At 38.9% G+C, this 45,948-nt stretch carries 42 protein-coding genes and 1 pseudogene; 20 read left to right on the top strand and 23 right to left on the bottom strand.

Annotated elements, in window-relative coordinates:
- Window positions 1-186: 186 nt before the first annotated feature.
- Both QL998_RS11995 and QL998_RS11990 read right to left on the bottom strand, forming a co-directional pair.
- Window positions 187-876, bottom strand: a complete 690-nt coding sequence (locus QL998_RS11995; protein WP_039488472.1) for a transporter substrate-binding domain-containing protein — start codon at window positions 874-876, stop codon at window positions 187-189.
- Window positions 877-1,005: 129 nt separating this feature from the next.
- Entirely contained in the window at window positions 1,006-2,115 is a 1,110-nt protein-coding gene (locus QL998_RS11990; protein WP_290192766.1) for an arginase family protein, read from the bottom strand.
- 464 nt (window positions 2,116-2,579) lie between these two features.
- On the opposite strand from QL998_RS11990, the gene udp reads away from it, so the two are divergent.
- Complete coding sequence (gene udp / locus QL998_RS11985) at window positions 2,580-3,335, top strand: uridine phosphorylase (RefSeq protein WP_007375563.1); 756 nt, start codon at window positions 2,580-2,582, stop codon at window positions 3,333-3,335.
- Window positions 3,336-3,429: 94 nt separating this feature from the next.
- Here udp and cdd read toward each other — a convergent pair whose 3' ends face one another.
- Both cdd and ppc read right to left on the bottom strand, forming a co-directional pair.
- A complete protein-coding gene (gene cdd / locus QL998_RS11980; protein WP_290192765.1) occupies window positions 3,430-4,356 on the bottom strand; it encodes a cytidine deaminase in 927 nt (308 codons plus the stop codon).
- 136 nt (window positions 4,357-4,492) lie between these two features.
- Window positions 4,493-7,138, bottom strand: a complete 2,646-nt coding sequence (ppc, locus tag QL998_RS11975) for a phosphoenolpyruvate carboxylase (protein WP_290192764.1) — start codon at window positions 7,136-7,138, stop codon at window positions 4,493-4,495.
- Between the two features lie 120 nt (window positions 7,139-7,258).
- On the opposite strand from ppc, the gene QL998_RS11970 reads away from it, so the two are divergent.
- The 5 genes from QL998_RS11970 (at window position 7,259) to QL998_RS11950 (ending at window position 11,090) form a co-directional block, all read left to right on the top strand.
- A complete protein-coding gene (locus tag QL998_RS11970) occupies window positions 7,259-7,657 on the top strand; it encodes a DUF393 domain-containing protein (RefSeq protein WP_024605706.1) in 399 nt (132 codons plus the stop codon).
- Window positions 7,654-8,376, top strand: a complete 723-nt coding sequence (locus tag QL998_RS11965; RefSeq protein WP_290192763.1) for an SDR family NAD(P)-dependent oxidoreductase — start codon at window positions 7,654-7,656, stop codon at window positions 8,374-8,376. The genes QL998_RS11970 and QL998_RS11965 overlap by 4 nt, the downstream gene beginning before the upstream one ends.
- Before the next feature lie 9 nt (window positions 8,377-8,385).
- Window positions 8,386-8,994: a flavin reductase gene (locus QL998_RS11960; RefSeq protein WP_290192762.1), complete on the top strand. Its 609-nt coding sequence runs from the start codon at window positions 8,386-8,388 to the stop codon at window positions 8,992-8,994.
- A gap of 101 nt (window positions 8,995-9,095) precedes the next feature.
- On the top strand, window positions 9,096-10,316 hold the full coding sequence (locus tag QL998_RS11955) for a Xaa-Pro peptidase family protein (protein WP_290192761.1): 1,221 nt from the start codon (window positions 9,096-9,098) through the stop codon (window positions 10,314-10,316).
- Between the two features lie 114 nt (window positions 10,317-10,430).
- Entirely contained in the window at window positions 10,431-11,090 is a 660-nt protein-coding gene (locus tag QL998_RS11950) for a DsbA family oxidoreductase (protein WP_290192760.1), read from the top strand.
- Between the two features lie 56 nt (window positions 11,091-11,146).
- Here QL998_RS11950 and QL998_RS11945 read toward each other — a convergent pair whose 3' ends face one another.
- The gene (locus tag QL998_RS11945) at window positions 11,147-12,004 is read right to left on the bottom strand and encodes an immunity 49 family protein (protein WP_290192759.1); all 858 of its coding nucleotides are present in this window, start codon (window positions 12,002-12,004) and stop codon (window positions 11,147-11,149) included.
- Window positions 12,005-12,314: 310 nt separating this feature from the next.
- Complete coding sequence (locus QL998_RS11940) at window positions 12,315-12,764, bottom strand: hypothetical protein (RefSeq protein ID WP_290192758.1); 450 nt, start codon at window positions 12,762-12,764, stop codon at window positions 12,315-12,317.
- A gap of 285 nt (window positions 12,765-13,049) precedes the next feature.
- On the opposite strand from QL998_RS11940, the gene QL998_RS11935 reads away from it, so the two are divergent.
- Window positions 13,050-13,781 carry a MauE/DoxX family redox-associated membrane protein gene (locus QL998_RS11935; RefSeq protein WP_290192757.1) on the top strand — a complete coding sequence of 244 codons (732 nt, stop codon included), beginning with the start codon at window positions 13,050-13,052 and terminating at the stop codon, window positions 13,779-13,781.
- A 106-nt stretch (window positions 13,782-13,887) separates the two neighbouring features.
- The gene (locus tag QL998_RS11930) at window positions 13,888-14,232 is read left to right on the top strand and encodes a TonB family protein (protein ID WP_029771693.1); all 345 of its coding nucleotides are present in this window, start codon (window positions 13,888-13,890) and stop codon (window positions 14,230-14,232) included.
- A gap of 67 nt (window positions 14,233-14,299) precedes the next feature.
- Here QL998_RS11930 and QL998_RS11925 read toward each other — a convergent pair whose 3' ends face one another.
- The 6 genes from QL998_RS11925 to QL998_RS11900 all read right to left on the bottom strand — a co-directional run bounded on the left by QL998_RS11925 (window position 14,300) and on the right by QL998_RS11900 (window position 18,679).
- Complete coding sequence (locus QL998_RS11925; RefSeq protein ID WP_002959014.1) at window positions 14,300-14,578, bottom strand: peptidylprolyl isomerase; 279 nt, start codon at window positions 14,576-14,578, stop codon at window positions 14,300-14,302.
- 103 nt (window positions 14,579-14,681) lie between these two features.
- On the bottom strand, window positions 14,682-15,104 hold the full coding sequence (locus tag QL998_RS11920) for a DCC1-like thiol-disulfide oxidoreductase family protein (protein ID WP_182692720.1): 423 nt from the start codon (window positions 15,102-15,104) through the stop codon (window positions 14,682-14,684).
- Window positions 15,105-15,131: 27 nt separating this feature from the next.
- On the bottom strand, window positions 15,132-15,659 hold the full coding sequence (locus QL998_RS11915; protein ID WP_154902919.1) for a response regulator: 528 nt from the start codon (window positions 15,657-15,659) through the stop codon (window positions 15,132-15,134).
- Complete coding sequence (locus QL998_RS11910; RefSeq protein WP_182692719.1) at window positions 15,656-16,897, bottom strand: sensor histidine kinase; 1,242 nt, start codon at window positions 16,895-16,897, stop codon at window positions 15,656-15,658. The genes QL998_RS11915 and QL998_RS11910 overlap by 4 nt, the downstream gene beginning before the upstream one ends.
- Window positions 16,898-16,958: 61 nt before the next feature.
- Complete coding sequence (locus QL998_RS11905) at window positions 16,959-17,363, bottom strand: DUF4440 domain-containing protein (protein ID WP_290192756.1); 405 nt, start codon at window positions 17,361-17,363, stop codon at window positions 16,959-16,961.
- An 8-nt stretch (window positions 17,364-17,371) separates the two neighbouring features.
- Complete coding sequence (locus QL998_RS11900; protein ID WP_290192755.1) at window positions 17,372-18,679, bottom strand: amidohydrolase family protein; 1,308 nt, start codon at window positions 18,677-18,679, stop codon at window positions 17,372-17,374.
- A gap of 153 nt (window positions 18,680-18,832) precedes the next feature.
- On the opposite strand from QL998_RS11900, the gene QL998_RS11895 reads away from it, so the two are divergent.
- Both QL998_RS11895 and QL998_RS11890 read left to right on the top strand, forming a co-directional pair.
- Window positions 18,833-19,912, top strand: a complete 1,080-nt coding sequence (locus QL998_RS11895; RefSeq protein ID WP_024600537.1) for a ketoacyl-ACP synthase III — start codon at window positions 18,833-18,835, stop codon at window positions 19,910-19,912.
- A 70-nt stretch (window positions 19,913-19,982) separates the two neighbouring features.
- On the top strand, window positions 19,983-20,369 hold the full coding sequence (locus tag QL998_RS11890; RefSeq protein WP_024605693.1) for a VOC family protein: 387 nt from the start codon (window positions 19,983-19,985) through the stop codon (window positions 20,367-20,369).
- A gap of 38 nt (window positions 20,370-20,407) precedes the next feature.
- Here QL998_RS11890 and QL998_RS11885 read toward each other — a convergent pair whose 3' ends face one another.
- Both QL998_RS11885 and QL998_RS11880 read right to left on the bottom strand, forming a co-directional pair.
- Window positions 20,408-21,772 (bottom strand): leucyl aminopeptidase family protein, encoded by a 1,365-nt coding sequence (locus QL998_RS11885; protein ID WP_290192754.1) that lies wholly within the window; start codon window positions 21,770-21,772, stop codon window positions 20,408-20,410.
- An 87-nt stretch (window positions 21,773-21,859) separates the two neighbouring features.
- Window positions 21,860-22,282, bottom strand: a complete 423-nt coding sequence (locus QL998_RS11880; protein ID WP_007582356.1) for a hypothetical protein — start codon at window positions 22,280-22,282, stop codon at window positions 21,860-21,862.
- Between the two features lie 105 nt (window positions 22,283-22,387).
- Here QL998_RS11880 and QL998_RS11875 point away from each other — a divergent pair, with 105 nt between their 5' ends.
- From QL998_RS11875 to QL998_RS11865, 3 genes are all read left to right on the top strand, one after another.
- Window positions 22,388-22,558, top strand: a complete 171-nt coding sequence (locus tag QL998_RS11875; RefSeq protein ID WP_076925739.1) for an oxidoreductase-like domain-containing protein — start codon at window positions 22,388-22,390, stop codon at window positions 22,556-22,558.
- A gap of 314 nt (window positions 22,559-22,872) precedes the next feature.
- Window positions 22,873-25,455, top strand: coding sequence for a TonB-dependent receptor (locus tag QL998_RS11870; RefSeq protein WP_290192753.1), 2,583 nt, complete (start codon window positions 22,873-22,875; stop codon window positions 25,453-25,455).
- 250 nt (window positions 25,456-25,705) lie between these two features.
- The gene (locus tag QL998_RS11865; RefSeq protein ID WP_290192752.1) at window positions 25,706-27,139 is read left to right on the top strand and encodes a tetratricopeptide repeat-containing sulfotransferase family protein; all 1,434 of its coding nucleotides are present in this window, start codon (window positions 25,706-25,708) and stop codon (window positions 27,137-27,139) included.
- Here the strand turns inward: QL998_RS11865 and QL998_RS11860 are convergent.
- Entirely contained in the window at window positions 27,136-28,044 is a 909-nt protein-coding gene (locus QL998_RS11860; protein WP_290192751.1) for an alpha/beta hydrolase, read from the bottom strand. The genes QL998_RS11865 and QL998_RS11860 overlap by 4 nt on opposite strands.
- 128 nt (window positions 28,045-28,172) lie before the next feature.
- Between QL998_RS11860 and rlmF the strand changes: the two genes are divergently transcribed.
- Both rlmF and ltaE read left to right on the top strand, forming a co-directional pair.
- Window positions 28,173-29,105, top strand: coding sequence for a 23S rRNA (adenine(1618)-N(6))-methyltransferase RlmF (rlmF, locus tag QL998_RS11855; RefSeq protein ID WP_290192750.1), 933 nt, complete (start codon window positions 28,173-28,175; stop codon window positions 29,103-29,105).
- A 40-nt stretch (window positions 29,106-29,145) separates the two neighbouring features.
- Window positions 29,146-30,150, top strand: coding sequence for a low-specificity L-threonine aldolase (gene ltaE, locus QL998_RS11850; RefSeq protein WP_290192749.1), 1,005 nt, complete (start codon window positions 29,146-29,148; stop codon window positions 30,148-30,150).
- On the opposite strand, the gene QL998_RS11845 is transcribed toward ltaE, so the two are convergent.
- The 8 genes and pseudogenes from QL998_RS11845 to QL998_RS11810 form a co-directional block, all read right to left on the bottom strand.
- Window positions 30,124-30,717, bottom strand: coding sequence for a thymidine kinase (locus tag QL998_RS11845; protein WP_007582344.1), 594 nt, complete (start codon window positions 30,715-30,717; stop codon window positions 30,124-30,126). The two genes, ltaE and QL998_RS11845, sit on opposite strands and share 27 nt — an antisense overlap.
- 93 nt (window positions 30,718-30,810) lie before the next feature.
- A complete protein-coding gene (locus tag QL998_RS11840; protein ID WP_290192748.1) occupies window positions 30,811-31,605 on the bottom strand; it encodes an amino acid ABC transporter substrate-binding protein in 795 nt (264 codons plus the stop codon).
- A gap of 72 nt (window positions 31,606-31,677) precedes the next feature.
- On the bottom strand, window positions 31,678-32,148 hold the full coding sequence (locus QL998_RS11835) for a methylated-DNA--[protein]-cysteine S-methyltransferase (RefSeq protein ID WP_290192747.1): 471 nt from the start codon (window positions 32,146-32,148) through the stop codon (window positions 31,678-31,680).
- A complete protein-coding gene (locus QL998_RS11830) occupies window positions 32,148-33,500 on the bottom strand; it encodes an AlkA N-terminal domain-containing protein (protein ID WP_290192746.1) in 1,353 nt (450 codons plus the stop codon). The genes QL998_RS11835 and QL998_RS11830 overlap by 1 nt, the downstream gene beginning before the upstream one ends.
- Before the next feature lie 74 nt (window positions 33,501-33,574).
- The gene (locus QL998_RS11825) at window positions 33,575-34,186 is read right to left on the bottom strand and encodes a superoxide dismutase (RefSeq protein ID WP_290192745.1); all 612 of its coding nucleotides are present in this window, start codon (window positions 34,184-34,186) and stop codon (window positions 33,575-33,577) included.
- A gap of 22 nt (window positions 34,187-34,208) precedes the next feature.
- Complete coding sequence (locus tag QL998_RS11820; protein WP_290192744.1) at window positions 34,209-34,715, bottom strand: hypothetical protein; 507 nt, start codon at window positions 34,713-34,715, stop codon at window positions 34,209-34,211.
- Window positions 34,716-34,795: 80 nt separating this feature from the next.
- Window positions 34,796-35,278, bottom strand: coding sequence for a GNAT family N-acetyltransferase (locus tag QL998_RS11815; protein WP_290192743.1), 483 nt, complete (start codon window positions 35,276-35,278; stop codon window positions 34,796-34,798).
- A gap of 12 nt (window positions 35,279-35,290) precedes the next feature.
- Window positions 35,291-40,053: pseudogene (locus tag QL998_RS11810) on the bottom strand (PAS domain-containing protein).
- Window positions 40,054-40,304: 251 nt separating this feature from the next.
- On the opposite strand from QL998_RS11810, the gene QL998_RS11805 reads away from it, so the two are divergent.
- The 5 genes from QL998_RS11805 to bfr (QL998_RS11785) all read left to right on the top strand — a co-directional run bounded on the left by QL998_RS11805 (window position 40,305) and on the right by bfr (QL998_RS11785) (window position 45,786).
- Window positions 40,305-41,183 carry a cation diffusion facilitator family transporter gene (locus QL998_RS11805; RefSeq protein ID WP_290192742.1) on the top strand — a complete coding sequence of 293 codons (879 nt, stop codon included), beginning with the start codon at window positions 40,305-40,307 and terminating at the stop codon, window positions 41,181-41,183.
- A gap of 102 nt (window positions 41,184-41,285) precedes the next feature.
- Entirely contained in the window at window positions 41,286-42,356 is a 1,071-nt protein-coding gene (locus tag QL998_RS11800) for a PepSY-associated TM helix domain-containing protein (protein WP_290192741.1), read from the top strand.
- Between the two features lie 72 nt (window positions 42,357-42,428).
- Complete coding sequence (locus QL998_RS11795; protein ID WP_182194746.1) at window positions 42,429-44,564, top strand: TonB-dependent receptor; 2,136 nt, start codon at window positions 42,429-42,431, stop codon at window positions 44,562-44,564.
- 274 nt (window positions 44,565-44,838) lie between these two features.
- Window positions 44,839-45,309 (top strand): bacterioferritin, encoded by a 471-nt coding sequence (bfr, locus tag QL998_RS11790; protein ID WP_002958985.1) that lies wholly within the window; start codon window positions 44,839-44,841, stop codon window positions 45,307-45,309.
- A 12-nt stretch (window positions 45,310-45,321) separates the two neighbouring features.
- Window positions 45,322-45,786: a bacterioferritin gene (bfr, locus tag QL998_RS11785; protein ID WP_002958984.1), complete on the top strand. Its 465-nt coding sequence runs from the start codon at window positions 45,322-45,324 to the stop codon at window positions 45,784-45,786.
- The last annotated feature ends 162 nt before the right edge of the window (window positions 45,787-45,948 follow it).

Genomic DNA, 45,948 nt, shown 5'->3' with positions numbered 1-45,948 from the left:
TTCTGCTTGCTGAGAAGCTATTTATCGACTTGCAGAAAACAATATGTATCTGCAAGCCTAGCCCTTGAGTTATTATTCAAAAATCAGCTGCCTGATGTATTCATTTCAGATGAGGCTGAATAGTTACATATATTTAAGCTATTAATTTTCAATTATTTAAGAGGTAAAACAGTGAGTTTAAAGTGCTTAAATTTTATTAAAGGCAACTTTTAATTGAGAAACTAAAGCCGGATCCATATTTATATTACAGGCAAAAAATAACGGAGACTGAGTTGTGTTTAAATCAAGTAATGGTTCTAGTAACTCAAGCTTAGGCTCTGTTTTAACTCGATAGTTAAATTGCTTTTTGTTGAGGATAACAAAATCAAGTATATGGTGACGAGTGCTTATGAGTTTATCTATTTTATCTAGGCTATCGATGAGTAATAAATGCTTGCTTTCACTAAAGCCCCTTTCAAGCAAATAATGATGACTAAAGTTATCACGCAGTACTGCTATTTTGTATTTTTTAGCATCATTGAGAGTGTTTAACTTTATACCTCTGGATTTTAGACCATAAATGGCAGAGTCAAAGCTTTCCAGTTCGCCTACCCAGTTAAACTTACTTTCTCTATTAGGTAATCGAACAATCGAAAATATACAGGTGTTTTTATCACGTAGCGCTGCATTGTAGGATATGGCCCAACTATGCGCCAACATAGTGTAGTTTATACCTGTACCTTCTAGCGCTTTATGAACTTTATCGACAGAGCGGCCAACGAGTTTGTTATCTTCATTAATATACTGAAAGTCCGGAAATACTTCCGTTACTATTGTAATTTCAGCTGCATCAACTTTAATACAGCTAATGAACAATAAAAAGATCAACAATTTCATCTAGCGAGGCCTCAACTAACTCATTATATGTATTTAATAAATATAGCTGAGGCTTTATGAACTGCTAGTTTTTAGTCATGTGATGCACACTTATACGCTGATAGTGCTAGTATTTATAGCTTCTACAGCTTACTTGTTCATTGCACTAATTAAAAAGGCTGAAATTTTAGCGCCTTCTCTAAGTGTAGTTTCTGAGCTTGATTGGCCAACTAAAGAGCTGTCGGTAAATGGCGCTATCTCCATCATATCTGCACCCGTAATAGGAAACTCATCCGCAATGGCTGATAAAATATCAAGCGCATGCTGAGGCGTTAAACCGTGATGCTCTGGTGTACCTGTGGCAGATGCAAATTCAGCATCAAGCGCATCAATATCAAAGCTTACGTATATTTCATCAACGTTATCGGCTTTTAACTGTGCAATAGCGTCGGCAGCAACCGCTGCTGCGCCGCGTTCAATGATTTCATGTGCCCAGTGCTGTTTAACACCAAAAGTATTTTCCCAATGCGCTTTAGGCTTGCCACTTGAGCGTATACCAAATTGTATTAAATGATGCGGCGCCGGTAAAAACTCTAATATATGTGTACACCACGAGCCAAAACATAAATCAATACCTAAGCGCTCCACAAGTAAATCGGTATGCGCGTCAAAGTGAATAATAGCCGTGCGCTTACCTTGCTCACGTTTTGCTTTTAAGTACGCTTTAGTAAGTGGGTAACTAATTGAGTGATCGCCACCAATCCCAAATAATCCTTTATCTTTAAACGTTGCGTAAAAACTGTCGCATACATCCTCAGTGATTGATAACGGGCTTACGTAATAGTCGTTATCTTCATTACCATACAAAGCTTTTTGGCAATTAGAAATGGTTGCATCATTTAGGTATTTGTCATGAAGTAAATGTGGGATTACACGTACATCACCTAAATCAAACGAATGACACTGCGGTTGCTGATCAATTAATGCTGAGCGTACAAACAACGGTCCCCAGTTTGCGCCGCGTAAAATACCACCGCCACAGTCGGAGCTAATACCTAACATAACGGCTTTATGTGGTGAGTTTGGTAATTCGTTTAAAGACTCGCGCCACAAGTTATCAACGTTTTCAGTTTGTCCGTAAAGTTTATTACGCAGTGCGGCTTTGCGCTCTTTTGCAGTATTTACTGTGTATACGCCATCGCCCGGTGCGCACAAACAGTGCTCAACTTTGTTTTTAAATGCTTCAAATTGTGTGCTCATAATAAACTCCTTCGGTTTTTATTCTGTACGTAGCTAATTAGTTTTGATTACTTTTGATTAGTTATGCAAAATCACTAAAAATGCCTAAACTTCAAATAAATGCCACTTTGCTAAATAAGTCAGTGCTTAATATAAGTAAACACGTTAGTTTTTACGTGTTCACTACAAGGTTAAGCCATTGAATTTATTTGATATTAATGAAAATATGTTATCATCCATTTAATCGTAGTTACGCGCTTGAGTGATACTTATTATGTCTGCTTGAACATGTCAACAGCGCAACAAGGCTACGTATATAAGTACTTGAGTGAATATTCATAGTTGGTGAATAAATCAAATTAGCCCTTAAAATTATTAAGGCTTTATTGGAAGAGTTAAGATAAAACGGACAATCGTCCTGTACTTGATAAACGTTTCTAGCAATCATGCTAGATTGACAACAAATTATTATAAAAGGCTTAGCTATGGAAAAGGTATTTCACTTAGGACTATGTATTGACGATCTTAAAGGTGCAAAACTTGCGATTGTACCGGGCGATCCAGATCGTGCAGCACGTATTTCACAATTCCTAGACAACCCAACCTGCCTTGCTCAAACTCGCGAGTTTCATGTTTATTTAGGTCAATTAAACGGCCACTCTGTGGTTATATGTTCTACAGGTATTGGTGGTCCATCTACGTCGATTGCAGTAGAAGAATTAGCACAACTTGGCGTGCGTAAATTTTTACGTATTGGTACAACCGGTGCAATTCAGCCACACATTAACGAAGGCGAAATTTTAATTAGTCAAGCGTCTGTACGTTTAGACGGAGCTAGCCAACATTTTGCACCACTTAGCTACCCTGCTGTATCTGACTTTTATGCAACACAAGCTATGGTACAAGCATGTAAAAACCTAAATATCGATTTTCATATTGGCATTACTGCATCAAGCGATACATTCTACCCAGGGCAAGAGCGTTACGATACGCACTCTGGTTACGTTCCTAAATCACTACAAGGTAGCTGCGAAGAGTGGCAAAAATTGGGCGTGATGAACTACGAAATGGAATCGGCAACATTATTTACTATGTGTGCAGCCCTTGGATTACAAGCGGCATGTGTAGCTGGCGTACTTGTTAACCGTACTCGCCAAGAAATACCAAATGTAGACCACGGTGAAATTGAGCGTAAATCTGTAGCAGTAGTATTAGAAGCAGCTAAAGTATTACTTGATTAATATAGGTTATAGCAGTCAGTGAGTGTGTTAATTCGATAGAATGACTCGCTTTAATAAAGCACAGCGCCGGCTGTGCTTTATTGTATGCAAGCCACTATTTAAGTGGTGCGCTAATTACTTTAAGTGCTGGTAAATGCGTAAAACTGGCAAGTACAGCTTTTGCCACTTGCGACTGGTTTTCACGACCCGCTGTTTCGAGCAATGTTATTCCCTTCACCGTACTTTCGTTAAAGCTAAGCCCAGCTAAAAAGAACTGACTTAGTGCACTTTGTAGTGGCGATAAACTTGGACTGTAAGCTGCATTTTCGGCGTAACTTCCGTAAAAATCACCATCACTAAATGTACTTATTTTTACGGCGCTAAAGTTGTGGCTGTAAGGCACATACGCATTAAGTGCAAAACGCGCAAGGGTTTCATCAAGGTCTTCAGCGCTAAAATTACCTTGCTGTGGTTTTGGGTTAAATAAGCTAAATTCGTTACCTAAATCGGTAGGTCCAAATGAATGCGGCAGTAATTCAGCAAGTTTAAATTGCTGATCAGGAAGTAAAATATCAAACTCTTTCGCATCAGCTAGTTCGTTCATAAACTGGCGACAATACCCACAAGGCGCATCGCTAATCGCAATTTTAACTATTTTTTTAGCGCCGTTTAACCATGCGTTATTTATAGCCGATTGCTCTGCATGAACCACTAAACTCAATGCTTGATGATCAAACTCTACATTCGCACCAAAGTAAAAGTTTACCTCACCCTTTTCATCAAGCGCTTTAACAATTGCGCCTACATGAAAATCTGACACTGGCGCAACGGCATACTCAGAAGCTAAAGGTACTAAACCTTGTAGTAATACATCATCAGACACATTTAGCTGTGCACATAACTGTTTAATATTATTAGAATTTAATATGCCACGTTGTGATTTTAATTGACTACGTAATGACGCTGTTTGCGCTACGCTTAATGTGAAGTGCGAATTTGTAAGTGCTGTATCTTGCTGTACAGTAAAAGTTGCTGAAGCCATAATATTTTTTAATTATTCAATGGCTAAGTAGTTTAAAAGGTTAGGATGTTAAATACCAGCCTATTTAACGCAAAAAAAGGGAGCACATCGCGTGCTCCCTTTTAATACCAATAGGTATACCTAACAAAATAAAGTGTTAGCCGGTATTACGCATACCTGCAGCTATACCTGTCATCGTGATCATTAACGCATTATCAATGTCACCTTCGTTTCGTTTTTCCTCTGAGCGAGCACGGCGTAAAAGCTCAACCTGTAATAGGTTAAGTGGATCGGTGTACGGATTACGTAAACTAATCGACTCCTTAATCCAAGGTTGTTCGGCGAGTAGGCTTTTTTGTGGGCTAAGTGATTGCACCAAGCTAATGGCTTCTTGAAGCTCTTTACGAAGTGTTACACCCAATGGTTTGTACATATCTTCCACCAGCGCATTATCGTAATGCTCACTCAACCAACAATCGGCTTTACTAAATACCATTTCTAGCATTTCTAGGCGCGATCTAAAGAACGGCCACTGTAAGCTCATTTCGTTGAGTGTTTCTGCGCCGTACTTATTAAGCGCAGCTTTTAAGCCTGTTAACGCACCTAACCATGCAGGAAGCATTAAACGGTTTTGGCTCCACGCAAAAATCCATGGAATAGCACGCAGGCTTTCAACGCCACCATTAGGATTACGTTTTGCAGGACGCGAGCCAAGCGGTAGCTTAGACAGTTCAAGCTCAGGTGTTGCCATTCTAAAGTAAGGTACAAAGTTTTCATCGTGGCGAACTACATTACGGTAGTGTTCACACGACTCCTCACTTATTAGCTTCATTACTTCGCGCCACTGCGGTTTTGGTTCCGGCGGCGGTAATAAGTTACTTTGTAGTACTGCGCCTGCGTAAATATTTAAGCTTTGCAGTGCTACATCGGGTAAACCAAATTTAAAGCGAATCATCTCGCCTTGCTCGGTTACACGCAAACCACCTTTTAACGAACCTGGCGGTTGTGAATGCAGCGCTTGTGCAGCAGGTGCACCACCACGCCCTACTGTGCCACCACGTCCGTGGAATAAAATAAGTTCAATACCACGCTCATCAGCAAGCTGCACTAGTTTATCCATTGCTTCGTACTGCGCCCAACCTGCTGCCATCATGCCGGCATCTTTAGCTGAATCAGAGTAACCAATCATTACATTTTGGGTGTTTTTAATGTGCCCGCGATACCAAACATTATCAAGTAATGTAGTAATTACATCACTGCCTGCGTTTAAATCGTCGAGTGTTTCAAACAAGGGTGCTACTGGTAAATCAAAGCTACAGCCGCTTTCTTTTAGCAATAATTGTACTGCTAAAATGTCTGATGCTGTTCGCGCCATCGAAATAATATACAAGCCAAATGTTTGTTCGTCTTGCTTAGCAATAACATCAAAGGTGTCTAGCACTTCTTGAACATCAGGGCTTGGTTGCCAATGTTTTGGAATAAGCGGTCTGCGAGAGTTAAGTTCAGTAAGTAAAAAAGCTTGTTTATCTTGCTCTTGCCATTGGTTGTAGTCGCCTAAACCTAAATAACGAGTCAGCTCAGAAAAAACATCGCTGTGACGAGACGAGTCTTGGCGCACATCGAGTTTAGCTAAACGCAAGCCAAAGCTATTAATACGGTAGAGTAAATCAAGCAATAAGCCATCTGCAACTACTTTCATATTACACTTTAATAACGAGCGGTAGCAGACCTCTACAGGGTGCTTAAGCTGATTAATATCGGTAATTAAATCTTGTGAATCGCTACGCTTATTTTTAATTTTAGCGCCCAGGTTAGCCACGGTCTCTGCAACTTGGTTTTTAAGCTTTTTGATCACCGCTCTGTATGGTTCAAAGTCTTGACCTGCCAACTCAATAAGCTCATCACTGGCGTCTGACATAGATAATTCAGCGCATAACGTTTTTAAATCTTGAATATATAAGTTAAGCGCCATCCAACGACCGTGGTCAAGCACCTCTGCTGTAACCTGCGATGTTACAAATGGATTTCCATCACGGTCTCCACCCATCCAAGATGTGAACTCAATCGGGCTGTAATCTTTTGGTAGCTCTAAACTTAATTGCTCTTTAACATTGGCTGAAAATTCACGTAAAAAGCGCGGAACAGCGTGCCAAAGACTGTTTTCGATTACCGCATAACCCCATTTAGCTTCATCAACTGGCGTTGGGCGAGAGCGACGAATGTCGTCGGTATGCCAAGCCTGGCTAATAAGCTGTTCAATACGATTTAAAATAGCGTCTCGCTCTAGCGGTAAGTTATCTTTTCGCTCTAATGACGCTAAGCAATCACTTAGTTCAACATGTTTGTTAATAATAGTACGGCGCGTCACCTCGGTTGGGTGGGCGGTTAATACTAAGTTTATGTGGAGTTTTGAGAGTGTTTCGGCCAAATGATTACTATCTAGCTGGCCTTGTTCTGCTTTTGTAACTAACGTTTTTAATGTTTGAGTGAGAGGGTTTTGTTGACCAAGGCCAACGTCATTAAAACGCGAAACGGTATGAAATTGTTCTGCTACATTAGCAAGGTTTAAAAAATGATTAAATGAACGGGCAACCGGCAAAAGCTCTTCATCACTAAGCGCATGTAAAACGTCTATTAGCGCTTGTCTGTCGTCTTCATTACCACTGCGAGATGATTTAGATAAAGCCCGAATTTCTTCTACTTTATCTAAAATAGCTTGGCCTTGAGCATCCTTAATAGTTTGTCCTAGTAATTGCCCAAGTAAATTTACATTACCTCGCAAGGCGGCATATTGTTCACTCATTTCTCATTCTCCTTTGTTTCGTAGGACACTATTAATATCATCATGAAGAGATATTTAATAGATCCATTTGCAATGTCTTGTCGTAAAAAAGTATATATAAAATAATCACAAAGCAATTACATGATCATTTTTTATGATGGAAACTGCCCTCTTTGCAGCACCGAAATGCAGCAACTAAAACACGTAGACTCTAAAAATCTAATTACGCTTGAAGATCTTAACGCGAGCGACTTTAGTGAACGCTACTCGTATATTGATAAAGACAAAGCAATGAACTACCTGCAAGCCCAAAAGCAATCAGGTGAAATGATTTACGGGCTTGATGTAACGTACGAAGCATGGAAAATAGTGGGTAAACACAGCTGGTTGAAAATTTTTCGCTTGCCAATAATTCGCTTTTTCGCTGACTGCGGATACCTGTTATTTGCAAAGTATAGGCACCCCATCAGTCGCTTTTTGATGCCAAATACTCAGTGCAGTAACGGCCAATGTGGACTAAAAGCAAAAGGTGATAAATGAAAACCATTGTTTTATTCGGCGCAAGCAGTGCCATAGCAAATGCATATATAGAACATTTACAAATAAACACGCCTACTCATCAGATTGTTTGTATTAGTTCAAAAAGCATTGAATCTGACTCTAGTGTTGTCCACCTACACACTGACTACACAAAACAAAGTTTAGCGCGCGTTACTAATTACCTAAAAGAGCAAAATGCCGATATACAACAAGTTATTATATTCAATGGTACACTGCACAACGAAACCCATATGCCCGAAAAAAAGCTGGAGGATTTAGACGCTGAGTATTTTAGCCAACTTCTCAATTCAAACACCCTAACTCCCCTACTTTGCTTGCAGAGTATTTTGCCGCTCTTAACACATAAAACGCACTGTACTATTACAGCACTTAGTGCGCGTGTGGGCAGCATTGACGACAATAAATTAGGCGGTTGGTATACGTATCGCGCCTCTAAGGCAGCTCTTAACATGCTATTTAAAACCGCAGCGATTGAGCTTTCACGCCGAGCTAAAAATACCAAGCTCGTTTTATTTCACCCAGGGACTACTGATACTGCGCTTTCAAAGCCATTTCAAAAAAACGTACCCGCTGGAAAACTCTTTACAGCTGAATTTGTAGCTAAGCAGCTTTTTACACTTACTTTTAATAACCCTCATTTAGAACTCAATGGTGAGCCTGCCTACTTAGATTGGCAAGGCGAAAACATACCGTGGTAAGGACCTTTAATGCATTTTACTAAAGAGCGCATAAACGCACTTGAAAAACACACTCGTACTCATTTAATTAATTCGCTTTCGGGTTTTAAAAGCGCTAACTTAATTGGCACGCAAAACAAACAAGGCAATACTAATCTCGCCATTGTTAGCTCAGTTATTCATTTAGGTGCTCACCCGCCGCTAGTTGGCATGATAATGCGCCCAAATAGCGTGCCTCGACATACGTTCGAAAACATAATCGAAACCGGTAGTTACACCATTAACCAGGTTAATAAAGCTATTTATAAGCAAGCTCATCAAACATCAGCCCGCTACGACAAAGGCGAGTCTGAGTTTGATGCTACAGGCTTAACGCCTGAATACTTAAATGACTTTGCAGCGCCTTTTGTTAAAGAAAGCCGCTTAAAGTACTCGGTTAAATTTGTAGAAAACCAACATTTAGCCATCAATGGCACAGAGCTTGTAATAGGTGAAATCACTGATGTGTATTTAGATGAAGTAGCACTTCAAAGTGATGGCTTTTTAGATTTACAGGCTATTGAAACCGTGGCAGTAACCGGGCTTGATAGCTACCACACAAGTAATAAACTCACGCGTTTACCGTACGCTAAAAAATAATATGCCCTTTTAAGAGGCTATAAACTAATAGCCTCTTATCGCATAACATTGAATTTTACCTTGGTATTAATCACACTAGCTAAAAATCCAAGGAGAAAAATATGACCACCATAGGTATTGGTACACAATCAAGCGAGCAAGCGCTGGCAAGCCTAAGTAACATGACGCAAACGCTGACCCCTATCGCAGCTGACGAACATTTAGAGCGCATAGCCAAGGCGCAAGCGTATATGATAGCAAACAACATAGATGCAATTTATTTAAACGCTGGCACCAACCTTACCTACTTTACAGGCATGAAATGGTACGCGAGCGAGCGCATGGTTGGCGCGATATTACCCGCCCTTGGTGAAGTACAATACATTGCGCCTTATTTCGAAATTGGTTCACTAAACGGGTTTAAAGTAATAGAGGGACCTATTCATGGGTGGCAAGAGCACGAAAATCCTTATGCACTTTTTGTCGAAGTATTAAAAAAGTTAAACATTAATGAAAACGCAACTATTGGCATTGATGAAAGCGCACAATTTTTTATATTCGACGGCATTAATAAAGCACAAATGGGTTTAACCCTCATAAATGCACAACCTGTAACGGCGCATTGCCGTATGCATAAATCAGTTCATGAACTTAGCTTAATGCAACGCGCGATGGACATGACCTTAGCCGTGCATCAAGCCACAGCAAGCATGCTTTATGAGGGAATAACCACCACCGAAGTAGAAGCTTTTATTAAGCAAGCACACCAAAAAGTAGGTGCGCCAGGTAACTATTTTTGTATTGTTTTATTTGGTGTTGCAACGTCTTTCCCGCACGGTGTTAAAGATGCCCAAATACTTAAAAAAGGCGATATGGTACTAATTGATACTGGCTGTAAAGTACACGATTACTTATCAGATATAACCCGTACCTATGTATTTGGCGAACCAACAATGCGCCAACGGATGTTTTGGGATCATGAAAAAGCAGCGCAAATGGCCGCGTTTAATGCAGCTAAAATTGGTGCTACGTGCGAAGACGTTGACGCGGGCGCACGTAACTATTTAGCAGCGCAAGGGCTAGGCCCGCATTACCAAACACCGGGTTGCCCGCATCGAACGGGTCACGGTATTGGGCTAGATATTCACGAATGGCCATACTTAGTTGGCGGTGATAAAACCCCACTTGCCCCAGGCATGTGCTTTAGTAACGAGCCAATGTTAGTTATACCCGATGAATTTGGCGTGCGTTTAGAGGATCATTTTTACATGACCGACAACGGCCCTCATTGGTTTACACAACCAAGTTATAGTATTGACGACCCATTTGGCCTTAACGCTTAAAACTGAATACCTTCAAGAGCAGCTGCTTAGCTGCTCTTTTTAGTTTGGCATTGATAAAGTGCAGTTCATCCCAATATCCCCTGTTATACCAAAGCAATCCTCAAAAGGATAAATATGAAAAACTTTAAAATTGATATCGTTTCAGACGTAATGTGCCCTTGGTGTGTAGTGGGTTATAAAAACCTAGAAACTGCACTAGAGCAACTCAAAGACGAAATGAGCGCAGATATTACGTGGCATCCTTTTGAACTAAACCCAGATATGCCAATTGAAGGTCAAGACTTAAACGAACACTTAATGCAAAAGTACAACCTAACAGAAGAGCAAGGCGACGAAAATCGTAAAAACATGTTCGAAGCCGGTCAGCGTGCTGGGTTTACCTTTAATTTTGATGGCAAACGTATCATGATCAACAGCTTTGATTTGCATCGTTTATTAATGTGGGCACGTGAAGAAGGTAAGCAAACGAAGCTAAAACTCGCCTTTTTTGAAGCGCACTTCACCGATTTAAAATACTTAAACCAAGAAGATGCTCTGCTTGATGTAGTAGTAAGTGTTGGCCTTGATAAAGAAGAGGCACGTAGTATTTTACACTCAGATAAATACGTACAAGACGTACGCCAAGAGCAAGATAACTTTAAACAAATGGGCATTACGTCAGTACCTACATTTATTATCAACGATAAATATGCAATCAGTGGCGGACAACCAAGCGACTCGTTTATTCAGGCACTAAAACAAATTAGTGAAGAAGAGGCTAAGCAAGACGCTTAGTTAGCTAGCAAAATTAAAGGCTGCAATATGCAGCCTCGTAGCCAAACAATGCTAATTTAAGCATTTTCAAACTCTTTATAAATTAGCCACTTTGGCAGGTAAGGGGTGTCGGGCACTTGCCAACCATGTTTATCATAGGCAAGGCTAGCCACTGCGCTTATCAGCAAGGCTACATCACCTTTCCACGTAACCGCCCCCTCCGGTGGGTCGTTATAGAATGTGTAATGTAATTCAATAGCTTTATGGATTGCCTGTTGGTAATGAGCGGCATCGTTTGATAACACCGCTACCCACACATCCAAATAAGGTAAGAATAGCTGGTTCACGTAAGGCGCTCTAAATTCATCAACATGCTCAGGGCCTGATTTTTCCATTACCTCGCGTAATAACACTGTTTGGTCTGCGTCTTGTACAAATATATTTCGCACAAACTTGAGGAGTGCGAAGTCAAAGGCATCAGGGTACTCAAGCCAATCTTCTTCGCACCGGCAGATTAACTCAACCGCATCAGCATCTCTTAAGCAAAGCGCTAAACTCAATTGCAATAACCAATTATCAACCATTATAGAGCGATGCTCAGCACGACCCTCTAAGCGAAACACGTGCTCTTTTAAGGTAAAAATATGGCGCTGCCCGGGGTTTGACACTAAATTATAGTGCGCATGTAATAAATCTAGGCCAAAGCGCATAATAGGCACGCCCTCAAGCCCTTTCTCTGCATTTTGTGCATGAAAGCTTAGACTTATACAATCCATTGCGTCAGAGTTTAACCGTGCCTGCGGCTCCTCATAAATCGCGGGCTCTAGCTCGAGATAACGCTGCCACCTATTGTTATAAGTATCTAAATGAATTTGATAGGCATTTTGCAAATTCACTAATTTATAGTGGTCATTGTGGTACTTTAAATGGCTCATAACCTGATATTTCCAATGGTGTAATTTGTCACGTCAAACGTTGGCTTTAAGCTACTGCCAGTTTGAAACTTCTGTTGTACTTTACGAAATTCAATGTTACCAGAATAACTATCAAATGCTTGCAAAGTGTTGCCCAAGGCTTGTGTAAATAGGGTGGTCAGGTCTTTCTTTTTGACACTATTTTACTTACACGAGAATAGTGCAATTGAAAATAGTCACCAATCTCTTTCAAAGTGTCTTGTCCTGAAATCTGTTTACACATTTCAGGACAAGACAAGTTTAAAACTAAATAAGACTGCACATTTTAGCCCTATTGGTTCTCAACTGTAATATGCACATATTCGCCGCTGTAGTTGATTAAGCAATCCTTACTAGCGCAGTAATAGAGCGCCCCTGACTTGAGTATTTCCTCCTCAGTATTTTTAATTATTAACGCGCAGCGATGCGTATTTTCGAAAGTCTTAATCGATATTTCTAAAAAGCCTATGAGGGATTTATTATTTATTGTTACCTGCTCTGTTATTAAGTTTATTTTAATAACCCTAGCCAATCGAAAATATTTATAAACTATATACAAACTGGCTAAGCAGCTAAATGGCAGTATCATCTCCCCTGCTACTTTGTTAAAGCCACCTTCGTATGTTGGTAAATGAGTGAATAGACTAGTAAGCTCCCCTAACGCTAAAACGAGCCCTGATAATATAGCGATAGCTCCTATCCCTACACCTTTAGATTTTATTAACGTGACTGTATTTTTCATAATAATAGGTAGTTGATATTGCTTATGGTTAATTTCTAATATAGGAACATATCTACTATTTGTTCCTTTGCCACAATTAACATTACACGAATAGATTTTTACACTGGCATTATAAGTGCATTATTAGCAAAGAAAATTATTACATGCTCTGTGAGATAATTTTGTGCGAATGATAGGTAAAAATTACATTTATTTAGACCCTTTTTTCAAAGCGACCAACAATGTTGAAACCTACATTTGTACTGTCTGCACAAATAAATTAACTATTTAAAGTAAGGAGTACACATGGCTAAGTCAGCAACATTATATAGAATGGCAACCGATGAACATATATGTCCGTTTGGACTCAAATCAAAAGATTTACTTAAGCGAAAGGGCTATAAGGTAGAAGATAAGCCGCTGACTTCGCGCGAAGAAACCGATGCATTTCAACAAAAGCACAATGTTGATACCACACCACAAACATTTATCGATAACGAACGCATTGGCGGGTATGACGACCTGCGCACTTACTTTAATAAATCGGAGCCTGGCCAACAAGGTACTACTTATACTCCCGTAACGGCCATTTTTGCTGTTACCTTATTGCTTGCCTTTGCATTTAGCTACTCGACTGGCTTTGCACTTTTTTCTATGCATACAGTTATGCTGTTTGTCGCGTTAACAATGGGCGTACTGGCTATTCAAAAATTACGCGACTTATACAGCTTTAGTAATTCTTTTATAACCTATGATTTATTTGCGATGAAAGTAGTGAGATATGCTTATGTGTATCCATTTTTAGAAGCATTTGTAAGTATTGGCATGATTGCAGGGCTTTCAGCTTATATTGTTGCACCAATTTCTTTATTTATTGGGGGTGTTGGCGCCGTGTCGGTGATTAAGGCTGTTTACATAGACAAACGAGAGCTTAAATGTGCCTGTGTTGGCGGAGATAGTAATGTACCGCTGGGGTTTGTCTCTCTAACCGAAAACCTGTTTATGATTGCGGCGGGTATCTGGATGTTTATTAAATAACCTTAATTCAGGTTAAATAATGGGCTTGATAACTAAGCGGATTATTTTACATGACTGGTCTTTTAGTGTAAAAAAGGGTACTAACTAAATAATAAAAGGAATTATAATGAAATACTTACTGTCTATAATTGCCGCTCTAATCATTACTGGCTGTACTACAACTCCACTTCAAGACAGTCCTACCGCAACAGTAAAATCAACAGTTCCCCCTAAATACCCTGTTGCAGAGGTACGTAACAAAACAGAAGGTTTTGTTACCATGTCTTATGATGTAGATAGTTATGGGCGCCCAAATAATATTAAAGTTATTAACGCTAAACCTGAACAAGTGTTTAATAGCGAAGCCAAACGTGCCCTATCTAAATGGCAATACTCACCTAAAGTTGTTAATGGTGTTGCTGTACCTGATAAAAACTTAGAAATGACAATTGAGTTTAATTTGGATAATTAATAATCGGGTAAGATTATATCTTAAAGGCTGCAGTGTGCAGCCTTTTTAGTATTTGTCAGCGAGCTTATTAAGTACGATAAAGCACTTTAATTACATGCCAGCCAAATTTGGTTTTAACTAAATGTGGCTCTAAAATTGCGCCTTTAAATGCAATTTTGTCAAACTGTGGAACCATTTGTCCGCGTCTAAATTCACCTAAGTCACCGCCTTTTTTACCCGATGGGCATGACGAATACTTTTTAGCTAAGGTTTGAAACTTTGCACCTTTACCTAATTGCTTAATAATATCTTCTGCAATTTCTTTGTGCTTAACCAAAATGTGAAGTGCATGTGCTGTGTTTGCCATGAAAAAAAGCCTTTTACACCGTTAGCTAAAATTAAACGCGGCGATTTTAGCACAACCTCATAAACCTATCATCTACTTATACTGCAGTGTATTAACGCCTAATTTATAAATAATGTTTAGCATCCTCTGGGTTGGGTACTCTGCAATACTGATATTTTCCAAATAACGAATACCTATTTAAAGCAACCCTATCGTATAACCAATTATTAAACCTATTTGGCAAAATACTAAATACGTTTGCTAGTTTGTATGGGTAACCTAGCTGCTTAACAACATTAAAAAAAGCATGGCTTTGTGTAAATGCTTTACCATTTTCAACAAGCACCATTGAAGCGTATTCACTGGTTGAAAAACCAAAGTGTGTTAACAACAGTTCTCCTTTTGGAGATTGCACGCTGCATAATTTAAAAATAGTAGTTTTATCGTGAGCAATAATAAAGTTACACCACGCGCTGCAAAGCTTACATTGCGCATCAAATAAAATAATTTTTTGGTTTTGCATTAATATAGCTGCATCATCGCTCATAACACTTTCCTTAAATTAAGTAATAAATTACTGCTGCACCGGCTTTTTTTGTAACTTGCGCTGCAAAGTACGTCTATGCATATTAAGTTGCCGCGCGGTAACCGACACATTGCCATTATTACTGTGTAATACTTGTTGAATATGTTCCCACTCTAAGCGCTCCGGCGACATAACCGCATCATCAATAACATTCGATGCCGATGACACAGGATCGGTGTTAAGCGCTTTTAATAATGTTGCCATATCAACCGGCTTAGTAAGGTAATCGTTTGCGCCTAAACGCATTGCCTCTACTGCGGTTGCTATACTTGCAAACCCGGTTAGTAAAACAATATGAGCTTGGGGGAGCAAACTACGCAGCGGCTTTATGAGTGTAAGTCCGTTATCGTCGCCTAGTTTCATGTCTAATAAAACAAAGTCGGGCAATAATTTACGCGCAGCAAGTAACGCATCACTTTGGTTATGCGCCACCTCGCAGGCAAAGCTTTGTTTAGTTAAGCGCCTTGCCAGTGTGCTGGCTAAATTAATGTCGTCTTCAATTATAAGTAACTTCATGAGGCGTTATTCTCAATGTTTACAATAGCGAGTTTAACTTTGGCGACAGCGCCGCCATCTGCATGGTTAAACAAGGTAAGTGAGCCATTTAAACGCTCAAAAGTAACATTTGATAAAAGCACAGCAAGCCCCATTCCTTGATCGCTTGGCATAAGTTGACCACCCAGCTCTGCTAATTGCGATGATGAAAAGCCACGGCCAAAATCACGAATTAACAAATAAACGCATTCGCTATGTAAGTTATCTTGCTGCCAACTCAGCTCTAATTGAGTTTTACCTTGTTTTTGATTAGCAAGCGCGGCGTTTTGCAATAAATTTAAAATAGCAGGCAATAACATCGCATCACTCAATAGCGTTGCCGCAATAGGTGGCGTAATCCATTTAATGTACTGATCAGGGTATTGCAGTAAAAGCGTATCTGTAATTTGCGTTTGCAGTTGCTTTACGGTGGTATGCTCTTGTGAATTTTTAAGGCGTAATTGCTCTGAGAGTTTTCTAAAGTCGTTAAGCTGCGTACTACACTGAGTAAGCGGCGCTTGCATGTGCTTAACAATTGGGTTGTTTGGTTGCTCTTCTAATAACTCTTCAAACAGTAACTGTAAGTTTGCAATTGGGGTCGCTAGTTGATGGGTGATTTGTGCAGCAGCCCCATCAAGGGTAACTAGCTGTTCATTACGCAATTGTTTTTCACGCACGTTTGCAATAATTCGCTCTCGCTCTTTAAGTGCCCTGCTCATTGCGCCAATAACAAGTGCAATTACGCTGGCACTTAAAACAAAATTAACCCACATGCCAATAAAATGACCACTCATATTCATTTGATGCATACTGTGATCGGGCATCTTTATAAGTAGCAAACTGTATGCGGCAATGGCTAATACCGCAATATAAGCTAATCCTTTTTCTCGCAGCGTAACAGCAGCTATCATTATCGGGAGCAATAACAGCGAAACAAATGCATTAGTTGCACCGCCGCTTAGCGATAGTAAAACCGTTAAAAATAATACGTCTGCAGTTAGCTGCATCAACATACCCAAAGGTTTAGCACGGCTTACATTTCGATAAGCAAATAGGCTAATAAGCTGAAACACAGCCTCAACGGCAATAACAATAAGTAAAGGCAGTAATGCAATTTGATGTTCTAGTAAAAAATAAACGCTAAGTACCGCAATTAATTGCACGGCAATAGCGCCGCTTCGCAGCATTAATAATCGACTAATGGTGGGGTCGGTACGCATTAACAACAGGTTATTGCCCAATCAAATGTTTAATAAGGTTATTTTAACGGTTATATGATTTTTAATCATCATCCATCGAAATTGAAAACGGTGCACAAGGCGTTCCTTGGTGAAACACCATTTTCCATTGTTCATTACTTTTACGCCAAAGCGACATACGCAATGAATAATTAAACTCAGCGCGAGCAGAGCGCCTAAAAGCAGCTTGGTAACTAAGTTGCACTACATCATCGCTCAGCATTCGGCCCTTAAAATGCTGATTATAAAACTGTGGCACAACCTCGGTAGGTAAGCGGGTAAGTACTTGGTATTTATTAAATGTAGTGCCATTGGCAGCAATTTCGATAAATTCATCATCGAGTAAAGCATCTAATGTGCACTCAGATTGGCGAACTTCTGGGTCTAGTAACTGACGCTCAGCGTCAATTAAATGATTAAACAACGACACTTTTATTTTGCTGCTCATAACCTTCCCTATTGTTTATAAACTTGCCCAGCTTTCATAACAAATTGCACGTTTTTAAGTACGTCGATATTTTTAAGCGGTGAGCCATCCACACTGATAATATCTGCTTGTTTACCAACACTCAAGTCGCCAATGAGTGCGCTTTTTCCCAGCAGTTTAGCTGCATGTATGGTTGCTGATTTAATAGCTTGGGCTTTGCTCATACCATTGTTTACCATTAAACTAAATTCGTTAGCATTGAGCCCATGACGCGACACACCTGAGTCTGTTCCAAAGGCTATATTAACCTTGTTTTGCAGTGCAAGTTTAAACGAAGCCTGCATTTTTGGAGTCACTTCACGCACTTTGTCGGCTATTGCCGGTGGCATATTTGGATTTGTAAGCACCTCTTCGCTTACCGTTGCACCCGCTAAAAGCGTCGGTACTAAATAAGCCCCCGTTTTTTTAAATAACTTTATTGTCTCTTTATCTAAGTAAGAGCCATGCTCAATAGAATCCACACCGGCTTTTAAGGCCGCTTTTATACCTTGTGTACCGTGTGCGTGCGCTGTAACTTTACGTCCTAAGTGGTGAGCCGTATCAACAATTGCAATCAGCTCTGCATCTGTAAGTTGTTGGTTAACCCCAGCAGCGGTATTACTTAATACCCCACCCGTGGCAGTAATTTTAATTACTTCAGCACCACTTTTAATTACCTCGCGTACCGCACGGCTACAATCATCCGCGCCATTACAAATACCAATTCCGCCTGTAACCGCATCTGTAATATCTTTTCGATAACCGTGCATATCTGCGTGCCCACCAGTAGGCGATATTGTATTACCCGCTGCAAAAATGCGAGGGCCGTTAATATCATTTCTCTCGATAGCGCGTTTTAGCGGAAATATAACTTTATGATCGCTACCTAAATCTCGCACTGATGTAAAACCCGCATCGAGCGTACGTTGCAAATATTTAATTGAGCGCAAAGCATAGTCGGCATCATATTCTGTTGCCCAGCGGTGAGGGTTTGCTTTAGCATCTCGCTCAAACGTAACGTGAACATGCATATCAATAAAACCAGGCATTACAAATTGATTTTTAAGATTGATAATATCAGCATCAGATAGGTTAAGTTCTGCTTTTGTGAGGTAGCCGTCTTTAATGGCTGTTATTGTATTATCTGTTATGACTAACGTTTGCTCTGTTTTTACTTTTTGATCCTCGGATGCAAGTAAGCTGCCCGCATAAATAATTTTATGCTGTTGAGCAAAAGCCCCATTTGCAATTAATGCCAGCGCTATTGAAGTGAATGTTGTTATTAGTATTTTTTTCATACTTGCTCCTTTTTTATACTAGCATTACCTTAAATAACCCGTAATTGCGAATATTTACGATACAAAGCATGCTATAAACTAGTCTTGAAAGCCGTTTTTTGGTATAACTCACCCATTAGAAATACATGTCAGACCACCTTAAGAGAACATACTATGCCTTACGCACATATCACTGGTTGGGGTAAATGCATTCCACCAGCAAGCATTAGCAACGATGAAATTAGTGAAATAGTTGATACCACCGACGAGTGGATAACCACGCGTACAGGCATTAAATCTCGCCGAGTGAGCCATGTAAGTACCGCCGAGCTGGCAACCGTTGCTGCTAAGCATGCTATTGCGTGCGCGGGCGTTGATCCTAAAGATATTGATTTAGTGATATTAGCCACTTGTACGCCTTCTACTGTTGTGGCAAATACCGCCTCACAAGTGCAAAAAAATATTGGTGCAACTGGCGCTGCCGCAATGGATACAAACGCGGCATGTTCGGGCTTTTTATATGCATTGCAAGCTGCTACAGCACAAATTCAAGCGGGTATGATCAAAAAAGCAGTGGTCATTGCCGCTGAGCGTATGACCTGGTACGTAAACTGGGCACGCCGTGACAGCGCTGTATTATTTGGCGATGGTGCAGGTGCGGTCGTACTTGAAGCAGCAGATACACCAGCGGGTCTACTTGGTACTAAAACCGGTTGTGACAGTGAAGACCGCGATATTTTACACATCACTAACTTTGGTAGTGATTTAAATAAATATGAGCCAATTGGTCCATCTGATTTATTATTTGAAGGTCGTGAAATTTTCAAACGTGCTGTAAAAGGCATGAGTGAAGCGTGCGACGACGTACTTAAACAAGCCGATTTGAGCCTTGATGACATTAATGTACTCGTTCCACACCAAGCTAACTTACGTATTATTCAGGCTATTCAGCATCGCTTAAAAGTACCTGACGAAAAAGTAATGGTTAACATTGGTGAGTATGGTAATACCTCTGCTGCGACTATTGCTATTGCGTTATGTGAAGCGGTTGAGCAAGGGTTAATTAAACCGCATTCAAATATTATGTCTGCTGCATTTGGTGCAGGTCTTACGTGGGCTGCAAGTTACATAAAATGGGGCGAACGTGTAACGCCTATTAGTGTAAGTGATGCCGCTTTACCACCATGTGATAAAACTGGTTTAGAGCTTGTAGCACCGGCTGTTAAAGCATGTAAAGAAGCGCAGCCTAGCTAACACAACATGTAATAAGCCACATTTAAAACGCACTTATTTAAGTGCGTTTTTGCTTTTTAAGGAATTAAACTTGAAACTTTTAGGTATTCATCACGCTGCGATTATTTGTAGTGACTATGTACGTTCTAAACACTTTTATAGCAATGTACTTAAACTTGACGTTATTAATGAGCACTTTAGAGCTGATCGTAATTCATATAAGTTAGATTTAGCCATGCCCGATGGTAGCCAAATAGAGCTATTTTCGTTTGATGGATCGCCCGCAAGACCAAGCTATCCCGAAGCACAAGGCTTAAGACATTTAGCTTTTAAGGTAGCGGATGTACAGATTGCAAAAACGTATTTAGAGTCGTGCGATGTAAACGTTGAGGATATTAGAGTGGATGAAATAACCGGCAAAAAGTTTACCTTTTTTGCCGATCCAGATAACTTGCCACTTGAGCTTTATGAGGTTTAAAACTCATAAGCTCAAGTTCTTACTATTGAATCAAAAACTTACTTATTAAAACGATTTTGTAAGTAGTTAAACACTGCACGAATACCTAATGCTTCACCACCCGTTGGACGACCTGGTAATGCACGTAAGTTCCACGCCATTACATCAAAGTGTACCCACGGTGTTGTTGGCTCAACAAATTCTTTTAAGTAAAGCGCTGCAGTAATAGCACCACCAAACGGTGTACTTGCACAGTTTGCCATATCGGCTACATCACTTTTTAGTAAGTTTTTGTATTGCTCAAACAACGGAAGTTGCCAAACAGGATCATGTACACTTAAACCTGCATCAATAATACCGTTTGCTACATCGCGCTCTGTTGAGAAAAAGCCCGGAAGCTCCGTGCCCAGTGCAACACGACATGCACCCGTGAGGGTAGCAAAATCAATAATTAGCTCAGGATTATCGTTTTGTGCTTCGCTTAATGCATCACACAATACTAAGCGCCCTTCTGCGTCTGTATTATCAATTTCAACCATAATGCCTTTGCGTGTTTTAACAACATCGCCCGGGCGAAATGCATTGCGCGATACTGCATTTTCAACAGCAGGTACAAGCACTCGTAATCTAATTGGTAAGTTAGCTGCCATAATAAGCTGTGCTAGTGCAATTACGTGCGCCGCGCCGCCCATGTCTTTTTTCATGTTACGCATGCCAGAGCTTGGTTTTAAATCAAGTCCGCCTGAGTCAAAACATACGCCCTTACCTACTAGCGTAATTAATGGAGCATCTGTTGCACCCCATTTTAAATCGAGTAAACGCGGTTTGTTTTCGCTTGCACGACCCACCATGTGAATAGTCGGGTAGTTTTGCTCTAGTAACTCATCGCCAATCCATTGTGAAAACTCGCCATTGTAAGTTGCAGCTAAATCTTCCATTACTTGCGATAAATGTTGCGGCATCATATCTACCGCTGGAGTATTAACTAAATCACGTGCAAGTGTAATGGCATCAGCTTGTTGGCTAATACGCTCAAACAACGCTTTATCGCTAATGGCTAATTGCGCTTTTGCTGTTGGTTTTTCTTTATACTCACTAAATTCGTAACCACCAAGCACAAACCCTAAAGCAACTTGCTCTACAAAAGCGTTCTCGCCTTGAATTTGATAAGTACCAGTAGGAAGTGTATTTGCTAAATTACCCGCAGCCCAAAAGTCATCGCTACTTTGCATTAAACAAAATACCTGGCTTAACTCGCCAGTTTTAGCATCAGGGATTAAAGCAACACCTTGCTTTTCAAAACCTGTATTAGTTAACCAATTTTGTATAAATGCAGGCTGCTGTGCTTGCCAGTCAGATAATTCGTTTTTAAGAATAAAAGATAAAGGAATACCAGAAGATGTATGACGTAGTAATGCACTCATTAAAAAGCTCATATAATATAAAAATGGTACTTAAGAGCATATCAATAAGCGCACCTAAAAGGTATCGCTAATTTGAAGGGATTTTAGCTACTTTTTTAAGCTATTTTTGGATTCTTGCTTTTGATTTTCTTGATCTATTTTAGCATCAAGTTCTTTAATTGATTTGTTCATATTAAACGAACTTGGCAGTACATCAACTCCCACTAAACTCCCTAATTTAACAACTAAAGGAATTGTAAGCGGGGCAAAAGGTAATACTGCAAACACACCAAGCCCTAACCCTTTTAAAATATCAACAAATTGCTCATTTGCGCGCTTTAACTCCTCTTTACTTGTTTGGCCTTGAGTATAGCGCCTATAAATAGAGAGCATTTCCTTGGTTTCTTGTTTTTCTTGGGCAAGTGCGATTTTAAGCGCCACCATAGCACGACGAAAACGCAGCTGTTGGCGTTTCTTACTAATTTTAACTACCCGCCAAGGCGCACGGTGAATAACTTTATATAATCGCATACCTTTTATTTTCACACAGCGGCGCAGGTTCACAAAGAATAATTTACTTGCTACGGCCTTTCACTTACTCTTATTGCACCAAATTAGTATTAAATACATACAATAATGCAAAATTTATCAAGTCAAATACCGCAAAAGCCTGAAAAACCAAAATCTGATGAATGCTGTGGCGGCGGTAGTTGCTGCCCCTGCGTGTGGGATGAATATAAAGAAAAATTAGTGGCTTGGCGCTGCATACAAAACATTAAAAAACACAAGGAAGAAACAAATAAATAACATTTCAATATTTCCAACGCATTAAAATTCCTCTTAACAACCCTATTTGCACTTATTTAGTTCATTTCCACTTCACTTTGCACCACTGTTGCATTTTTTATTAAATTGAATCTTTTTGTTATCAAACGGTTAATTAATAATTGCTCTCCTCGTTTTTTACCTATAGTCTGTAGATAGGACTTCACAAAAAGTAAGCTTAATTGATTAGGCTTTTGAGGTAAGACCTCAAACTTATGTGAAAAAAATTAAGTAAAAAATAAATGATGTGAAATTAGCATCAAAAATAAGAATTATTCTAACTGGGGAAAATTAGAATGAAATTAAAAAATAATGCGCTAAACCAAGCAATTAAATTTGCTTTAGCTACAACCACTGCAGGGTTGTTTTTTTCAGGTACTGCTGTTGCAGCAGACGAGCAACAACAAACTAAAGTAAACAAAAACGTAGAGAAAATTGCCGTAGTAGGTACGCGTTCAGCTCCACGTTCAATCGGTGATTCACCGGTGCCAATCGATATCATTGGTGGCGAAGAGCTTGAAAAGTCGGGCAACACTGACATGCTTGAACTTTTAAAAGGTGCCGTGCCATCTTTTAACGTACATCAAAACCCTATTAGCGATGCAGCCTCTCTTGTTCGCCCAGCTAACTTACGTGGTTTACCATCAGACAGCACATTAGTTCTTTTAAACGGCAAACGTCGTCATCGTGCTTCTGTAATTGCGTTTTTAGGCGGTGGTATTAACGATGGCGCGCAAGGTGCAGATATTTCAGTTATTCCAAGCATTGCTATTAAACAAGTAGAAGTACTTCGTGATGGCGCAGCCGCACAGTATGGTTCTGATGCAATTGCAGGTGTAATGAACTTCCAGTTAAAAGACGCTTCAGAAGGCGGTAAATTAGAAATTCGCCATGGTCAATTTTATGAAGGCGATGGGGATACAACACAAGTGTCGGGTAACGTGGGTTTACCGTTTACCGACAATGGCTTTGCTAATTTAAGTTTTCAATACAAAACAGCAGATGCAACAAGCCGCTCAGTTCAGCGTGCCGATGCTGCAGCTCTTTTAGCTGCCGGTGTTCCTGATGTATCTTCGCTCGCACAAGTATGGGGCGCACCTGAAGTTGATGACGATATTACAGTTTTTGGTAACGTGGGTTTAGAGCTCACTAACGATTCTGAATTTTACATGTTTGGTAACTACTCTGAACGTGATGTACGTGGTGGCTTTTACTACCGTAACCCACAAACGCGTTCTGGTGTTTATTCAAATGATGGTGGCGAAACTCTGCTTGTTGCAGATTTAACACCTGATATGAGCGCTAACTGTCCTACTATTGCAATAACAGATGGCAACGTACTAGATGATCCAGCTTACATAAATGGTGTAGCGAACAACCCAGATTGTTTTGCATTTAACGAATCGCTTCCAGGTGGTTTTACACCTAACTTTGGCGGCAACATTACTGATACTTCTTTAACTATTGGTACTAAAGGGCGATTCACTGGTGGTTTCTTAAAAGATACTTACTATGACTTAAGCGGTACTGTGGGTTTAAATGAATCACGTTACTTCATTTACAACACGGTTAATGCTTCTTTAGGCGCAGATACACCGCGTGATTTCAGCCCAGGTAAATATGAGCAACTAGAGAAAAACTTTAACTTTGATTTATCAAAGGGTGTCGACTTTGGTTTAGCTTATGATGTAAATATTGCCGGTGGTTTTGAATGGCACGAAGAAACATTCACTATCGTCTCTGGTGATGAAGAATCTTACACTGCAGGCCCTTTAACAGCACAAGGTTTTGGTATTGGCTCTAACGGCTTTCCTGGTTTTAAACCATCACAAGCAGGTGAATTTTCTCGCCGTAACTATGCAGCATATGTTGATGTTGAAGCACCGTTTACTGAAGACTTCTTAATGGGCGTAGCACTTCGATTTGAAGACTACGACAGCTTTGGCACTACCACTAACTACAAAGTAATGGCTCAATACCATTTAACTGAAGATTTAAATATTCGTGGCTCTGTAAGCAGTGGTTTCCGTGCACCAACGGTTGGTCAAGCTAACGTAAGTAATGTACAAACAAGTTTAGATGGCGGTGTATTACAAGATTCAGCGCTTCTTCCACCAACAAACCCAATTGCAGTGCAATTAGGTGGTACAGAGCTTGAGCCGGAAGAATCACAAAGTTATACGCTTGGTGCTGTATACACAATTGGCGAATTATTTTTAACGCTTGATTACTACAACATCCAAGTAGATGACCGTATTAGCCAATCAGATAAAATCAACTTAAGCCAAGCAGACAAAGATACCCTTGCAGCAGCAGGAGTACCTAATGTACAAGGTCTTGCTCAGGTAAGCTTTTTTACAAACGACTTTGACACAACAACACAAGGTATCGATTTAGTTGCAAACTATACAGCTGAATTAATGGGCGGTAGCTCTACATTTAGCCTTGCATATAACTGGAATGATACTGAAGTAACTAAATTTAGTGAAATTACAGGTGCGTTTAAAGTTAAGCGTTTAGAAGAAGATTTACCTAATCATCGTGCAACGTTCACATTGTCTCAACAATGGGAATCAGTTTCTGCATTTGCTCGTGCAAACTACTACGGCGAATACCAAGGTGTTCACGTTGATTATGATGCAACAGCTAAAACAGCAGATGCTGCAGTCACTATTGATGCTGAAGTAACTTACTTCTTAAATGAATCAGTTAGCTTCTCAGTAGGTGCTCAAAACTTATTCGACCAAGATGCTGAAAAACTTGATTTTGCAGATGCAACGGGCATCCCTAATAACAACTGGGGTGGTCAGTTCTACGAAACATCTCCGTTTGGTATTAACGGTGGCTTTTACTACGCTAAAGCAACATATACTTTTTAAACTATTTTCATGAAGAACCAAAGGCGAAATGTTAAAGACATTTCGCCTTTTTAATTTTATAGTTAATAAAAATAATAATGAACAATACCAATTGCATTGAATAAGTGTTCTATTATAGCGCTCAGAAAATAGCGTAATAACAAGGCGAAAACTATGATATATAGTTGCTCTATATGAATAATTTTTAACGCAGTGAGTACGCTATTTAATGCGATAGAATGATTATTTTTTTAATAAAATTGGTATAACTATGCTACTTGAAAAAGCCAACCAACTACTGCAACAAAATAAACTCAAAGAAGCTGAGTTTCATTTTAAAACGCTATTAAATAGTAACCCTGAAAATGGTGAGGCTTTATTTGGCATAGGCAGAATTGCCTTACGACTAGAACGTTACGACGCTGCTGTATACCTACTCCAAAAAGCCTGTGAGCGCTTGCCTCATATGCTTGAACCATTACATGCCCTTGCTGATGCATTTAACGGTGTTCATTCGCCAAACGATGCACTAACGGTGCTTGAATACGCAAAAAAATTAGCAAGTCATAACCCAGAGCCTCATTATTACTTAGCACAGCACTATTTAACACATGGCGAGTTAGATAAAGCTCATACAACCTTTGCTCATGCACTCAGTATTGGGGTATACCCTGTAACAGCTTATATTTTATTTGAACTTGTGCAGTTAGGCCGCTTTGATAATGAGCATAATTATGTAAGTAATTTGCACCACTTATTAACTCAAACGAGTAATTTACGTTTAAAAATGGTGTGTTACTACGCATTAGCAAACAGTTACGATGCACTTGAGGATACCGAGCAAGCATTTAATTATTTTATATTGGCGAATAAATTACAAAAAAAATTAAGTGAATTTAACACTAAAGATTTAACCCCTTTTTACGATGAAATAATAAAATACAACACCGAGGAGTTTATAGCCTCTGCCGATAAAAAGTTTACGGGTAATATTACGCCTGTTTTTATTATTGGCATGCCTCGTAGTGGTTCTACCCTTGTGGAGCAAATGTTGGCAAGCCATAGTCAGTTTTCGAGCCTAGGAGAGAGCACGAGTATTAGTAATAACGCAGTTGCTTTTATCGAACAAAAAACGGGAGTGACTTACCCGCAATGTTTAGCACATTTAACGCCGGATTTAATCAAAAAAGTCCGCGAGCTGTATATCACAACATTAAAAACAGCATCGCCCATCAGACCTTTTATAATAAATAAACTGCCGAGTAATTATCAGTCGCTCGGACTTATATATATTCTATTCCCAAATGCTAAATTTATAAATTTAAGTCGTGATTTTAATGCCACCGCATTTTCTATCTTCACTAATTACTTTGCTGAAAACGAGCCTTACTTTTGCTCACTACCTGAGTTTAAGCTTTATCATAAGTTGTATGAAAAATTGATGAGCCATTGGCACTCTTTTAAAGAGATGCCAATTTATGATGTCAGTTACGAAGATTTAGTGAGTAACCCAAAAGAGCAGCTAACGCAGTTACTTGGTTTTTTAAACTGTAGTTTTGAAGAGCGCTGCTTAGCATTTTATAAACAAAAAACACCGGTAACGACCTTGAGTAAACATGCTATTCGCCAACCTATTAATAACGCCGCAATCGCTAAGTGGGAGCGTTACAAAACACCTCTTTTAAAGTTACTTGATGAGAATTAATTAATCGGATGTGCTTTAAACCAATTAAGTAAATCTTTAAATTGATCATCACGCGCACTTGGGTGGGTAAGCATATTAATATGGTCGTAATCAAAATTATGCCCGTGTTTACGACCGTAAATTTGCATTTGCTGAATACCTAGCCCTGATTCGTCCATAAATTTTTGAATATCGATTGGTTGCGCTAATGCTTTATCTTTTACCGCAGCAATATGAAGCGTTGGCGGTAAATGCAGGTTGTTTAGCGCTTTTGCATAATCAAAATTATCATCAGAATCTATCCATGGCTTCTTTTTAGCCCACTGCATACTTTGATAATGCGACTTTTGAGTTTCGTTATCGCTGCCCCACTTATAACCTTTAGCATTTAAATAGCCATGTTTTTTAGCAAGTAAAGGCGCCATAAAATACCAAATTAAATTGGCTTGTAATAATTTTTGAGGGTGATTATTAAATAAAGAACGCTTAGAGCCAAAATACACACATGCTTTAACATCGTTAATATATTCTGGAAAACGTGCAAACGCGCTGTTCATCAATACCCCGCCCCAAGAGTGAGCAACCCAGTAGTCTGGCTTTTTGCCTTCAATCAACTCTATTTGCTTAATAAAAGCTGGAATATCTTCTAAAATGGCCTCCGTTTGCCCGTACTTAGCGTCACTTGAAATAACCGGTTTACTATCACCTCGGCCACGTAAATCGGCCACATAACATCTATATCCATGCTCAGCCAAAAAAGGGGCAAGTCCTTTATTTGAATGGGTATAAAAAATTTTACCGTTTTCTACAGCTCCATGCATAAAAAATACGACAGGCCCTTGCTGATTTTCATCGCTAATACGGCGTAAATGAAGTGTTTGTTGATCAGCTAAGTTAATAATTATTGATTGCTGAGAAATCGCCACAGTTATTCCTTTTTATTATTTTCAACTCATCCTACCAGCAATATTAAATATACCAAAGGAAATGTCTGCACTTTACTCATCAGCATTTGTTACAATCACTACATCATATCTGTTGTTAAAATGAAGCCATGAAAGAAAATAAAGCACGTTCAAAATTACACCCTCGTAACCTACATAAAAATGGGTACGACTTCGATTTATTAACAACAGAGCACCCTGCTCTACTGCCCTTTGTTATAACAACACCTGCAGGTACTAAAAGCATTGATTTTAGTGATAACAAAGCCGTTAAAACACTAAATCAAGCTCTTTTAAAAGCACATTATAATATTGATTTTTGGGATATTCCCGAGCACAACTTATGTCCACCTATACCTGGGCGTGTTGACTACATTCATTACTTAGCCGACTTATTAAGTGATGATAATCAACAACAAATACCTTTAGGTAAGCAAATTAAAGTACTTGATATTGGTACTGGCGCTAATTTAGTTTACCCGCTTACTGGTACAAGTGAATATAAGTGGCATTTTACAGGGACTGATATTGATGCAGCTTCAGTAAAAATAGCAAAGCAAATTGCTCAGTTTAATGGTTTAAAAATAACCCTAAAACAACAAAAAAACGCATCACATATCTTTAAAGGCGTTATAAATCAAAAAGATTTATTCCATTTAACACTTTGTAATCCTCCGTTTCATGCCAGTGAAGAAGAAGCGACTAAAGGTAGTGAACGTAAATGGAAAAACTTAGGCAAAACACCAAGTAACGCGCTTAACTTTGGTGGCCATAATAATGAATTATGGTGTGAAGGCGGTGAAGTACAGTTTATCTCTAACATGATTAAAGAAAGCGAAGACTTTGCAGAGCAAGTACTGTGGTTTACGTCGTTAGTATCCAAAAAAGATAATATTGCAGCCCTTGAAAAAGTATTAAAAGCCCACCCGATAGCACAATATAAAATAGTTGATATGGCACAAGGTCAAAAAATTAGCCGCTTTATTGCATGGAGCTACTTTGAGAAAGACACTCGTGAGCAAATTTGTAGCGAGCTTGATTAATACCAATTTTATTAAAAACAATAAAAAGGATAAGGCAATCATGATAGATTTTCGCTCTGATACAGTTACAAAACCAACAAAAGAAATGCGCGATATTATGTGCAGCGCACCGGTTGGTGATGATGTATATGGTGATGATGAAAGCGTTAACCAACTAGAAGCTTATGCGTGTAAGCGTTTTAACTTTGAAGCCGCACTTTATTGTAGCTCAGGTACACAAGCCAACTTACTTGCAATAATGGCGCATTGTGAGCGAGGTGACGAATACATTTGTGGCCAAAATGCGCATAACTATAAGTTTGAGGGCGGCGGTGCAGCTGTTTTAGGGTCTGTGCAACCACAGCCTATCGAAAACGATGCTGATGGCAGTATACCTTTTAGTAAAATATCGGCGGCTATAAAACCAGACGATTGCCATTTTGCAAAAACGCGATTGCTTAGTTTAGAAAATACCATTGGCGGAAAGGTGCTGCCTCTTGAGTACTTAGCCCAAGCTCGTGACTTTGTTAACACACATAATTTAGCGCTGCACTTAGACGGCGCACGTGCATTTAATGCCGCAGTTGAGCTAAATGTTGATATCACTGAAATTACAAAACACTTTGATTCAGTTTCTATTTGTTTATCTAAAGGCTTGGGAGCGCCCGTAGGCTCTTTATTATTAGGCTCACCAGCACTTATTAATAAAGCAAGACGATGGAGAAAAGTACTTGGTGGCGGTTTGCGTCAAGCCGGAATGCTTGCAGCCGCTGGGCAGTTTGCACTTGAGCACAATGTAGAGCGCTTAAAAGACGATCATGCAAATGCACGTTATTTGGCTCAACAATTAAGTGAAATCAGTGGCTTTACTGTCGATATGAGTAACACCACTAATATGGTTTACGCAACATACACTAACAGTATAAACATTGAAGAGGTTGCTGAGACACTTAAACAACAAGGTATATTATTTAGCCCAAGCAAGCAGCTTAGGCTAGTAACGCATTTAGATATTACGCGCGAAGATATTGATACATTTTTAAATGCTTTGTCGGCCCATATTTAACGCGGCTTTATAATGTTTGCGGCATACCGAAACATATCGGTCATTGCCGCCAATTTCTACTTGGTTACCATCGGCAATTGCTTCACCATTTTCATCGGTACGAAGTACATGGTTAGCTTTACGCCCGCAGTGGCATACAGTTTTAAGCTCAACTAACTTATCAGCCCACGCAAGTAAGTATTGCGACCCTATAAATAGCTCGCCTCTAAAGTCATTACGCAGGCCATAACACAATACCGGTATACCAAGTTCATCAACCACATCGGTTAATTGCATTACTTGTTCTTTTGATAAAAATTGACACTCGTCAACTAATACACAATGGCGTTTTTTATCATTGTTGAGTGATTGAATAAGATCAAAAACATCTTTGCTAGCATCAAATACATGCGCATCAGCTTGCAAGCCAATACGAGACGATACTTTACCCACGCCTTGTCTATCATCAATGGCCGCAGTAAGGATGACAGGTTCCATGCCACGTTCTTTATAGTTAAATGCAGATTGTAATAACGTGGTTGATTTACCTGCGTTCATTGCAGAGTAGTAAAAGTATAATTGAGCCATTGCGGTGCCATTTTATAAAAAGTCCGCTTATGCTACCTTAATATTAAATTAATACCAATTTACAAACGCGAATTTTATTTTGTCAGGGCCTGTTTATTTAAGTGTTTGTAAGTATTTAATATACACAGGTGCACTTTCAAATTTTGATAACCACTGCCACATTTGTAAGCTTAGAGCATTTTTTTCTTCGTAGAATTTTTTTGAAAAAACAAGATAACCATGGCTGGTTTCGTAAGGGGGATAAATAGGTTTAACATTATTACCCTCATACGGATAACTCGACACTTTTAAGCTATCTACTTGGCATAGATCAACGCTCGCTTGCACTACCCCCTTATCTAGCAACTCAAAAGCTTTGCTTTTAGAAAACGTATTATGAATAAAAAATGGTTCTTCTTTTAACGCGCTATTTAGCCCATAACCATTAGGAATAGCTATCGTAAATGCTTTATTTTGAAATACTTCACGAGTCTCCCATTCCTTATGAAATTTATAACGCCCTATAAGGCAGCTGCCAAATTCACTTACTGCGTAGTCATCTTGTAACTTACCTTGCTCATCAACAGGGTAAACAGCAACGTTTTCTCGCCCTTTGCGGTAACTTGCAATAACAGCATTAACTCGATTAAATTCTAAATCGTTTAAGCATCTACGCCATGGCTTTCTAACAAATGATATTGCTACATTGGGCAATGCTAAATCAAGTTTTTGAAGTATTTCGATTGATGCACCAGGTTTATCTGTTGGTATATTTTGGCCATCACCTAAAAACATAGGAGCTATATTTTTGTCTTCGTAACAAAACACGAGACTTTGCGGCTTGCTAAACGCAGTAGCGGTAAACATTAAACTGGCAATAAAAAAGTACACTAAGCTATTAATACGCATAATAATTTTTATTAGTTGATTATTTAAATTATAGGTTGAGTTAAGCAGACTGGCTATATTTTATCAATTAATTTACATTAATCCTTCGTGTTTCAGCAACCAAAGTTTCCTATCAAGCCCACCAGCATAGCCCGTTAACTTTGCATTTGCGCCAATAATTCGGTGGCAAGGCACTATAATACTAATCGGATTTTTACCATTCGCAGCACCTACTGCCCTCACTGCTTTTGGATTATTGAGTTGGTTTGCAATATAGCCGTATGTTTGCGACTTTCCAAAAGGTACCGTTAATAATGCTTGCCATACACTGTGCTGAAATACCGTACCGCTTGTATCAAGTGGTACATCAAAAGTAGTGCGACTTTTTGCAAAATACTCTTTTAACTGCGCAGCGCAAATAAGCACCGCCTTGTTAGTGACTTGCTCAAATGGCGTATAAGGGTGTTCAACTGGTGGATAAAACCCAACATAACTCACGCCTTTTTCGGTCGCTTGAATAATTATGTCGTCTATTGGGCTCGAAATTGATGTTTGAATTATCATTATAATTGCTGCCAAAGTTGAAAAGTTAAGTAAGATCGAAAAGGAGCGCAATTAGCAGGCTCAAACGGGTTTGCCGCTGCTTGTGCTTTTTTAACACCTAAATCACCATCAAGTAATATATCGGGTTGGCTTTGTCCTCGCAGCTTTGCATAATTTACTGTCCAAGGGCCAATTCCTTTTAAGCTAAGCCATTCATCTAAATCGTCATTTTCAGGATTTAGTGCACAAAAATGGGCTAAATTGTGCAATGCATTTTTGCGTGCTTGTGGCATTTTAAAAAATGCAAAATCACTATCATCAACAATTTTAGCTGTGGGGAAGTAAACAGCATCACCCTCTTTTTCGCCTAATTCATCAACTAACTTTGTTACTAAATTATGCGCCGCAGTAACACTGACTTGTTGTCCAAGTACTGCCCTTATCCCTGCTTCAAAACTTGACCAAATCCCCGGAAGCCTGAGCCCTTCACACACTGTAAATGCATTATTTATATTAGCGCTTAAATGCATTTGAATTAAATTAATATCAGCGTCTAAATCAAGCACACGGCGTATATTATTTATAACAGTTTGTAAGTACAACGTATTATCTATATTGATAGACACACTAAAGTGGTTTTTACTCGCTATAAATTCAGCGGTAAAACTTCCTTTATATTGCTCACTTGCAAAAGTACGTCCGTAGCTCGTTTGCGTTATCCACTCCATTGGCTTTATCAAACGCCTTTGCAAAAAGCCCTGCAAAGCAGGCCAATTATAAGGCGGCCTAAATGGTAACGTTAATGTGAGTGTTGGCGTTGGTTTTTTATCGCTACTACGTAGCTTCGAGGGAGCTATATTTAACTGCTGTAAAAATGCATCATTAAAGCGCCTAATGCTTTTAAAGCCTGCGGAAAACGCTATTTCGGTAAGGGGTAAATGTGTTTCTTGAATCAGCTTTTTAGCAAAGTGACATTGGTTAAACAATCGATATTGCGTAATCGACACGCCAAAATACTGCTTAAACAACTGTCTTAAATAACGACTACTTACACCTAAACGAGCTGCTAAATTTTCGCAGTCGTGCTCATCATTTTGATCTATTAACTGTTTTGCTCTAAGTACAGTCGTTTTTGTACCCTGCCATGCTGCGCTGCCAGGGGCACTATCAGGCCTGCAACGAATGCAGGGTCTAAAACCGTCTTGCGCCGCGTTATGGGCAAACTGATAATAAACAACGTTTTTTTCGTGAGCCGTTGGTGCAGGGCAAATAGGTCTGCAATAAATACCGGTACTTTTTACCGCTACGTAAAAAAGCCCGTCAAAACGAGGATCGCGGCTCTGACGTGCTTTTTGCCAATGTGAAGTGTCCATAAGCGGCTCTGTAAAATTATCTAATAGAGCCTAGCTTATAGAAAATAAACTGTATTACTAGCCATATTCGGCACTCAACCGATAGCCAATAAATAACGCCTTTGTACTTCTTGCCAATTAACTACATTATAAAAAGCGGCAATATAGTCAGGGCGCTTATTTTGATACTTCAAATAATAGGCATGCTCCCATACATCAAGTCCCAAAATAGGTGTATTACCTTGCATTAAAGGGCTATCTTGATTAGCGCTATTTTGTATAATCAGCTTTTTATCTGGCGTGACACATAACCATGCCCAGCCACTACCAAATTGGCTAATTGCCGCGGCTGTAAATTCCTCTTTAAACTTATCAAAACCGCCTAGTTGCTCATTTATAGCCTGAGCCACAATACCTTCAGGTTTACCGCCTCCTTGTGGGCTCATTACTTGCCAAAATAAGCTGTGATTAAAATGCCCTCCTACATGCTCTTGTACTGCTTTTTGTAAATTACTAGGCAGACTGTTTATTCCCTTAAGTAATTTTTCAGCATTTGCGGTTGCATAAACAGTATCTGCTAAAGCAGCATTGGCTTTATTGATATACGTTTGATGATGCAATGTGTGGTGAATATGCATTGTTTTACCATCAATATGAGGCTCAAGCGCATCGTACTCATAGTTAAGTGCAGGCAAAGTAAAAGCCATAAATACTCCTTTTTCTTTTAAATTAGTGCAGTTGATTGTTTGTAGTGCTCTCTGAGCATAAGCAAAAATTCACTTGCTCTATTAGCTCAGGTAAAAAATGATAGCGTCTTGCAAATAATACAAGTTCAGAGGAAGTTTTAATGTAATGATGCTTACTCACTTTTTGTATATCGTAATGAGTATGCTTTGTTAAAGAACAAAGCGTTAGGTGTATTTCGCATAGCCATTTACATGCATTTTCTGGCTGCTGCATAGCTATATAGGTATCAGCTAAATTATGCGACGCAACAACAAGTGCGGGTATACAATGCTCAATAGCATAAATGGCATTGTTATTAATCTGAGCATATAAAAACTGCTGAAGGAGATGATCCGCAAGCGTTTTGGCTAATAAGTATTTATCGCGTGCTTCGAGTAAAGCACCCTGCTCAAATGCATAATTACCTTGCATTATGTTCGACTGCCAAGGGCTTAATGCTTGCTCAAGATAGAGTAGATCTGGGTGGGGCTGTTTTTGACCTGAGATCATATAATCATCTGCACATTTAATTATTGAGTGTGTATTTAATTTACACACCCAACAACCCAAATGCAAATGATTTTCATTAACTATTTGGCGAAATCTAATAATTCCTGCCCTGTTAAGCGATATATAATCCATTCGTTTTGAGGCTTTGCGCCAATACTGTTGTAAAAATCGATAGCGGGTTTATTCCAATCAAGCACCACCCATTCAAAACGACCACAGTTATTACTAATCGCCTTATTAGCTAAGTGCTTCATAATGGCTTTGCCTGCACCATTGCCACGACTATCTGGGCTTACGTATAAATCCTCAAGATATAGGCCATTTTTACCTAACCAAGTAGAGTAATTATAAAAATATACTGCAAAACCAATTGGCTCATCGCTCTCTAAACAAATTATGCTGTGCGCGGTTGCCCCTTCGCTAAACAAAGTATCTAAAATTGCTTGTTCATCGGTTTTTACCGCATCAGGTTCTTTTTCGTATATGGCAAGTTCGGTAATAAAGTGCAAAATTGTTTTTGCGTCACTTGGTTTTGCATCACGTATTATAACGGGTTGGCTCATTGTATTTTTACCTTAAATATACTGCTCTAATTTATCTTTTAAAATATCTAATTGAATAGGTTTACTCAAATAATCATCCATTCCAGCTGTAATACAACGCTCTTTATCGGAGTCCATTGCATTAGCGGTGATAGCAATAATTCTAATATTTTTGTGCTGTTCACCCGCTAATCCTTTGCGAATAGCCGCGGTTGAAGCAAAACCATCCATAACAGGCATTTGGCAATCCATAAGTACTAACTTAAAGAACCCTGAATCGTGAGCTTTTAATATATCAATTGCCAGTTGACCATTCCCGGCAATCGTAACATCACAATTAAGCTTTTTGAGCATTAATTTAGCCACCTGTTGGTTAATGGGATTATCTTCTACCAATAATATTTGGGAAGACTCCTGTACCTTTTCTTTTTTGAGTGACGAAATATAACCTGACGTAACGAGTGGAAGCACTTCTCCTGCTCCATTACTCGTAATAACGGACAGTGCAGAAATTAAATCAGCGGTGGTTACTGGTTTAGGGAAATATGCCTGAAAACCAGCATCAGAATAGCGCTGCGCGCCTTCCATACCAGCAATACTAGTCATCATTACAAGTGGCATTGATTTATAATGTTCATGTGCTTTTAATGCTTTACAAAGCTCTATGCCACCCATTCCTGGCATTTGCATATCAAGCACTGCAATATCATACATGCAATTTTCGCTTTTATATTGCTGCGCACACATATCAAGTGCTTGGTGTGCGTCACATGCCAGAACAACTTTCGCGCCCCAATGTTCAAGCTGTTGTAAAATTACTATTCTATTTGTTTCGTTATCATCAACAACTAAAACTGTTAATTCTTTCATATTAATATTAGGAATATAACGCTCTTTTTGATCTCCCGATGTTAGCATTATAGAGGCAGTAAAAGTGCTTCCTTTACCTGCTTCGCTAGTGACAGAAATAGCTCCTCCCATTAACTCGCAAAGTTGTTTACAGATGGCAAGCCCTAAGCCACTGCCCCCGTACTCACGCGTTGTTGATGCATCTACTTGAGAAAACGGAGTAAATAATTGCTGTTGTTTGTCTTCACTTATTCCTATGCCTGAGTCTTTTACACTTACAACAAATTCTAAACCTTGAACCATTTTATTAATTTTCGCACTTACCACAACCTCGCCTTTAGCCGTAAACTTAACGGCGTTACTCAGTAAATTAGTAAGCACTTGGCGAATTCGCCCGGGGTCACCACATAATTGCGAAGGCTCCAAGGCTAACAAATCTAAAATTATTTCAATGCCTTTGTCTTGAGCTGTAAATGCTTGCGCGGCAGCAACTTCGCCAATTAAATCTCGTCCATTAAAGTTAATTTCTTCAAGTTCGATTTTACCAGCCTCGGCTTTAGAAAAATCTAAAATATCGTTAATTACGGCTAATAAAGAATGTGCGCTTGTTTTGGCAATGTCTACTTTTGTCTCTATTGGCTTAGGTAATGATTCTAATTGAACAAGCTCTAGCATACCGAGCACACCATTCATTGGCGTTCTTATTTCGTGGCTCATAGTTGCTAAGAATTGACTCTTAGCAAGCGCTGCATCTTCAGCTTTAACAAGCGCTACTTTTAACTCCTCACTGATTACTTTACGCTGCTGAGAAACTAAAGAGCTTCCCACTAAAGTAGCTAATGATCGAAGATACGTTTCTTCGCTTTGCGTCCAATTGTGGTGCTCGCCTACCGTTTCAGCACACAAAATACCTAAATTACCATCGCCAGTTGCTATCACTGCATCAAGCATCGATTTAATATTTAGTGGTTTTGCATACGCTTCTATAAAATCAGCAGTTGCTGGGTGCGTATAAACATCATCAATAGCTACTAAGTTTTGCTTATAAATGGCGTTATAATATTCAGGGTAGTCTTTAGCAGTTAAAACAGCATTTGTATCTACAAAACCTTGCCCTTTAATGTATAAACTATGACATGTCATCACATCTCGTTTATCGTTAAAAATCCATACCGAAGCGCGAGCAATATCTAGCACTTCACACATAGATTTAACTGCTAACTTTTTAACTTGTTCTACATTACTGTTTTGTACTTCAGGGGCAACAGTAAGTGCAGCTAAATTTTTGTTATACCTGTTTGTTTTTTCGCTTTCGAGTTCAAGTCGCTTATGCGCATCAATACTTTGAAACGAGCCAAAAACACGTACGCATTTTCCATCTCTAAGCTCTGCTTGGCCCATTGATTTAACCCAACGCTCCTGCCCCGAATAAGTTAAAATAATAAGCTCAACACTCCAACTTTCACCTAAAGTCACAGCGCATTCAAACAAGGTACTTATAGTGTCTCGGTGTATTCCTGGTTTATAAAAATCAATTGCGGTATCTATGCTAGGCTCATAACCCTCTGGTACCTCATGAATAACTTTAACTTCATCAGACCAATAAAGCGTATGCGCCTCTAAGTCAATTTCCCATGCGCCAATCTGACCTTGCTTACTCATTGATTCGAGTAAATTTTGCTGACGATTTATTTCTAATTGAGTGTTATAACGATCCGTAATATCTAAAATAAACCCATCTAAATACAATATGTTGCCATCATCTGCGTAAATCGCTTGGCCTTTTTCGTTTACCCAATGCAAGGAACCATCGCGGGCTGTAATTCTATACTCAACAGACCATGGCTGCTTGGCGCCGACACAGCTTAATATTTCAGCTTTTATTTTTGTAGAATCGTCTTTGCATATTAAATCAAAAAAGTTAATGGCTTCGCTATGTATCAACTCATCAGGCGAATAGCCTGTTATTTCACTCGCTTGGTCGCTCATATAAAGCATGCTTAATTTGTCATCAAATTTACATCGATAAATAATGCCCGGTATATTTGATACTAAAGATGCAAACCTATCTCGACTTCCTTGCAATTCATGCTGTGTAGATTTTTGATCAGATATGTCTAAATGCGTACCTATCATACGTTTTGGAGAGCCATCGGTATTCCACTCAACTATTTTTGCAGTATCGAGAACCCAAATCCAATCTCCATTTTTATGCTTCATGCGGGCTTCGCTAACATAATAGTCAGTCTCGCCGGCAAAATACGCTTTAAGTTTTCTCTCCGATATAGCTAAATCATCAGGGTGAGCAAATGTATACCAAGTATCTATAGTGCATGGTTCAAGCTCGCTGAGTTTGTAACCTATAATCTCGGCCCAGCGATTATTAAATGTCACTTTTTTAGAATCGATATACCAATCCCAAATACCCACGGCTGTTGAGTCAATCACTAGTTGTAACTGTGTTTTGTGCTGTTCAAGCTCTAGCTCTTGTACTTTCAGGGCTGTAATGTCATTACGAATAGCAATATAGTTTTGCGGTTTTCCATTTTCATCTAAAAATGGTGCAATTGTCGTATCTACCCAATATATGCCACCATGCTTAGCTTTATTGCATATTTGCCCGTTCCATATATCACCACGTTTAAGCGTTTTATACATATTTTTAAAAAATGCTTTTTCGTGTTTTCCTGAATTTAAAAGGCGATGGTTTTGACCTATTAATTCGTGTTCATCGTAGCCACTAATCTCACAAAATTTCTTATTTACAAAAGTGATGGTGCCATGCAAATCAGTTACAGCAACAATAGCGTGTTCATCTAATGCACTTTTTTGCTCGGCTAACTGTTTTAATGCAATTTGAAGTGCCGAACGTTGTTTTTGTAATATACTTTGTTGCTCTGCTTTTACGTCCACTAACTTACGAAGACCTAATGAAAGCTGATTAAACTCTATACTGTCGTTTATTATTGGAACTTTAACCAAATCGCCTTTTGTAATATTTTCAACAATTTTAGCTAAGTTAATTAAAGGCTGAGAAAGCCGGCGACCAAACCACCAAGACAGCGTTAATATAAGCAATAACGCCCCCGTATTAGTCAATACAGCAAGCTGCTTATAATAATTGGCGCCTTGTAGTGCGACTTCTTTTGGTTTTGATACGAGTAGCTGCCAGCCAGATTCATTTAAAAACTCTAATGAATTAATATACCCATATAAAGTGACTTCATTCTTATCACTATAAGTAAAAACACGTTGTGTTGGTGATCCGTTTTGAGAGAAAAATAGTGGTTGGGTATCGTCTGAATTATTACTTTTTTGAATTTTATTTTTGTACATAACATAAAATGTTATGTCTTTATTAGCAGCGTGTATTTTACTTAAATTATTTAATAAGCCGTTTAAATTTATATCTGCGATCAATATTGTTTGTAACTTATTTTCATCATTTAATACTGGCAAGCCAATAATATGATAGTCGCGCCCTGAGGCAGTCATTGACCGAAACTGAATCTTGCCTGTATTTTTAATACCTGTGCGTATGTCGTCAAAGCGCTGCTCTTTAATAACATCAAAAAAAGGTGATAAAGGTCGTGAGTTAACAAGGTTTATATCTATAAGCTCTACATGATTAACGAAGTCATACTGCTCAACAAATTGATTTATTAATTTTTTTTTTTAGCAGAGCTAATATCAAGTTGTGACCTAAGCAAATATAAATCTTTAACATGGTCTGCAAACCAAATATCAGCAAATTGCTTGCCTATATTATTAAGCTCGTTAAGTTCGGTGTCTGCATTTTGTTTAAGGGTGCGATTTACGTGTTCAAGACTAAACCAAGTAAGTATACATAGTGGCCCTAAGGCTATAATTATAAAGGTTATAATTAACTTACTTCGAACAGACTGTCCTTTACCTGTTAATTCACCAAAGTTTAAACCTTTGTGCATGCTTAATATCCAGCAACTTATAATCATTTAATATTACTTACATTAATGCACTAAATATATAAAGACGCAAGTTTTGAGCGGTAAACTCCTTAAAAAATGGGTGTTTAGCGTTACAATATTAAATTCACACTTTTTAAAATATACGCCTTTATTACTAACTTATAATTAGATTTATTGACGCTACCACATCTGTAGCGGTTTTAAACCAGCCATGATATAAGCAATATTCAATTAATACATTTGAGGTCATTATGGCGCACGATCACTCACATAGTCATGTAGACGAAAACCAGAGCGATAAACAGCTAACCGTCGCTGTGGTTATTAATGTATTGCTAACCGTAGCCCAAGTTATTGGCGGGGTATTTTCGGGCAGTTTGTCACTTATAGCCGATGCACTTCATAATTTAAGTGATGCTGCCGCTATATTTATCGCGCTCGTTGCACGTAAAATTGGTAATAAACCTGCTGACACCACTCATCATTTTGGCTATAAACGCGCTGAAATACTTGCCACACTTTTTAATAGCGGTACATTGATATTAATTGGTGTGTATTTAATTTTTGAAGCCATTTCGAGCTATTTAAACCCTCAACCAATTAATGGTTGGATAGTTGTGTGGGTGGCAGCAATAGCATTGATTATTGATTTAGCAACCGCATATTTAACCTACCGAGCTGGCGCAAATCACAGTATAAATATAAAAGCGGCCTTTATTCATAACGTATCAGATGCAATGGCATCTATTGTTGTTATTATTGCGGGCACCTTAATTATTTTATACCAGTGGTATATCGTTGACTTAATTGCCACTGTGCTTATTTCTCTTTATGTAATTTATCATGGCATTTTACTATTAAAGCAAAGCTGCAAAATTTTAATGCAAGCAGCGCCTAGCAATATTGATACAGATGCAATATCACGTGCTATTAGTAATGAATTTAATATCGAATCGGTAGTTAGCATTAAGCTTTGGCAACTAGACGATAAAGAAAATTATTGCGAGCTTATTATTAGCACTCAGCAGGTAATTGATTTAGCCGCAGTTAAAAGTTTTTTGCACAACAATTTTAATATCGAAAATTGCATAATAGAGATCCGACCAATCGCGAATAAAAGCCTAATTTAATGTTCTTAATAACAAGCTAAACCAAATACATAACTATTTAATTGAAAACAGCTCGTATTATCATTTACAATATTGTCATTAACTCATAATGAGATACCGTTTTTGAAACTTTGGTTACGTAGAATTCATTTAGGCCTTGCCCTAATTAGCGGACTATTTTTATTAATAGTGAGCCTAACCGGTGCTGTTATGATTTATGCAAAAGACATACAGCACCTAATAGAGCCTGAGAAATGGCAAGTAACACCCCAAAAAAACTTAATGCATTACGATGAACTTATACAAAATGTACAAGCTCAAACTAAGCAAAAAATCACCTTTTTTATGCCCGAACAAGCGCCAAACGCAGCATGGCAATTTCGGTTAGCCAATAAACACTACGCCAGTGTTAACCCCTACTCTGGGAGTGTACTAAACATCTATGAATCAACCGATACGATTTATGGGTTTGCTATGGGATTACATCGTTGGCTGTTGTTTGAAGACAGTAAAGGTGAAAAAACCTTTCGAAATTGGATGTCGGTGTGTGCATTGCTACTTTTAATAAATGTATTACTGGGCTTTTATTTATGGGTAAAGCCCAAAAACAGAGTTAAACGTTTAGCTATAAAACCAAAAGCCAAATTTAGAGTGCTCATGTATCAATTTCATACAGTGCTTGGTGTTTACTTTTTTATACCGCTTATACTGATTGCATTTACTGGTATGGCATTTAACTGGAAAACACAAACTCAATCGGTATTAGAATTTGTGACCTTAAACAAGATAGAACAAAGACCTAAAGCACCAAAAGTAATAACCCCTTCTCAAGCTGCTTTAAACTACAATGAAGCAATTAAAAATGCAGAGAACGTATTTCCAGACGGTAAATTATATAGAATTTACTTACCTAAAAAGGATGACGAAGCAATTGCACTGAGAATGCAAAACCCTGGCGAAAGCCACGCTTACAGCTGGGTTTGGACTAACCCATTTACGGGTAAAGTATTAAACTCATTTGACGCCAGTAAAACAAACTTCACAACACAAGCATGGAACTTTAAGTATAAGTTTCACATTGGTGATTTTGCAGGTCCTATCGTGCAGTTTTTATGGTTATTAATAGCCCTTTCACTCGCATTTTTTATTGTAAGCGGTGTATATTTTTGGTTAAAACGCCATAAATGGAAATAAATCTCATTAACACCTGTGTCGTTAGTTGATAATAATTACCATTACGTAAATTGTTATCAACTAAGACACCCCATGTTAAAAACTTCGCTTTGCCTTATTGCTATTGCAATAAGTACTAACACGTTAGCAAATGAAAATAATAAAAATGAATACACTTCTGATCAGTTAGAGCATGTCATTGTATCTGGCAGCCGCATATCAGAGAACATTGACGAAGTACCTGCCTCGATTACCGTTATTAATCAGCAACAAATACAACAGCATTTAAAAGTAAGCTCAGAACTGGGAAGTTTACTCGCGCAAATGGTTCCTGGCCTTGCCCCAGATACTGGCAGTTCAAGTAATTCAGGACAAACACTACGCGGCCGTGCGCCATTAATAATGATTGATGGTGTACCGCAATCAACACCTCTTCGTAATGGTTCTTTAGGCGTAAAAACGCTTGATGCAAGTGCCATAGCGCGCATTGAAGTCATAAAAGGCGCAACGTCTATTTATGGTAATGGTGCCTCAGGTGGCATTATTAACTACATAACAAAACAGGCTCGCAGTGATGGTAAACCGGAAGGTGAAATAAGTATTTCAAGCCGCTTTAGCGCTGTTAAATTAGCAGAAAGTGGCGGCGGTAGAGTATCAGCCGCAGTAAACGGTAAGCTCGACCAACTAAGCTACCTGCTAACGGCAAGCTATGAAGAAAACGGCGTACAACGCGATGCAGAGGGCGATATTTTAGGCTTGCAATATGGTTTATCAGACTCTGAAACTCAAAACTATTTTACCAAACTAACTTATGATTTTGACGACGAAAAGCAACTGCAGTTTAGCTATAACTTTTACAGCTCACAGCAAAAAACTGATTTAGGCGATGTTACTGGCGATGGCAATATAGGGGAGAAAACATACGCTATACACGTCCCCTTAGAGCTTCAAAAACAAGGTAAGCCGCAAGGCCCAGAAGGCAACGAAAATATAACCCTAAAATATGTTGATTACGCGCTGTTTGAAAACACACAAATGACCCTCGATCTGTATAAACAAAATATAGAAAACGTATTCTTTTTCTCAACCGCTTTAGCCAACCTTGATGAAGGTTATAGCGGTGGTCAATCGGTTATTAAATCAGACAAGCAAGGTGCCAGAGCTACATTTAATAGTCAGTTTGATTTTGAAAACGTAACAGCCACCCTAATCTACGGTATTGATGCCTTAAACGATAAAACATCGCAACCTTTAGTAGATGGCCGTGTGTGGGTGCCAGAAATGGACATGGAAAGTGTGGCTGGCTTTTTACAAACCAAATGGGTAATAAACGACGACATTATTGTAAAAGCGGGTGTAAGAAAAGAAAGCATTGATTTGAGCGTAAGTGACTACCAAACGCTAAAACTTTGCAAAACCGCATCGCAATGTTCAGTACCATTAAATGTGCGTGGCGACACCATTAATTACGATGCAACAACTTATAACGCCGGTATTAAATATAACTTAACAGATGCCTTTAGCCCGTTTTTTAGCTACTCACAGGGCTCTGATATTTCTGATATTGGTCGCTTACTTCGTGCTGCAACCGTTGACGACATTGCACTTATTCAAACACAAGCCTCAATAATCGACAATTACGAAGTTGGTTTTACCTCACAGTTTGAAAACGTACGTTTTGAATTTGCTCTTTACAGAAGTACCTCAGAGCTTGGTACAAGTAATGAGTATAATGAAGTAACAGGAGTTTACGAACCTGTGCGTGCGCCACAAGAAATATGGGGTTACGAAGGGTTAGTTAATTACACTATTACCCAAGATCTTAAATTAAGCGCAACGTACAGCTATGTTGAAGGTAAAAATACCGAGGCCGATGACTATTTAGGGGCAAGCCAAATTAGCCCACCTAAAGCAACAGCGAATGTAACGTGGCAAACAAATGACGAGCTATCTCTTGCAATGAGCTTTTTATATGTAGGCAACAGAAAGCGTTTTGATAAAAATGCGCAAGGCCAATACTCTGGCGATCAGGGCCCTGTTAGTAGCTACAACACATTTAACTTAAGTGGCCAGTACAATGTTAACGCCAGCTGGAGTGGCTATTTTGGTATCGAAAACCTGTTCAATAGCGATTACTACCCTGCCCGCGCACAATCTTACACTTACGGCGGCTATAACATCAAAGGATTAGGCACAACGGCTACCCTAGGTGCTAAATACCAGTTTTAATTAGTAATATACTCAATAAATAGGCATCATCAGCATGCCTATTTATTTAAAAAATAATATGAAATGCAGTCTCTCAACTTATTGTTTATAAATACCTCTAGTAATCATTCTCAGATACTAATACAAATAAAAAACTGTCCACAAACCAAGCAGTAACGCAAACTTAAATAAGAATCAAAACCAATAGTAAAGCAATGATTTTTATAGAGAAAACTTGCAATATAGGCTATATGTACTACACTGCATACAATTGAAATAGTTGAGGCGATTTATCATGAAAGGTAATCAAAAAGTAATCGATGCGTTTAATACATTGTTAGCTAACGAATTAGCAGCAATCGATCAGTATTTTATACACTCGCGCATGTATGACGACTGGGGTTTAAACAAACTATACGAGCGCCTTAACCACGAAATGGAAGAAGAAAAAGATCACGCAGACTGGCTTATTAAGCGCATCTTGTTTTTAGAAGGTGTACCAAATATGACTAAGCGCCGTGATTTACTTATCGGTAACGATGTAAAAAGCATGATGCAAAACGATTTAACACTAGAGCTTGAAGTAGTTGCGTGTGTTAAAGACGTCATCGCAATATGTGAAGAACAACAAGATTATCAATCTCGTAGCATTTTAGAAAAGCTGTTATTTGATACCGAAGAAGATCATGTTTACTGGTTAGAGCAACAACTTGGTCTAATTGATAAAATTGGTTCTGAAAATTATCATCAAGCACAAATGGCTTAGTAGGAGCATATTATGAAAGGCGATAAAGACGTTATTGCAGCGCTTAATAAAGTACTCGCTAATGAGCTTGTTGGTATTAACCAATACTTTTTACATGCACGTATGTTTAAAGATTTTGGCTTTACACAGCTTGATAAAGCAGACTACAAAGTATCAATTCAAAAAATGAAAAACGCTGATCGTTTAATTGAACGTATTTTGTTTTTAGAAGGCTTACCAAATCTTCAAGACCTAGGCCGATTACGTATTGGTGAAAACAGCGAAGAAATGATTGCTGCTAACATGAGTTTTGAACTCGATACTATTGATGAGTTACGTAGCGCAGTTAAACTGGCTGAAAGTAAAAAAGATTACATTACCCGTGAAGCCCTTGATCACATTTTAAATGAACAAGAAGAGCAAATTGATTGGTTAGAAACCCAACAATTACTTATTAAAAATACGGGTATCAAAAACTACTTACAGTCTCAACTGTAAATAGTAACAAGCATAAAAAAAGCAGCTAAAAAGCTGCTTCAGATTGACGATAAACCCTGCTTTTTTGTAGGGTTTACTATTTTTGAGCAGCCGAAGGCTGCGATCGCGATATTTTTCTGGTGTTGTTATTATTCTTTAGGTTTTATTGCTGATGTGACTTTT

The sequence above is a fragment of the Pseudoalteromonas sp. APC 3691 genome, from assembly GCF_030408135.1.
Taxonomy (GTDB): Bacteria; Pseudomonadota; Gammaproteobacteria; order Enterobacterales; family Alteromonadaceae; genus Pseudoalteromonas.
Note: the sequence above shows the minus strand (reverse complement) of the source record. Positions and strands in the feature narration are given on the sequence as shown.

Excerpts from the sequence above, each read along its gene's own strand:
- QL998_RS11995 (WP_039488472.1), bottom strand. The coding sequence starts at position 876 with ATGAAATTGTTGATCTTTTTATTGTTCATTAGCTGTATTAAAGTTGAT.
- QL998_RS11990 (WP_290192766.1), bottom strand. The coding sequence starts at position 2,115 with ATGAGCACACAATTTGAAGCATTTAAAAACAAAGTTGAGCACTGTTTG.
- udp (WP_007375563.1), top strand. The coding sequence starts at position 2,580 with ATGGAAAAGGTATTTCACTTAGGACTATGTATTGACGATCTTAAAGGT.
- cdd (WP_290192765.1), bottom strand. The coding sequence starts at position 4,356 with ATGGCTTCAGCAACTTTTACTGTACAGCAAGATACAGCACTTACAAAT.
- ppc (WP_290192764.1), bottom strand. The coding sequence starts at position 7,138 with ATGAGTGAACAATATGCCGCCTTGCGAGGTAATGTAAATTTACTTGGG.
- QL998_RS11970 (WP_024605706.1), top strand. The coding sequence starts at position 7,259 with ATGATCATTTTTTATGATGGAAACTGCCCTCTTTGCAGCACCGAAATG.
- QL998_RS11965 (WP_290192763.1), top strand. The coding sequence starts at position 7,654 with ATGAAAACCATTGTTTTATTCGGCGCAAGCAGTGCCATAGCAAATGCA.
- QL998_RS11960 (WP_290192762.1), top strand. The coding sequence starts at position 8,386 with ATGCATTTTACTAAAGAGCGCATAAACGCACTTGAAAAACACACTCGT.
- QL998_RS11955 (WP_290192761.1), top strand. The coding sequence starts at position 9,096 with ATGACCACCATAGGTATTGGTACACAATCAAGCGAGCAAGCGCTGGCA.
- QL998_RS11950 (WP_290192760.1), top strand. The coding sequence starts at position 10,431 with ATGAAAAACTTTAAAATTGATATCGTTTCAGACGTAATGTGCCCTTGG.
- QL998_RS11945 (WP_290192759.1), bottom strand. The coding sequence starts at position 12,004 with ATGAGCCATTTAAAGTACCACAATGACCACTATAAATTAGTGAATTTG.
- QL998_RS11940 (WP_290192758.1), bottom strand. The coding sequence starts at position 12,764 with ATGAAAAATACAGTCACGTTAATAAAATCTAAAGGTGTAGGGATAGGA.
- QL998_RS11935 (WP_290192757.1), top strand. The coding sequence starts at position 13,050 with ATGGCTAAGTCAGCAACATTATATAGAATGGCAACCGATGAACATATA.
- QL998_RS11930 (WP_029771693.1), top strand. The coding sequence starts at position 13,888 with ATGAAATACTTACTGTCTATAATTGCCGCTCTAATCATTACTGGCTGT.
- QL998_RS11925 (WP_002959014.1), bottom strand. The coding sequence starts at position 14,578 with ATGGCAAACACAGCACATGCACTTCACATTTTGGTTAAGCACAAAGAA.
- QL998_RS11920 (WP_182692720.1), bottom strand. The coding sequence starts at position 15,104 with ATGAGCGATGATGCAGCTATATTAATGCAAAACCAAAAAATTATTTTA.
- QL998_RS11915 (WP_154902919.1), bottom strand. The coding sequence starts at position 15,659 with ATGAAGTTACTTATAATTGAAGACGACATTAATTTAGCCAGCACACTG.
- QL998_RS11910 (WP_182692719.1), bottom strand. The coding sequence starts at position 16,897 with ATGCGTACCGACCCCACCATTAGTCGATTATTAATGCTGCGAAGCGGC.
- QL998_RS11905 (WP_290192756.1), bottom strand. The coding sequence starts at position 17,363 with ATGAGCAGCAAAATAAAAGTGTCGTTGTTTAATCATTTAATTGACGCT.
- QL998_RS11900 (WP_290192755.1), bottom strand. The coding sequence starts at position 18,679 with ATGAAAAAAATACTAATAACAACATTCACTTCAATAGCGCTGGCATTA.
- QL998_RS11895 (WP_024600537.1), top strand. The coding sequence starts at position 18,833 with ATGCCTTACGCACATATCACTGGTTGGGGTAAATGCATTCCACCAGCA.
- QL998_RS11885 (WP_290192754.1), bottom strand. The coding sequence starts at position 21,772 with ATGAGTGCATTACTACGTCATACATCTTCTGGTATTCCTTTATCTTTT.
- QL998_RS11880 (WP_007582356.1), bottom strand. The coding sequence starts at position 22,282 with ATGCGATTATATAAAGTTATTCACCGTGCGCCTTGGCGGGTAGTTAAA.
- QL998_RS11875 (WP_076925739.1), top strand. The coding sequence starts at position 22,388 with ATGCAAAATTTATCAAGTCAAATACCGCAAAAGCCTGAAAAACCAAAA.
- QL998_RS11870 (WP_290192753.1), top strand. The coding sequence starts at position 22,873 with ATGAAATTAAAAAATAATGCGCTAAACCAAGCAATTAAATTTGCTTTA.
- QL998_RS11865 (WP_290192752.1), top strand. The coding sequence starts at position 25,706 with ATGCTACTTGAAAAAGCCAACCAACTACTGCAACAAAATAAACTCAAA.
- rlmF (WP_290192750.1), top strand. The coding sequence starts at position 28,173 with ATGAAAGAAAATAAAGCACGTTCAAAATTACACCCTCGTAACCTACAT.
- ltaE (WP_290192749.1), top strand. The coding sequence starts at position 29,146 with ATGATAGATTTTCGCTCTGATACAGTTACAAAACCAACAAAAGAAATG.
- QL998_RS11845 (WP_007582344.1), bottom strand. The coding sequence starts at position 30,717 with ATGGCTCAATTATACTTTTACTACTCTGCAATGAACGCAGGTAAATCA.
- QL998_RS11840 (WP_290192748.1), bottom strand. The coding sequence starts at position 31,605 with ATGCGTATTAATAGCTTAGTGTACTTTTTTATTGCCAGTTTAATGTTT.
- QL998_RS11835 (WP_290192747.1), bottom strand. The coding sequence starts at position 32,148 with ATGATAATTCAAACATCAATTTCGAGCCCAATAGACGACATAATTATT.
- QL998_RS11830 (WP_290192746.1), bottom strand. The coding sequence starts at position 33,500 with ATGGACACTTCACATTGGCAAAAAGCACGTCAGAGCCGCGATCCTCGT.
- QL998_RS11825 (WP_290192745.1), bottom strand. The coding sequence starts at position 34,186 with ATGGCTTTTACTTTGCCTGCACTTAACTATGAGTACGATGCGCTTGAG.
- QL998_RS11820 (WP_290192744.1), bottom strand. The coding sequence starts at position 34,715 with ATGATCTCAGGTCAAAAACAGCCCCACCCAGATCTACTCTATCTTGAG.
- QL998_RS11815 (WP_290192743.1), bottom strand. The coding sequence starts at position 35,278 with ATGAGCCAACCCGTTATAATACGTGATGCAAAACCAAGTGACGCAAAA.
- QL998_RS11805 (WP_290192742.1), top strand. The coding sequence starts at position 40,305 with ATGGCGCACGATCACTCACATAGTCATGTAGACGAAAACCAGAGCGAT.
- QL998_RS11795 (WP_182194746.1), top strand. The coding sequence starts at position 42,429 with ATGTTAAAAACTTCGCTTTGCCTTATTGCTATTGCAATAAGTACTAAC.
- bfr (WP_002958985.1), top strand. The coding sequence starts at position 44,839 with ATGAAAGGTAATCAAAAAGTAATCGATGCGTTTAATACATTGTTAGCT.
- bfr (WP_002958984.1), top strand. The coding sequence starts at position 45,322 with ATGAAAGGCGATAAAGACGTTATTGCAGCGCTTAATAAAGTACTCGCT.